Annotated in this window: 38 protein-coding genes; 24 read left to right on the top strand and 14 right to left on the bottom strand. The window is 68.1% G+C overall.

The features are described 5' to 3' along the window. Nucleotides 1-74: 74 nt before the first annotated feature. From DWV11_RS05410 to DWV11_RS05365, 10 genes are all read right to left on the bottom strand, one after another. Nucleotides 75-1,877 carry an acetyl/propionyl/methylcrotonyl-CoA carboxylase subunit alpha gene (locus DWV11_RS05410; RefSeq protein WP_115787866.1) on the bottom strand — a complete coding sequence of 601 codons (1,803 nt, stop codon included), beginning with the start codon at nt 1,875-1,877 and terminating at the stop codon, nt 75-77. A 102-nt stretch (nt 1,878-1,979) separates the two neighbouring features. After that, nucleotides 1,980-2,651 (bottom strand): Maf family protein, encoded by a 672-nt coding sequence (locus tag DWV11_RS05405; protein WP_115787865.1) that lies wholly within the window; start codon nt 2,649-2,651, stop codon nt 1,980-1,982. Between the two features lie 107 nt (nt 2,652-2,758). After that, nucleotides 2,759-2,941 carry a hypothetical protein gene (locus DWV11_RS05400; protein WP_115787864.1) on the bottom strand — a complete coding sequence of 61 codons (183 nt, stop codon included), beginning with the start codon at nt 2,939-2,941 and terminating at the stop codon, nt 2,759-2,761. A 98-nt stretch (nt 2,942-3,039) separates the two neighbouring features. Beyond that, complete coding sequence (locus DWV11_RS05395) at nt 3,040-5,598, bottom strand: MMPL family transporter (protein ID WP_115787863.1); 2,559 nt, start codon at nt 5,596-5,598, stop codon at nt 3,040-3,042. A 54-nt stretch (nt 5,599-5,652) separates the two neighbouring features. After that, on the bottom strand, nt 5,653-6,288 hold the full coding sequence (locus DWV11_RS05390; RefSeq protein ID WP_115787862.1) for a TetR/AcrR family transcriptional regulator: 636 nt from the start codon (nt 6,286-6,288) through the stop codon (nt 5,653-5,655). Nucleotides 6,289-6,344: 56 nt separating this feature from the next. After that, on the bottom strand, nt 6,345-6,752 hold the full coding sequence (locus DWV11_RS05385) for a YbjQ family protein (protein WP_115787861.1): 408 nt from the start codon (nt 6,750-6,752) through the stop codon (nt 6,345-6,347). A 103-nt stretch (nt 6,753-6,855) separates the two neighbouring features. Then, nucleotides 6,856-8,289: a dicarboxylate/amino acid:cation symporter gene (locus DWV11_RS05380; RefSeq protein ID WP_115787860.1), complete on the bottom strand. Its 1,434-nt coding sequence runs from the start codon at nt 8,287-8,289 to the stop codon at nt 6,856-6,858. Between the two features lie 153 nt (nt 8,290-8,442). Further along, nucleotides 8,443-10,128 carry a DUF885 domain-containing protein gene (locus DWV11_RS05375; RefSeq protein ID WP_115787859.1) on the bottom strand — a complete coding sequence of 562 codons (1,686 nt, stop codon included), beginning with the start codon at nt 10,126-10,128 and terminating at the stop codon, nt 8,443-8,445. 49 nt (nt 10,129-10,177) lie between these two features. Next, nucleotides 10,178-10,420 carry an acyl-CoA carboxylase subunit epsilon gene (locus tag DWV11_RS05370; protein ID WP_115787869.1) on the bottom strand — a complete coding sequence of 81 codons (243 nt, stop codon included), beginning with the start codon at nt 10,418-10,420 and terminating at the stop codon, nt 10,178-10,180. An 11-nt stretch (nt 10,421-10,431) separates the two neighbouring features. Further along, nucleotides 10,432-12,015, bottom strand: a complete 1,584-nt coding sequence (locus tag DWV11_RS05365; RefSeq protein ID WP_115787858.1) for an acyl-CoA carboxylase subunit beta — start codon at nt 12,013-12,015, stop codon at nt 10,432-10,434. A 210-nt stretch (nt 12,016-12,225) separates the two neighbouring features. Between DWV11_RS05365 and DWV11_RS05360 the strand changes: the two genes are divergently transcribed. From DWV11_RS05360 to DWV11_RS05280, 17 genes are all read left to right on the top strand, one after another. Further along, nucleotides 12,226-13,155: an SDR family oxidoreductase gene (locus DWV11_RS05360; protein WP_115787857.1), complete on the top strand. Its 930-nt coding sequence runs from the start codon at nt 12,226-12,228 to the stop codon at nt 13,153-13,155. Nucleotides 13,156-13,202: 47 nt separating this feature from the next. Next, nucleotides 13,203-14,075: a biotin--[acetyl-CoA-carboxylase] ligase gene (locus tag DWV11_RS05355; RefSeq protein WP_115787856.1), complete on the top strand. Its 873-nt coding sequence runs from the start codon at nt 13,203-13,205 to the stop codon at nt 14,073-14,075. Continuing rightward, entirely contained in the window at nt 14,068-14,643 is a 576-nt protein-coding gene (locus tag DWV11_RS05350) for a PH domain-containing protein (protein WP_115787855.1), read from the top strand. Before DWV11_RS05355 ends, DWV11_RS05350 begins: the two co-directional genes overlap by 8 nt. Continuing rightward, the gene (locus DWV11_RS05345) at nt 14,633-15,805 is read left to right on the top strand and encodes an adenylate/guanylate cyclase domain-containing protein (RefSeq protein ID WP_115787854.1); all 1,173 of its coding nucleotides are present in this window, start codon (nt 14,633-14,635) and stop codon (nt 15,803-15,805) included. Before DWV11_RS05350 ends, DWV11_RS05345 begins: the two co-directional genes overlap by 11 nt. A gap of 372 nt (nt 15,806-16,177) precedes the next feature. Further along, a complete protein-coding gene (locus DWV11_RS05340; RefSeq protein ID WP_115787853.1) occupies nt 16,178-22,303 on the top strand; it encodes an Ig-like domain-containing protein in 6,126 nt (2,041 codons plus the stop codon). A gap of 124 nt (nt 22,304-22,427) precedes the next feature. Beyond that, nucleotides 22,428-23,399, top strand: a complete 972-nt coding sequence (locus DWV11_RS05335; RefSeq protein WP_115787852.1) for an AAA family ATPase — start codon at nt 22,428-22,430, stop codon at nt 23,397-23,399. Nucleotides 23,400-23,641: 242 nt separating this feature from the next. Beyond that, the gene (locus DWV11_RS05330; RefSeq protein ID WP_425452043.1) at nt 23,642-24,823 is read left to right on the top strand and encodes a DUF58 domain-containing protein; all 1,182 of its coding nucleotides are present in this window, start codon (nt 23,642-23,644) and stop codon (nt 24,821-24,823) included. Next, the gene (locus DWV11_RS05325; RefSeq protein WP_115787850.1) at nt 24,820-27,318 is read left to right on the top strand and encodes a transglutaminase TgpA family protein; all 2,499 of its coding nucleotides are present in this window, start codon (nt 24,820-24,822) and stop codon (nt 27,316-27,318) included. The genes DWV11_RS05330 and DWV11_RS05325 overlap by 4 nt, the downstream gene beginning before the upstream one ends. A 269-nt stretch (nt 27,319-27,587) precedes the next feature. Further along, a complete protein-coding gene (locus tag DWV11_RS05320) occupies nt 27,588-28,898 on the top strand; it encodes an RDD family protein (RefSeq protein WP_245953449.1) in 1,311 nt (436 codons plus the stop codon). After that, entirely contained in the window at nt 28,895-29,833 is a 939-nt protein-coding gene (locus tag DWV11_RS05315) for a PP2C family protein-serine/threonine phosphatase (protein WP_115787848.1), read from the top strand. Before DWV11_RS05320 ends, DWV11_RS05315 begins: the two co-directional genes overlap by 4 nt. After that, nucleotides 29,820-31,658, top strand: a complete 1,839-nt coding sequence (locus DWV11_RS05310) for an FHA domain-containing protein (RefSeq protein WP_115787847.1) — start codon at nt 29,820-29,822, stop codon at nt 31,656-31,658. Before DWV11_RS05315 ends, DWV11_RS05310 begins: the two co-directional genes overlap by 14 nt. After that, nucleotides 31,655-33,412, top strand: coding sequence for a serine/threonine-protein kinase (locus DWV11_RS05305; protein ID WP_115787846.1), 1,758 nt, complete (start codon nt 31,655-31,657; stop codon nt 33,410-33,412). Before DWV11_RS05310 ends, DWV11_RS05305 begins: the two co-directional genes overlap by 4 nt. A gap of 34 nt (nt 33,413-33,446) precedes the next feature. After that, entirely contained in the window at nt 33,447-34,151 is a 705-nt protein-coding gene (locus DWV11_RS05300; RefSeq protein ID WP_115787845.1) for an FHA domain-containing protein, read from the top strand. After that, entirely contained in the window at nt 34,148-38,593 is a 4,446-nt protein-coding gene (locus tag DWV11_RS05295; RefSeq protein ID WP_115787844.1) for a type VII secretion EssC family protein, read from the top strand. The genes DWV11_RS05300 and DWV11_RS05295 overlap by 4 nt, the downstream gene beginning before the upstream one ends. A gap of 121 nt (nt 38,594-38,714) precedes the next feature. Continuing rightward, a complete protein-coding gene (locus tag DWV11_RS05290; protein WP_115787843.1) occupies nt 38,715-39,332 on the top strand; it encodes a hypothetical protein in 618 nt (205 codons plus the stop codon). A 123-nt stretch (nt 39,333-39,455) separates the two neighbouring features. Continuing rightward, nucleotides 39,456-41,729, top strand: a complete 2,274-nt coding sequence (gene ligA, locus DWV11_RS05285) for an NAD-dependent DNA ligase LigA (RefSeq protein ID WP_245953450.1) — start codon at nt 39,456-39,458, stop codon at nt 41,727-41,729. Next, nucleotides 41,726-42,550, top strand: a complete 825-nt coding sequence (locus tag DWV11_RS05280) for an inositol monophosphatase family protein (RefSeq protein WP_115787841.1) — start codon at nt 41,726-41,728, stop codon at nt 42,548-42,550. The genes ligA and DWV11_RS05280 overlap by 4 nt, the downstream gene beginning before the upstream one ends. Before the next feature lie 45 nt (nt 42,551-42,595). On the opposite strand, the gene DWV11_RS05275 is transcribed toward DWV11_RS05280, so the two are convergent. Beyond that, nucleotides 42,596-43,960, bottom strand: a complete 1,365-nt coding sequence (locus DWV11_RS05275; protein WP_115787840.1) for an LLM class flavin-dependent oxidoreductase — start codon at nt 43,958-43,960, stop codon at nt 42,596-42,598. A 322-nt stretch (nt 43,961-44,282) separates the two neighbouring features. Between DWV11_RS05275 and DWV11_RS05270 the strand changes: the two genes are divergently transcribed. Then, on the top strand, nt 44,283-44,795 hold the full coding sequence (locus DWV11_RS05270) for a GNAT family N-acetyltransferase (RefSeq protein ID WP_115787839.1): 513 nt from the start codon (nt 44,283-44,285) through the stop codon (nt 44,793-44,795). Between the two features lie 56 nt (nt 44,796-44,851). Further along, nucleotides 44,852-45,235 carry a RidA family protein gene (locus tag DWV11_RS05265; protein ID WP_115787838.1) on the top strand — a complete coding sequence of 128 codons (384 nt, stop codon included), beginning with the start codon at nt 44,852-44,854 and terminating at the stop codon, nt 45,233-45,235. Nucleotides 45,236-45,265: 30 nt separating this feature from the next. On the opposite strand, the gene DWV11_RS05260 is transcribed toward DWV11_RS05265, so the two are convergent. Further along, nucleotides 45,266-45,931, bottom strand: a complete 666-nt coding sequence (locus DWV11_RS05260) for a response regulator (RefSeq protein WP_115787837.1) — start codon at nt 45,929-45,931, stop codon at nt 45,266-45,268. After that, the gene (locus tag DWV11_RS05255; protein ID WP_245953448.1) at nt 45,928-47,736 is read right to left on the bottom strand and encodes a sensor histidine kinase; all 1,809 of its coding nucleotides are present in this window, start codon (nt 47,734-47,736) and stop codon (nt 45,928-45,930) included. The genes DWV11_RS05260 and DWV11_RS05255 overlap by 4 nt, the downstream gene beginning before the upstream one ends. A 231-nt stretch (nt 47,737-47,967) precedes the next feature. Here DWV11_RS05255 and DWV11_RS05250 point away from each other — a divergent pair, with 231 nt between their 5' ends. Beyond that, entirely contained in the window at nt 47,968-49,434 is a 1,467-nt protein-coding gene (locus tag DWV11_RS05250) for a CitMHS family transporter (protein WP_115787836.1), read from the top strand. A gap of 66 nt (nt 49,435-49,500) precedes the next feature. Here DWV11_RS05250 and DWV11_RS05245 read toward each other — a convergent pair whose 3' ends face one another. Beyond that, nucleotides 49,501-50,127 (bottom strand): GyrI-like domain-containing protein, encoded by a 627-nt coding sequence (locus DWV11_RS05245; protein WP_115787835.1) that lies wholly within the window; start codon nt 50,125-50,127, stop codon nt 49,501-49,503. 143 nt (nt 50,128-50,270) lie between these two features. Between DWV11_RS05245 and DWV11_RS05240 the strand changes: the two genes are divergently transcribed. The 4 genes from DWV11_RS05240 to gatB all read left to right on the top strand — a co-directional run bounded on the left by DWV11_RS05240 (nt 50,271) and on the right by gatB (nt 54,777). Further along, the gene (locus tag DWV11_RS05240; RefSeq protein ID WP_210725670.1) at nt 50,271-51,116 is read left to right on the top strand and encodes a 5'-nucleotidase, lipoprotein e(P4) family; all 846 of its coding nucleotides are present in this window, start codon (nt 50,271-50,273) and stop codon (nt 51,114-51,116) included. Nucleotides 51,117-51,411: 295 nt separating this feature from the next. Next, the gene (gene gatC, locus DWV11_RS05235) at nt 51,412-51,708 is read left to right on the top strand and encodes an Asp-tRNA(Asn)/Glu-tRNA(Gln) amidotransferase subunit GatC (RefSeq protein ID WP_115787834.1); all 297 of its coding nucleotides are present in this window, start codon (nt 51,412-51,414) and stop codon (nt 51,706-51,708) included. A 4-nt stretch (nt 51,709-51,712) separates the two neighbouring features. Continuing rightward, on the top strand, nt 51,713-53,269 hold the full coding sequence (gene gatA, locus DWV11_RS05230; protein WP_115787833.1) for an Asp-tRNA(Asn)/Glu-tRNA(Gln) amidotransferase subunit GatA: 1,557 nt from the start codon (nt 51,713-51,715) through the stop codon (nt 53,267-53,269). Further along, a complete protein-coding gene (gene gatB / locus DWV11_RS05225) occupies nt 53,269-54,777 on the top strand; it encodes an Asp-tRNA(Asn)/Glu-tRNA(Gln) amidotransferase subunit GatB (RefSeq protein WP_115787832.1) in 1,509 nt (502 codons plus the stop codon). Before gatA ends, gatB begins: the two co-directional genes overlap by 1 nt. Nucleotides 54,778-54,865 lie beyond the last annotated feature (88 nt).

Below are 54,865 nucleotides of genomic sequence, written 5' to 3'. Positions count from 1 at the left end.
GGCCCCGCACCACACGGTGCGGGGCCGGAGCCTTTTCATCCAAACTTCGCTGCGCCCTCCGGGGCCCTCGCGGACTAATCTTCGATCGTGGCGATGACGGCTCCGGCGGACACTGTCTCGCCTGCCTGGGAAACCAGGCCGTGGATGGTGCCTGCGCGGTGGGCGGTGAGCGGCTGCTCCATCTTCATGGCTTCGAGCACCACGATCAGGTCGCCTTCGGCCACCACGTCGCCGTCGGCCACGGCCACCTTCACGATGGTTCCCTGCATCGGGGAGGTCAGCGCGTTTCCGCCCGAAGCGGCCGCGGACGCAGCGGCGCCGCGGGCACGCTTCTTGGACTTGCCCGCCTTCGGCGAGGCGCCGTTCAAGGACGCGGCTCCGAGGCCAGCCGGGAGGGCGACCTCAAGGCGCTTGCCGCCGACCTCGACGACGAAGCGCCGGCGCTCACCGGCGTCGGGGGCTTCAGCGGACACAGCACCCGACCATGCGGGGATGTCGTTGACGAACTCGGTCTCGATCCAGCGGGTGTGGACCGAGAACGGGCCCTCCTCGGGAGCGAAGGCAGGGTCGGAGACCACCGTGCGGTGGAAGGGGGTCACCGTGGGCATGCCCGTAATTTCCAGCTCGGCCAAGGCGCGGCGCGAGCGTTCGAGGGCCTGCTTCCGGCTGGAACCGGTGACCACCAGCTTGGCCAGCATGGAGTCGAAGTTGCCGCTGATCACCTCGCCGGCCTGGATCCCGGAGTCCACGCGGATGCCCGGGCCAGTGGGGTAACGGAGGGTCTCCACCGTGCCGGGGGCGGGCATGAAGTTGCGGCCGGCGTCCTCGCCGTTGATGCGGAATTCGAAGGAGTGGCCGCGGACTTCGGGGTCGCCGTAGCCGAGTTCTTCGCCGCGGGCCAGGCGGAACTGCTCGCGGACGAGGTCGATCCCGGTGACCTCCTCGGAGACACAGTGCTCAACCTGCAGGCGGGTGTTGACTTCGAGGAAGGAGATGGTGCCGTCCTGGCCGACCAGGAACTCGCAGGTGCCCGCACCGAGGTAGCCGGCCTCCTTCAGGATGGCCTTGGACGCTTCATACAGGCGGCGGTTTTGCTCTTCGGAGAGGAACGGCGCCGGGGCTTCCTCCACGAGCTTCTGGTTGCGGCGCTGCAGGGAGCAGTCACGGGTGGAGACGACGACGACGTTGCCGTGGGCGTCGGCCAGGCACTGGGTTTCGACGTGGCGGGGTGAGTCCAGGAACTTCTCCACGAGGCACTCGCCGCGTCCGAAGGCGGCCAACGCTTCGCGGACCGCGGATTCGTAGAGTTCGGGGATCTCTTCCAGGGTGCGGGCGACCTTGAGTCCGCGGCCGCCGCCACCGTAGACGGCCTTGATGGCCACCGGCAGGCCGTACTCCTGGGCGAAGGCGACGATCTCGTCGGCGTCCTTGACCGGGTCCTTGAGGCCGGGTGCCAGCGGAGCGCCGGCAGCCAGGGCGATGTGCTTGGCCTTCGCCTTGTCGCCAAGGGCGTCGATGGCTTCGGGGGAGGGGCCGATCCAGGTAATGCCCGCCTCGATCACGCGGCCGGCGAATTCGGCGTTCTCGGCGAGGAAGCCGTAGCCGGGATGGATTGCGTCGGCTCCGGATTGCTTGGCGACGTCGATCAGCTTGTCGATGACGAGGTACGACTCGGCGGCGGTGTTTCCGCCCAGGGCGTAGGCCTCATCTGCCAGCCGGACGTGCAGTGCATCCCGGTCCGGGTCAGCGTAGACAGCAACGGAGGCGAGGCCTTCGTCGCGGGCTGCACGGATAATGCGTACCGCGATCTCACCGCGGTTGGCCACCAGTACCTTGGTGATCGGGTTGGAAACGGGCTGCGCCGGCTGTGCTGTCAACTTGACTCCTTCTGTCCTCAAAGGAGACTAGCGTGATTGTGAGGGTTCCGCCCATGTTGATGGGGGAATCCGTGCGTGCGGCGCCTCCTCTTTGTAGGTTTACTACAAAACGGCGCAGTCCCCGTCGCTTGCCCACAGCTCAGTGATGCGCACCTGTGCCTGGCCAAGCAGCTCGCGCAGCGTGGAGACGGACAGCCCGACGACGGCGTGCGGGTCGCCGTCGACCTTGCGGATGAACGCCCCGCCCAGTCCGTCGATGGTGAAGGAGCCGGCGCAGTGCAGCGGCTCGCCCGTGGCGATGTAGGCGTCCACCTCCGCCTCGCTCATCGGCGTGAAATGCACTTCGGCGCTGGAAACGGCGCCGAGGGTCGCCCCGGTACCGTCGGCGCGTTCCCCGTCCTCGACGTCGGCGGCCGTGTCCCGGCAGTCCACCAGCCAGTGCCCTGTGTGCAGCACGCCGGAGGAGCCGCTCATCCGCAGCATCCGCTCCCTGGCGACCTCGGCGGTGTACGGCTTGCCGTGCGCTTCGCCGTCGAACTCGAAGACCGAATCGCAGCCGATCACCAAGGCGCCTTCGGCTTCGGGCAGTGCCGCGACCGCTTCGGCCTTGGCACGGGCGAGCAGCAGGGCGGTGTCGTGCGGGTCGGTGACCCCGTAGTGCGCCTGGATTGCTTCCTCGTCGACGTCGGAGACGAGGACTTCGTGCCGGATGCCGGCCTCGGTGAGGAGCTTGGTGCGGGCGGGGGACTGGGAGGCCAGGATAAGTCGGGTCACGCGTTCAAGGTTATCCGCTGCCGGGCCGCGGCGGATGCGCCAGCGGAAACGACCAGCGAAACGAATGGAAGGAACGCCCGGTGGGGACGTTCCTTCCATTTCAGGGGCTAAACCCTCTCGCGCGTGCGATCGATGACCGGTTCCCGCGGGGTGGTGAAATCGCGGCGCCGGCGCGGGAAGGCCCAGAACGTGCCCTTCGCGTCAACGTGTGGTTCCTTGTGCTCCTCGGTTTCCCGTGAGGCATCTTTCTTGGTGTCCCAACGGAAATCCTTGCTGTACCCGTAGCACATCACAGGCCTCCTTCTGGTGACTGCCCTTTAATCCTCCTCCTGATCCGGCGGCGCGTCGAGGGCCGCGTGGGCCGGGCCAGGTCAGGCAGCAGCGCCGCTCAGGCCACCGGTTCCTTCGCTTCCCCGGCGTCGTCCGCGGCGCTCACCCGGGCACCGGTCCGCTCGAGCGAGGCACCTTCGACGTCGACGTCCGGCAGGACGCGGTCCAGCCAGCGCGGCAGCCACCAGGCCTTCCCGCCCAGCAGGTACATGGCGGCGGGCAGGATCGTCATGCGGACCACGAACGCGTCCACCAGTACACCGAACGCCATCGCGAATCCGAGCGGCCGCACCATGGTCAGGTGGGAGAAGATGAAGCCCGCGAACACGCTGACCATGATGATCGCGGCGGCGGTGACCACGGCGGCGGCATGGCTGAAACCGCTGCGTACGGCCGGCCTGGCACTCTCGCCGTGCATGAACGATTCCCGCATGCCCGAGGTGATGAAGACCTGGTAGTCCATCGCCAGGCCGAACAGGACGCCGATGAGGATGATCGGCAGGAAGCTCAGCACCGCGCCCGGGTTGGCCACGTCGAACACGGGTCCCAGCCAGCCCCACTGGTACACGGCCACTACGGCGCCGAACGCCGCGGCGAGCGAGAGCAGGAATCCGCCGGTGGCCAGCAGCGGGACCACCAGCGAACGGAACACCAGCAGCAGCAGGATCACGGACAGGCCGACGACGATTGCCAGGTAGGGCGGCAAGGCCGCGCCGAGTTTGCCGGAGACGTCCACGTTGCCGGCCGTCTGGCCGGTCAGGCCGATGGTGACGCCGGTGTCGGCCTTGATATCGCTGCCCTTGGCCCGGAGTTCGGAGACCACCTGGACGGTGCTCTCGCTGGCCGGTCCGTCCTGCGGGATCACTTGGAACACCGCTGTGCGGTGGCCATCGCTTCCCGTGGCAGGGCTCAGGGCAACCGGCGCGGCGGCCACCACCTTGTCTACGCTGCGCAGCTCCGCGGCGACGTCAAGCTGTTTGTTGACCGCGGCAGCGTCGCTGAGGCCTCCGGGGAGTTCGCCGACGACGACGATCGGTCCGGTGACGCCTTCGCCGAAGCTCTTGCGGGTGAGGTCGTAGGCCTTGAAGGCCTGCGAGTCGACTGGTTCGGAGCCGCCGTCGGGCAGCGCCAGCCGCAGCTGGGCGGCCGGCAGCGCCAGGACGCCGAGCAGCACGACCCCGGCGAGCAGGAACCACACGGGGTGCCGGGTCACCAGGGCACCCCAGCCGCGGTTGCTCTTGGCCGCGTCGGCGGCCCGGTCCGCGGCCTCGTGGCCCGGTTCCGCGTTGTGCCGCGCAGCCTTCGCCCATGCCCGCTTGGAGATCAGGCGGCGGCCGATCAGCGACAGCATCGCCGGGGTCAGGGTGAGCGAGACGACGACGGCGACAGCCACCGTGGCTGCGGCGGAAAGGCCCATCACGGCAAGGAACGGCAGCCCGGGGACCACCAGGGCGGCCAGGGCGATGACCACCGTGAGGCCGGCGAACAGCACCGCGTTGCCGGAGGTGCCGGTGGCGAGGGCCGCGGATTCCTCCGGATCCATCCCGGCGAGCAGCTGGCCCCGGTGCCGGTTGACGATGAAGAGGGAGTAGTCGATGCCCACGGCCAGGCCGAGCATGAGGGCGAGCATGGGGGAGATGGAGCTCATGTCGATGACGCCGGTCAGCGCGAAGGTGCCGCCCACGCCAACCGCGACACCCACAACGGCCATCAACAGGGGCAGACCGGCGGCGATCAGGGTCCCGAGCATCACAATCAGCGCCAGGGCTGCGACGGCGATGCCGACGATCTCGGCGATGCCGAACAGTTGGGAGACGTCCTCGGTGATTTCCTTGCTGGCCAGGGCCGTCACGCCGGCGGAGGATACACCGTGGACGACGTCCTGGACCTGCTGGCGATCGGCGGGGGTCAGGGCGTTGATGGAGGTCTTGAACTGGACCTGGGCGATCGCGGCCTTGCCGTCTTCGGACACGAAGCGCATGCCTTGGGACGCCTCAAGCTGCCGCTTCGCCAGCGCGAGCTTTTCCGCACCCTCGGCCGCCTGCTTCTCGCCGGCCTCGAGCTTTGCCTTCCCGGCGGCGAGCTCGGCCTTCTGCGGGGCAAGCTGCGCGTCGATCGCGGCCGCGGGCATTCCGGCACCCGCCATCTGCTGTTCCGCCGTCTTGAGCCGGGCCTCCCCGGCGGTCAGTTGCGCCCGGGCCTGCTCGAGTCGGGCGTTGCCCGCGGCGGCCTGCTTTTCGCCCTGCTCGACGGCGGCGGGCGCCTTGTCGAGTTCGGCCTGCACGTCGAAGGGGTTGACGGTGGACTGCACCGTGGGAAGCTCTTTGAGCTTGTCCAAGGCGGACGCGACCGCATCCTTGCCGGCCTGGTCGAAGCCGCCGCTGCCGGCCTCGAAGACGATGCCGGCCGAGCCGCCGGACGCTTCGGGCAGGTCCCTCTTGAGCTTGTCCAGCATCCGCTGGGTCTCGGTGCCCGGGATCTGGAAGTTGTTGGACATGGTGCCGTGGAAGGCCGCGGCGGAACCGCCGACGGCCACCAGGACGGCCAGCCACAGGGAGATCACCAGCCAGCGGTGGCGATAGGAGAACTTGCCGAGACGGTAGAGCAAAGTAGCCATGGTGGTGCCGATCTGTTCTGGGTTGTCAGGCGGTGGGCGGTAGGTTCCGCGCGGTCAGGCGGTGGCGGGTGCGTTGAAGCCGGAGGCCAGCAGGCCCACGGCGGTGACGAGGTGCTGGCGGAAGACGGCCAGGGACTCCGGGGAAAGGTCGGCGCCGCGTTCTTCGAACCAGACGCCCATCGCGGCCTTGCCGCAGGCGATGATCGAGCCGGCCATGGCGCGCAGGTGGAGTTCGTCCGCGGCTTCGCCGAGGCGTTCGCGCGCGGCGGCGATGATCTGTTCGGTGCAGTGCTCCCAGGCCTCGAGCTCGCAGCGTCCCAGCCCTTGGCTGGAGTTCGTGAGGCTGAAGAGCTCGGCGATCGGAGCCGCGGTCATCGGGTCGGCCAGTTCCATCAGGGCGGCCCGGGCGGATTCCAGGACCGGTTCATCCGCAGGGCGGAGCCTGAACTGCTCCAGGACGTTGTCGAGGAAGCGGTCGGCCAGGGACGCCAGTGCGGCGTCGACGCCGGTGAAGTAGTTGAAGAACGTCCGCCGGGACACTCCCGCCTCGGCGGCGATGTCTTCCACGGTGAAGTTGCCCGCGCCCTTGCTGCGCAGCAGCGCCAGTGCGGCGTCGGCGATCGCGCGGCGGGTGGCGACCTTGTTCAGTTCACGGCGGGACGCTGTGTTGGCGGGGGCGGTTACAGGCACATATTTACACTAAGTGCATTTTTGCACTCTGCGCAAGTTAAAGTTCCAGGCGGGCATCAGGGCGCCGTCGGCTGTGGTCCTGCCTGCTGCCCGGCCGTGTTGCTCAGGTAGATCGACTGGCCGGTTGCCCCGGGTTCGTCTTCTTTGAGCGGGATGGCGAAGACGGCGGTGCCGTAAGCGCACACCTCGGTCCAGTTGGTGCCCATTTCCGAAGTGTCGAAGCGCATGGCCACGATGGCGTTGGCGCCGCGTTGCTGTGCCTCATTGACCATGCGGGCCATGACGTCCTGCCGGCTTTCATAGAGGGCCTTGGTCATTTCGGGAAGCTCGCCGCCGCCCAGGGAGCGGAATCCGGCAAGCATCTGCGAACCGATGTCGCGCGACCGGACAGTGAGGCCCATGACCTCGCCGAACACGGCGTCGATGCGGTGGCCGGGGATTTCGTTGGAGGTGACAATCAGCATGCGCCGAGCCTACCGGGGAGCCTGCTTAAACGGACGAATCCCGGGGAATTCCCCGGGATTCATCCGGTGGGTGCGTGCCCTGGCGGCATGCCCTGGGGCGCGCCTAGGATGCGGCGCCGGCGAGCTCGCGGTCCGCTGCAGGGGTTGCGGACCCGGGGGCCGTGGACTCAGCAGCGTCGGCCTCGTCCGCGAACGCGGTGCCGTGGCGCGGTGCGTTGTACAGTTCCTCGTCCAGGATGCCCTGGCGCCTGGCCACGATGGTGGGCACGAGGGCCTGTCCTGCGACGTTGACCGCGGTGCGGCCCATGTCCAGGATCGGATCGATCGACAGCAGCAGCCCGACGCCGGCCAGCGGCAGGCCGAGGGTGGACAGCGTCAGGGTCAGCATCACCACGGCGCCGGTGGTGCCCGCCGTGGCGGCCGAGCCCAGCACCGAAACGAGGGCGATGAGCAGGTACTGGCTGAAGTCCAGGTTGATGCCGAAGAACTGGGCTACGAAGATCGCGGCGATGGCCGGATAGATCGCGGCGCAGCCGTCCATCTTGGTGGTGGCGCCCAGCGGCACGGCGAAGGAGGCGTAGCCGCTCGGCACTCCGAGGTTCCGTTCGGTGACACGCTGCGTGAGCGGCAGGGTGCCGATCGAGGAACGGGAGACGAAAGCCAGCTGCACGGCCGGCCACACGCCGGAGAAGTACTGCTTCACGGACAGGCCGTGGCTGCGGACCAGGACGGGGTAGACCGCGAACAGCACCAGCGCCAGGCCGACGTAGATGGCCACCGTGAACTTGCCCAGGGAACCGATGGTGTCCCAGCCGTAGATGGCCACGGCGTTGCCGATCAGGCCGATGGTGCCCAGCGGGGCGATCCGGATGATCCACCAGAGGACCTTCTGGATCACGGCGAGAGCGGAGGCGTTGAAGGTCAGGAAGGGTTCGGCCTGCTTGCCCACCTTGAGGGCGGCCACGCCGACGGCGATCGCGATCACCAGGATCTGCAGCACGTTGAAGTTCACCGCGGTGGTCACGGCGTCATCGGCGATGGTGGTGCTTGCGCCGAGGCCCAGGAAGTTTTTCGGGAACAGGCCGGTGAGGAAGGCCCACCAGCTGCCGACCTTGCCGGGGGCTTCGCCCTGGCTGTTGATGCCGGTTCCCGTGCCCGGCTGGAAGAGAACGCCCAGCCCGATGCCGATCAGCACCGCGATCAGGGAGGTGATGGCGAACCACAGCAGGGTGTTCCAGGCGAGCTTTGCGGCGTTGGAGACCTGGCGGAGGTTGGCGATCGAGCTGACGACGGCGGTGAAGATCAGCGGGACGACGGCGGTCTGCAGCAGCGAGACATAGCTCGAGCCGATGGTCTGCAGGGTTGCGCCGAGGCCGTTGGGAGCGGTCTTGGTGCTGCCGGTGTACTTGGCGATGAGGCCGAGGGCCAGGCCGACGATGAGGGCGGCGATGATCTGCACGCCGAAGGACGTGGCCCACTTGGGGAACGTGGACGCGGTCTTCCCGGGGGCGGTCGAAAGGTTGGATGTTTTGCTCACCCGAACAAGCTAGGAGGAATTGGAATACCAGAGCGAGTGGACGTTGAGAAATATGACGGCAAAGATGAAGTGGCGGCCGCCACTGGGATACCAGCGATGGCCGCCACATCAATGAAGTCTCACGTTATTCCACCACTTGCTGTGGCAAATGTCTCAGCCGAGCAGCGCCCGGCGGAGGGTGTCGAGGCCCACGGATCCGATGTTCAGGGCGTCAGTGTGGAAGGCCTTGAGCTCGAAGCCCTCGCGTTTTTCCAGCTCGGCGCGGATCTCCTCCCAGAGCCGCTGGCCCACCTTGTAGGAGGGGGCCTGGCCCGGCCAGCCGAGGTAGCGGGTGAACTCGAACTTGAGCTGGCCTTCGCTGATGGGCAGGTTGGCACGGAGGAAGTCGTAGCCCTTCTCCGGCGTCCACGTGCCGCTGCCCCAGGCCTCGGGGACCTCCAGCTCAAGGTGCACGCCGATGTCGAAGACCACGCGGGCGGCGCGCATCCGCTGCATGTCCAGCATGCCCATGTGGTCGCCCGGATCCTTCAGGTAGCCCAGCTCGAGCATGAGCTTCTCGGCGTACAGGGCCCAGCCTTCGCCGTGGCCGGAAACCCAGCAGATATTGCGGCGCCAGTCATTCAGCAGCTCGCGGCGGTAGACGGCAGTGGCCACCTGCAGGTGGTGGCCTGGCACACCCTCGTGGAAGACCGTCGTTGTTTCCGCCCAGGTGGTGAAGGTGTCCTCGCCGGCGGGCACGGACCACCACATGCGTCCGGGGCGGGAGAAATCGTCCGCCGGTCCGGTGTAGTAGATGCCGCCCTCGTCGGTCGGGGCGATCTTGCACTCCAGGGTCTTCATGACGTCCGGGATGTCGAAGTGGACGCCGGAGAGGTCGGCCACGGCCCGGTCGGACAGCTCCTGCATCCACGCCTGGAGGGCGTCGGTGCCCTTGATCTGCCGGGCAGGATCGTTGTTCAGGATCTCCTTGGCTTCTTCGATCGTGGCGCCGGGCCTGATCTCTTCCGCCACGCGCTCCTGCTCGGCGATGATGCGCTGCAGTTCCTGGACCCCCCACGCGTACGTTTCCTCAAGATCCACTGTGGCGCCCAGGAAGGTACGGGAAGCCAGGGCGTAGCGTTCGCGGCCCACCGCGTCTTTGTCGGGGGCGAGTGGCAGCAGTTCCGCTTCGAGGAACGCAGCAAGTCCCGCATAGGCCGAACGCGCGACGGCGGCACCGGCGTCGAGCTTCTCCTGCAGGTCCGCAGGCAACGGCTTGCCGTCGATCGCCGCGTCCGCGGCGAGCTTGGCAAAGAAGCCGTCTTCGGCGGCGTACTTGCTGGTCTGTTCGATCACTGTCCGCACTTGGCGGGCGGCCGCCACCCTTCCGGCGTCCTTGGCAGAGCGCAGGGAGGCGATGTAGCCCTCGATAGCCCCGGGAACGTTGGCGGCGCGGCCGGCGATGTGCTCCCAGTCCTGCCCGGTGGCTGTGGGCATCAGGTCGAAAACGGCGCGGATGTCCTGGGCGGGGGAGGCGATGTTGTTCAGTTCCGCCGCGTCCCAGCCCGAGGCGTGGAACTCAAGTTGCAGGCCCAGGCGCTCCCGCATGGCGTCAAGGGTGGTCACGTCGGAGTCGTCGGCTGGTTCCAGGCCGGAGAGCTTGTCCAAGGTGTCGCGCGCGGCTGCGGCAAAGGCTGCGGCGCCCGCCGGCGAGAAGTCCTGGTACTCGCTTTCGTGACCCGGGATGCCGAGGGTGGTGGCCAGGCTCGGGTTCAACGCCAGGTACGTTTCGGTGTAGGCGTCAGCCACGGCGTCGATCGCGGTCCGGGAACGTTCCGGTGAGGTGTTTTCAGTAGTCACCTGACGAGCTTAACCGTGGGCACGGCTTCCTGAAAGGGTTGCTGAACATTCAGCCCTTGCTGCGCCGCCAGGCGCCCGGGCCCGGAGTCGGGTCCAGGCCGAGCCGCTGGCGCCGTACCCAGTGGCGGACGCTCGGCTTCTCCGGCGCCGGCACCGCGGGTACCGAAAGCGAAGCGACGACGGCGGTCAGCGCGGCGAGCTCTTCCGGCGTCGGGTTTCCCTTGACCACCGAAAGCAGGGGCGTCTCCGGCGCTTCCGGCGCCGGGTCCTGCTTGGCCGGGTCCTGGTTCATGGGTTCGGTACTCACAGCGGGATGTTTCCGTGTTTCTTGGTGGGCAGGCTTGCCCGCTTGTCACGCAGGGCGCGCAGGCCCTTGATGATCTGCACCCGGGTGTCGGACGGCGCGATGACGGCGTCCACGTAGCCCAGCTCCGCCGCCTGGTACGGGTTGAGGAGTTCCTCTTCGTACTGCTCGATGATCTCCGCACGGCGGGCTTCGACGTCGCCGCCGGTCTCGGCAACCGCGGCGAGGTCGCGGCGGTAGAGGATGTTGACGGCGCCCTGGGCACCCATGACGCCGATCTGGGCGGTGGGCCAGGCGAGGTTGAGGTCCGCGCCGAGCTTCTTGGAGCCCATCACGATGTACGCCCCGCCGTAGGCCTTGCGGGTGATGACGGTCAGCTTCGGGACGGTGGCCTCGGCGTAGGCGTAGAGCAGCTTGGCGCCGCGGCGGATGATGCCCTGGAATTCCTGGTCCTTGCCGGGCAGGAAGCCGGGGACGTCCACCAGGGTGATGATCGGGATGTTGAAGGCATCGCAGTGGCGCACGAAGCGTGCCGCCTTTTCCGATGCCGCGATGTCCAGGGTGCCGGCGAACTGCATGGGCTGGTTGGCCACGATGCCCACGGTGTGTCCTTCAACGCGGCCGTAGCCGATCATGACGTTCGGGGCGTAGAGCGACTGCATCTCCAGGAAATGCGCGTCGTCCACGATCTGCTCGATGACCTTGCGCATGTCGTAGGGCTGGTTGGCCGAATCCGGAATGAGGGTGTCCAGGGCGAGGTCGTCGTCGTCGACCTCCAGCTCCTGCTCGTGCTCCAGCACGGGGGCTTCGGAGAGGTTGTTCGACGGCAGGAAGTCCAGCAGTTCGCGGACGAATTCGATGGCGTCGGCTTCGTCGCTTGCCAGGTAGGTGGAGGTGCCGGTGGTGGCGTTATGCTGGCGGGCACCGCCGAGCGTTTCCATGTCCACGTCCTCGCCGGTGACGGTCTTGATCACGTCCGGTCCGGTGATGAACATGTGGGAGGTCTTGTCCACCATCACTACGTAGTCGGTGAGGGCGGGGGAGTAGGCGGCACCGCCGGCGCAGGGGCCCATGATCAGGGAGATCTGGGGGATCACGCCCGAAGAGTGGACGTTGTTGCGGAAGATATCCGCGAACATCGCCAGCGAGGCCACACCTTCCTGGATGCGGGCGCCGCCGCCATCGTTGATGCCGATCATCGGGCAGCCGTTGCGGAGGGCGAACTCCTGGACCTTGACGATCTTTTCGCCGTTGACCTGGCTGAGGGATCCGCCGTAGACACTGAATTCCTGGCTGTAGATGGCCACCAGGCGGCCGTCGACGGTGCCGTAGCCGGAGACGACGCCGTCGCCGAGGGGCTTCTTCTTCTCCATGCCGAACGCGGTGGAGCGGTGGACGGCGAGGGCATCGAACTCGACGAACGAGCCTTCGTCCAGGAGCAGGTCGATCCGTTCGCGGGCGGTGTTCTTGCCACGGGCGTGCTGCTTTTCGATCGCCTCGGGGCCGGAGGGCTGTTCCGCACGGGCCTGGCGGTCGCGGAAATCGGCAATCTTTCCCGCCGTCGTGGTCAGATCGTGGCTCATCAAGTGTCTCCGGCTCTGTAGCTGTTTACGCTGGCACTGCATTGCTGGGCATGCGCTCTTAAGTAGCATCCGTACAAAATGCGGCCCCTGCTGGCTAGTCTAGTGACGCAAAACCCGGATACCGCTGTAGAAACCCTACAATTTTCCGTCTCCATGTCGAGCATCCAGCAATGTTACCCGCGAGTAACTTGGATCGGCTACAGTGTCCCCATGACCTCAAGCAACGACGCTTCAGTACGCGCCGCCACCCCGTACCGGGCAACCGGCACCCTCAAGGGCCGCACCCTCCTGATGTCCGGCGGCAGCAGGGGAATAGGCCTGGCGATTGCCCTGCGTGCAGCCCGCGACGGCGCCAACATCGTGCTCCTGGCCAAGACCGGAGAGCCCCACCCCAAGCTGGAGGGCACCGTGCACACCGCCGCCGCCCGACTGGAAGCCGCCGGCGGCAGGGCGCTCGCCCTCGTGGGGGACGTCAGGAACGACGGGGACGTCGCCGCCGCGGTGGCCGCCGCCGTCGAACATTTCGGCGGGATCGACGCCGTCATCAACAATGCCTCGGCCATCGACCTGTCCCGGACTGACGCCGTCGACATGAAGCGCTACGACCTCATGCAGGACATCAACGTCCGGGGCACCTTCCTGCTCTCCAAACTCGCGCTGCCCGCCCTCCGCCGGTCTGCACAGCGCCGCTCCGCGCCGGGCAATCCCACGCCGGGCAATCCCGGGCACGCGCACATCCTGACCTTGTCCCCGCCGCTGAACCTGGATCCCAAATGGGCGGGCATGCACCTGGCCTACACCATGGCCAAGTACGGGATGAGCCTCACCACCCTGGGCCTCGCCGAAGAGTTGAAGGACGACGGCGTGCTGGTCAACTCGCTCTGGCCCTGCACCTTGATCGACACCGCCGCCATCCGGAACATGCCCGGCGGCGACAGGATCGTGCGGTCCGCCCGCGGCCCGGAAATCATGGCCGATGCCGCCCATGCCGTCCTCAGCGGGGGAGCGGGCGCTGCGGGACCCTTGAGCGGGAACTTCTACACCGATGAACAGGTGCTGCGTGCGGCCGGCGTCGACGACTTCCGGCCCTACAGCCTCGGGGCCCCGGAAGAACAGCTTGTGCCGGACATTTTCCTGTAGGCAGAAGGGCTACGTCCGCGGCTGCAGGGATCGCTAGGATTCAGAGTATGGAACGGGCAAATCTCGACAAGGACGCACTGCTCAACGGGGACTTCCTCTTAAGCTCCGGCATCTCCCGCCTGGAGGTCGTTGAAACCACCGGCTCCACCAACGCGGACCTCCTGCGCGCGGTCACCGTGGAACCCAAGGAGTGGCCGGACATGTCCGTGCTGACCGCCGAATACCAGACCGCGGGGCGGGGACGCCTGGAGCGGCACTGGGAAGCGCCCGACCATTCCGCGGTGTCCGTGTCGATCGTGCTGCGTCCCGTCAACGCCCAAGGCCTGCCCGTGCCCACCCAGAGCTACTCATGGCTGTCGCTGCTCGCCGCGCTGGCCCTGCGTGAAACGCTCTTGGAATTCTGCGGCCTGCCTGCGGAGATCAAATGGCCCAACGACGTCCTGGTCCGCGGCCGGAAAATCTCCGGAATACTGGCCCAGCTGGGGCCGATGGGGGACGGTACGGTTCCCGCGGTGGTGCTCGGCACGGGGCTGAACGTCAGCCTCGCCGAAGACGAACTGCCGGTTCCGACCGCCACGTCCCTCCTCGTGGAGGGCTCGCACACCCTGGACCGCACCGCCATCCTGCAGAACTACCTCTCCCGATTCGCGGTTCTCTACCGCAGCTTCTGCAATGCCGACGGCGATCCCTCCGCCGGGCTGGCGGGCGGGCCTTCCCTGCACAAGCGGGTGGAAGCCGTGCTGGTGACGTTGGGCCGCGAAGTCCGGGCGCAGCTTCCGGGCGACCATGAACTGGTGGGCCACGCCTCCCGCCTGGACGAATACGGATCCCTGTTGGTGGTGGACCACGCGGGCCGTGAACATGTCGTGACGGCCGGGGACGTGGTGCATCTGCGGCCCACAGATGGCGGATATGCGTAAACAGCTCCTGCCGGGTGAACAAGTGATCGTGGTGACCCGGCAACAGGGGCGCCGGCTGTTCTTCCCGGCGGCAGCATTCATCCTCACCCCTGCGCTCGCCGCCTATGCCTGCGCCTGGATCGTCAAGGGCGGGCCGGGCAAGGTGGTGCCCGTGATGACGGGCGCGGAGTGGACAATGTGGCTGGTGCTCGCCTGCGTTTTCCTCGCCGTGGTGGTGCTCCTGGGCTATTGCCTGCCGAAGTACCTTGAGTGGCTCGCGGTGCAGTACATCCTCACGAGCCGGAGGATAATTGCCCGTTTCGGAATGCTTCGACGCCACGACTGGCAGCTTTCCCTCGCGGCAGTACGTAACGTCGGTCTCAGGCAGTCCCTGATCCAGCGGACATTGCGTTCGGGGAATATATCCTTGGATACCGGGCAGCCGGGCGGAACCCTGATGCCCGATGTTCCGGAGGCCGCGCGGTTTCGGAACTTCATCCTTGAGGCCATCGACGGCCTGCCGCCGGTATCGGCGAACGACAGCGGAAATACTTGGGCAAGGAGAGAAGGTGGACACGATGAGTGGTGAACAGCCCTGGAACCCGGAGGACGGCAGCGATTCCTTGCCGGAGCCTTCGCTTGACGAGCCCGTCACCAGGCCTCTCCCCGTGGCCCCCGACGTCCAGGCTTCCCCGCCCACGGGCGTAATGTCGGCCGAACGCATCGCGATGAAGGTCCTTGAGACCAGGCTCCTTGGCGGCGAACGCAAGCTTCGGCGTCGTGAAGTTTCCGCCGCGGCCGGCGTCTCCCTGCTCTCTGCCCGCAAGCTGTGGCGCGCCCTTGGCTTCCCCAACTTCGGGGACGAGGATGTTGCCTTCACGGACCAGGACCTCTCCGCGCTGTCCACCATCCTGGACCTGGTGCGTGCGGGAAAGCTGACCGAAGAGGCGGCGATCTCCGTGACCCGGGCGATCGGGCAGATGACCGACCGCATGGTGGTCTGGCAGATCGAGGCCCTGATCGAGGACATGGTGATGCAGCAGGGCATCCCGGATGCCGTGGCCCGCAAGCGACTGGTCAGCGAACTTCCCAGCCTGCTGGACGCCATGGAAGAGATCCTGGTCTATTCATGGCGCCGCCAGATGAATGCCGGCGTACAGCGCCTGGCGGTCAGGGCCGAGGCCGGGCTGCGCGCCAGCGAGGCCGGCCGCGAAGGAGACGAAGACGACGCGCCCCTGCCGCTGGCGCGTGCCGTGGGTTTCGCCGACCTCGTCTCCTACACGAGCCTGTCCCGCCGGATGAATGAAAAGACCCTGGCGCAAATGGTCCAGCGTTTCGAGAACAAATGCGCGGAGATCATCTCCATCGGCGGCGGACGCCTCGTCAAGACCATCGGCGACGAAGTGCTCTACATCGCCGAAACCCCGGCGGCAGGCGCCGAAATCTCGCTCGCCCTGTCCCGAGCCTTCAGCGAGGACGAAATCCTGCCCCAGGCACGCGTGGCGATGGTGTGGGGCCGCATCCTCTCCAGGCTTGGCGACATCTACGGACCCACCGTCAACCTTGCCGCGCGCCTGACGGCCCTGGCCGAACCCGGCACGGTCCTGGTCGACCAGACCACCGCAGCGGCCCTCGGCCAGGACGAGCGTTTCGTCCTCGATCCGCAGGCCACGGAGAACGTCCGCGGCTTCGGCGAAATCACCCCGGTCCTGCTGTCGCCGGGCCGGGGCAAGGGGCTCGTCCTGGACTGACAGGTCCTGAGCAAATCCGGCGCTCGCGGCTGAAATCACGCACCCGAAGTCATACGGTCAAAACCGCGGCCAAAATCACAGTTCCGCCAATTGATAGACTTATCCCCGGCGGCATCCGCTTTTCGTCAGCAGGCGCTGTTCCGCGGCCATCGCGATGGGTACCTTTCCCCATCGCGGCGTCCGTGAGTCCCTGACTATTCTGGAGCGCCGGTGCTATCTGGCTCCCTTGGTAACCGGGGGACGCCCATGCGATAGTCGTAGGGACAAATTCCGCCGCCGTATGGGGGTACGGCGGAATCGCATGATCACCGGTCGGAGGCCGTTCGGTTCGAGGCTGCCTGGGGGCGGCCGTGATGCAAGGGAATTGAAGCTGTGACGTCTTTATTCGGCAAATTGGGGCTTAGGAAACGCCGAAACAAGTTCATCGCCACCACCGGATTCACTGCGGCAACCGCGCTGCTGGTGACGGGCGCTGTGCTGTACCCGGGGTTCAAGACCGCGGAACTCGAACTGAACGACGGCGGCGTGTGGGTGGTCAGCAAGACCAAGAACGCAGTGGGCCGCCTGAACTATCCATCCCGGGTGCTCGACGGCGCGGTCACGCCCGCCAGCACCACCTTCGACGTGCTGCAGAACTCCAGCGACGTCTTTGTCGACGACAGCACGGGTTCGACGGTGAACCAGGTCTCCGCGGCGAACCTGCGGCTGGGCGGGGACAAGCAGCTCCCGTCCTCCTCGAGGGTCAGCTTCGGCACCGAGGTGCTTTCCGTCACCGACCCCGTCAAGGGCCGGGTCTGGGCCCTTTCGCCGTCCACGATCAACAGCTTCGACGAAGAAGGCACGCAGCCGGTGCTGCTCGCCTCTTCCGGTGCGGTCTCCGCCGTCGGGCAGGACAACCGGATCTACACGGCGGACCCGCAGAAGGGGGAAATCACCGTCACCTCGGTGGACGCCAACGGCGAACGCAAGGACTCCGAAACCACCAGGATCGATGAGCTCAAGGGCGCCGGCGACATCCAGCTCGCCGTTGTCGGCGACAAGCCGGCGGTCCTGGACGCCGCCCGCGGAAATCTGTTCCTGCCGGGCGGGCGCAAGCTCCAGCTCCAGGACGCCCGCGAAGCCAAGCTGCAGCAGAGCGGCGAGGCGAGCGGTTACGTCGCGATCGCCACCCCGAAGACCCTCATCAAGCAGCCGCTGGACGGCTCCACGGCCGCCGTGGTGACCTTCGGCGGCCAGGGCGTGCCCGCCGCCCCGGTGCAGGTGGCCGGCTGCACGCACTCGGCCTGGGCCGGTGCCAACAAGTACGTCCGCGACTGCACGTCCGATGCCGACGACAAGACCGCAGACGTGCCCAAGGCCAGCGGCGCCCCAAGCTACGTCTTCCGGGTCAACCGTGACCTGGTCGTCCTCAACGACGTGAACTCCGGCAACGTCTGGATGGTCAACCAGAACATGCAGCTGGTCAACAACTGGGACGACGTCATCCCGCCGAAGAACCAGTCAGACGACCAGGACGAGGATTCCGCGGACGAGAACACCATCAACGTGCTGCCGGACCGCACCAAGCCCAACCGGCCGCCGGAAACGAAGCCGGACGAGATCGGCGCCCGCCCGGGCCGGACCACCGTGATGAGCGTGCTGGACAACGACTCCGATCCCGACGGCGACGTCCTCACCGCCTCGATCGGCGGCAACGCGCCCAAGTCCGGTGCGATCGAAAGCATCTATGGCGGTTCGGCGTTCCAGATTTCCGTTCCCGCCGACGCCAAGCCCGGTACCGAAGTCATCGACTACAACGCCGCGGACGGCCGGGGCTTGTCCGCCGGCGGCAAGATCACGCTGCACGTGGTGGGTCCCGACGAGAACAAAGCACCGGTTTTCAAGCGCGCCAGCCCCACGACGCTGCTCGTGGAACAGGGCAAATCCGTCAGCCAGAACATCCTTACCGACTGGATGGACCCCGACGGCGACGACCTCGTCCTGATGGACGCGAAGGCCGACAACCCGCAGGACCAGGTCAAGATCCGCCGCGACGGCCTGCTCACTTACCAGGATTCCGGCGCCACCGCCGGCAAGAAGAACGTCACCATCTCGGTGTGGGACGGCCGCGCCACGGCCACCGGCCGCGTGGTCATCAACGTCCGGCCGCCGGGAGCGCTGCAGCCGGTCGTCAACGCGGACCACGTGACCGCCGTCGTCGGGCAGGACCTCGTGATCGCACCGCTGAAGAACGACGTCGACCCCAACGGCGGTGCGCTGCGCCTGGCCCACGTGGAGGCGGCCGGCCCGGCCGAGCTCGGTCCGGTGACGGACGGCGGGACCTTCACGTTCCGCAGCAACACGCCCGGCCCGGTGTACTTGACTTACATCGCCAGCAACGGCCCGCAAAGCACCCAGGGCCTGATCCGGGTGGACGTCGAATCCGGCAAGGACGCCGGCAACCCGGTGGCCGTGCATGACGTCGCGCTGCTGCCCGTGGGCGGCAACGTCCTGGTGGACCCGCTGGCCAACGACTCCGACCCCTCCGGCGGCGTGCTGGTGCTTCAGTCGGTGACGCTGCCGGAAGACGCCTCGGTGTCCGTCAGCGTCATCGACCACAGCGTCCTGCGGGTCACGGACGTGCTGGGCACCCAGCAGCCGGTCATCTTCCGCTACACCATCTCCAACGGGCACAAGTCCGCCAACGGCACGGTCTCCGTGGTCCCGGTGCCGGCTCCCGCCGTCGTCGAAGCACCACAGCCGAAACCGGATGAGGTAAACGTGCGCGTCAACGACGTCGTCACCGTCCCGGTCCTGGCCAACGACACCCACCCGCAGGGCGAGAAGTTGCACGTGGACCCGGTCCTGGCGCAGACCGTCCCGGAAGCCGATGGCAAGACCTTCATCTCCGAGGACAAGCTGCGCTTCATCGCCGGCTCCGTGCCCAAGACCGTGCGCGCCATCTACAACGCGGTGGACCCGCAAGGCCAGAAAAGCGCCGCAGCGGTGACCATCCACATCCTGCCGCTGGAAGGCGCACAGAACTCCCGGCCACAGCCGCAGAACCTGACCGCCCGCGTGGTGGCCGGCGGCACCGTCCGCATCCCGGTTCCGCTGGACGGCATCGATCCCGACGGCGACTCCGTGCAGCTGACCGGCATCGACAGCACGCCGGGGATGGGCACTGCGACGGTGGGCAGCAGCTTCATCGACTTCGTGGCCGCGGGCGACGGAGCGGGAACGGACACCTTCCGCTACAAGGTGATCGACCGCCAGGGCGCCGTGAATTCCGGAACGGTCACGGTGGGCATCGCCCCGCAGGGTGAGGACAACCAGAAACCCGCACCCGTGGACGACACCGTCTCCGTACGCCCGGGCCGGCAGATCGCCGTCGACGCCCTCGCGAACGACTCCGATCCAGACGGCGACCGGATCGCCATCAAGGCCGACGGCATCGAAGCCGATCCCGCCCTCCAGGCCAGCGTCAGCAAGGCCAGCGGCCGCATCCTCCTGACGGCGCCGGCGAAGGAAGGAATCGTCAACGTCCGGTACACGGTGGTCGACGAGCGCGGGGCCACGGCCGGTGCCACGATCCGGGTCAACGTCAAAGCCAACGTCCCGTTGTTGGCACCGATTGCGCGCGACGACCGTGTCACCTCGGCCCAGACCATGGGCAAGAAGGCCGTGGACGTGCCGGTCCTGAAGAACGACGAAGACCCCGACGGCGTCGGCGAAAACCTGAAGGTCGCCACCGCAGGGGAAACCGCGAAGCCCGGCAGCGACGGCAACGTGGTGATCCAGCTGACCGACGGCCCGCAACTGGTGCCCTACACCGTGGAGGACGTGGACGGACAGAAGTCCACCGCGATCATCTGGGTCCCGGGCATCGGCCAGCAGGTTCCCACCCTCGCCAAGGACGAAGTGGTCGAAGTCATCGCCGGCCAGTCCGTCACCGTCGACCTCAACGAATGGGTGAAGGTGCGCGAAGGGCACAGCCCCCGGTTGAGCCAGGCTGACCGCATCAAGCTGATCGGCGCCGACGGCGGCGACCCGATCGCCAACGACGGAACCGCCATCAAGTACACCGCCGGCAAGGACTATGTGGGCCCCGGCTCCATCACTTTTGAAGTGACTGACGGCACCCGAACGGATGACCCGAACGGCCAGAAGGCCACGCTGAGCATCCGCACCAAGGTGCTGCCGGATCCCAACCGCAACCACCCTCCGACCCTGCTCGGCAGTTCCCTCGAGGTGCCCCAGAACGATTCCGCGAGCATCGAACTGGGCCGCCTCACGAGCGATCCGGACGGCGAAGACGTGGCGAACATGAAGTATGAGGTCGTCGGCAACAGCCCGCTGGGTTTCGATGCCGGCATCGACGGGCGGACCCTCCGGGTGAGCGCCAAGGGGGAAGCAAAGCCCGGAGTGACGGGAAGCGTCCAGGTCAAGGCCAAAGACCCGCGCGGGCTGGAAGCGACCGCTACCTACAAGCTCTCCGTGACCGCGTCCAACCGCCCCAAGGCCGTGGCGAGCGACGACGTGGAGGAGAACGCAGCTGCCGGCAAACCGGTGACCGTCAAGGTGCTGGCCAATGACTCCAACCCGTTCCCGGACACGCCGCTGAAGATCGTCAGCGCGGTTACGGAGACAGGCGAAGGGTCGGCCGTGGCCAACGGTGATTCCGTCACAGTCACGCCGTCATCAGGCTTCACCGGCTCGATGATCGTCGCCTACACCGTGGCGGACAAGACGGGCGACCCCTCCCGGCAGGCCACTGCGCGCATTCGGCTGAGCGTCAAGGACAAGCCGATGCGTCCGGCCACGCCGCAGGCGCAGAGCGTGGGGGACCAGACGGCCCTGCTGACCTGGACGGCCCCGGCCGACCGTGGTTCGCCGATCACCAAGTACACGGTGCGGGGCGAGGGTGGATTCCAGCAGGATTGCCCGGCCAATACCTGCACGCTCAACGGCCTGACCAACAACGTCAAGTACCACTTCACCGTGACTGCGACCAACGCGATTGACGAGTCGGATGCCTCGCCCGCCTCCGCAGAGGTGCGCCCCGATGTCAAACCCGATACCCCCTTGGCACCCGGCCTGAAGTTCGGCGACAAGCAGCTCACGGTTACCTGGACCGCCCCGGCCAGCAAGGGCTCGCCGATCAAGTCCTACGACCTGGAGATCTCGCCCGCGCCGGCCGGCCAGAATCCGCAGATCCAGAATCTGACCTCCACCACCTACGTGTGGAAGGGCCTGACGAACGGCGTGTCCTACAAGGTGCGCGTCCTGGCACGCAATGATGCCAAGGATCCTTCCGAGTGGAGCCCGTACTCCGCCGCCAAGGTGCCTGCGGGCGTGCCCGCGACGCCGACGGCTCCGAGCGTGGCCAGCGCCCAGCCGGTCGGCAGCCAAAGTCAGCTCCGGGTGACCTGGAACGCTCCGGACAACAATGGTGACGCGGTTTCGGCCTACACGCTGACCACCCTGCGCGGCGGGTCAGTGGTCAGCAGCCAGAAGGTCGGCGGCACGGCCCAGAACGTCGTGGTGGACAACTCGGAGGCGGACTACACCTTCAGGGTTTCCGCCACCAACAAGGCCGGAACCAGCGGAACCAGCCAGCCGTCTGCCCCCACCCGGGCGGCCGGCAAGCCCGGCACGGTGAACAGCGGCACCGTGGCGGCCACCGGCACCAGCGGACAGTTGCGCCTGACCTTCACCCCGTTGACTGCGGCGCAGCGCAACGGTTCGCAGGAGAGCGAGATCGAATACAGCTGGCGGACCGCCTACGGCTCCGGGCCCATTGCGCCCGGCGGAGGGGTCATTGGCGGCCAGCCGAACGGCACCGACGTCACCGTCAACATCGTGGCGCGTTCCATCAAGGCCAACATCTCCGGCGACGCCAAGGCCATCGGCAGCGGCAATCCCTATGGCCCGCCGGACGCCCCGAACGTCAACGGCGGCAAGTCCGCCACCGGCGACGGCGATGTCCACTGGACCTGGAACAACCCGAACATGAACGGGCGCCCCCTCAACCACTTCGAGGTCAGCTACGACGGCGGAGGGTGGATCAATGTGGGCACGGCCAACCGCTACGACCGCGGCGGTGGCGGCTGGGACAAGCAGCATGAGCTCAGGGTCCGGGCGGTGACCGTGGTGAACGGCGGCATCGGCAGCGCCAACGCCACCACCGGCAACGACCCGACGCCGCCGCCCCCGCCACCGTCGGACAAGGTTGCGGTCAACAGCGCCGACGTGAACACCTGCAGCGAGCCCGACGGCGGCGGCAGCGGCTACCAGGTCGGCCCGCCAAGGCGTTGCTATGGCGTGGCCAGCCCGGGCGGCCCCGGTGCGCCGTGGCCATGGCTGAGTGTCTCCGACGGGAGCGTGGCGGTGGACCGTTGCGGCAGCCCCTGGAACCCCAGCGGCGGCGGCTGGTACCACGTCAGCGGCGGAAAGGTCGCAGGACGCTGGGTCCGGGCCGACACCGTCCATGTCACCAGCGGCAACCTGCGCTGCTAGTTGTGGTGCCGGGGGCCGGAAACCCTTCCGGCCCCCGGCACCACAACCTCGAAACACGAACTGAAAACCCCGGCCGGGGCCACCACCACAGCCGCCCGGGCAACACCTAACGAAGGACCACGACATGACAATGACAAGCGAGCAGGCGGCCTGGTTTGCGGACACCTTTGAGAAGCTGGTCGGCAACGTCGGCCAGGCCGTGCTGGGCAAGTCCCATGTCATCCGGCTGACGTTCATGGCCATGCTTGCCGAGGGCCACGTCCTCTTTGAAGATGCCCCTGGTACGGGCAAGACCTCCCTCGCCCGTGCCCTCGCGGCCACGGTCCAGGGTTCCCACAACCGCATCCAATTCACCCCGGACCTGCTGCCTTCGGATGTCACCGGCGTGACCATCTACGACCAGAAGACGCAGAAGTTCGAGTTCCACAAGGGCCCGATCTTCAGCAACATCGTCCTGGCCGACGAAATCAACCGTGCCTCGCCGAAGACCCAGTCCGCGCTCCTGGAAGTCATGGAGGAGTCCCGGGTGACCGTGGACGGCACCACCTACGAGGCCGGCCGGCCGTTCATGGTGCTCGCCACCCAGAACCCGATCGAACAGGCCGGCACATACCGCCTGCCCGAGGCCCAGCTGGACCGCTTCCTCATCAAGACCTCCATCGGCTACCCGGACCATGCCTCCACCGTGCAACTGCTGGGCGGAAGCAACCTGAAGGACCGTTCGCGCGACCTCAACCCGATCATCACCACCCAGGCCGTGGCCGACATGGCGGACCTCGCAGCCACCACGCACATCGATTCGGCGGTGCTCGAATACATTTCGCGCCTGTGCGAGGAGACCCGCAGCGCCCCCGAAACCAGGCTCGGCGTCTCGGTCCGCGGCGCGCTGGCCATGGTGCGCGCGGCCAAGGTCTGGGCGGCCGGGCAGGGACGCAACTTTGTCCTGCCGGACGACATCAAGGAACTGGCCGGGGTCGTCTGGACCCACCGCTTCGTCATGGACCCGGAGGCCGAGTTCTCCGGCGCCACTGCCGACGCCGTGCTCCACCGCGTCCTGAACGACGTCGCCGCCCCGCAGCAGCGCGCCAACGCCTGACCCTCCCGGTTCCGCAAAACAAAGGTCTCAACATGTCTACCGGCACACCCTTGAAACGGGCTGCTGCAACCGTCAAGCGCTCCCTGGGCCCGCTCGGGGAGCGTCTCGGCGCCCTCGGGGGAGGGGCCCGCACAACAGCGGACACCCTTCCCGGCAGGATCCCGCCGAAGCTGCACCCGGCAGCCGTCTGGCGCGAAGCGTCCCAGGCCCTGGCCGAATGGCTCGCCCCGTCCTGGAAGAAGATGAGCAGCCTCTGGTTCGCCTACGCCTGGCCGGCGCTGTCCGTGGTCAGCATCCTTGGCTGGGTGGTGCTGGCTGCCACCGTGCTGCTGTGGATCGCCGGCCAGTCCTGGGGGTGGCAGGAAGCCAGGTCGGCAGCGCTGGTGGCCTTCCTGCTGTTCCTCTTCGCAGTGGCTTTCATCCTCGGCCGCTCCGCCTACGGCGTGGTGCTCGACATGTCCCGGACCCGCGTAGCGGTGGGCGATGACGCCGTCGGCAGCATCGCCGTCTCCAACACGTCCTCCCGTCCGCTGCTCCCGGCGGACCTCGAGCTGCCGGTGGGCAGCAACACCGCGGTGTTCCACCTGCCCCGGATGAAGCCGGCACAGGTGCATGAGGACCTCTTCACGATCCCGACGGCGCGCCGTGCCGTGATCGTGGTCGGTCCGGTCCGCTCGGTGCGGGCCGATCCTCTCCACCTGCTGCGCCGCCGCGTCCTGTGGACCGACCCGGTGGACCTGTACGTGCACCCGAGAACCACCGCCCTGGCGGGGTCGGCCGCGGGTTTCATCCGCGACCTCGAAGGCATGCCCACCACGGAGCTCTCCAGCGCCGACGTGTCCTTCCATGCCCTGCGCGACTACGTTCCAGGGGATGACCGCAGGCATATCCACTGGAAAACCACGGCCCGCACCAACAAGCTGATGGTCCGCCAGTTCGAAGAGACCCGGCGCGCCCACCTGGCCATTTCGCTGTCCATCAACACGGACGAGTACGAATCCGAGGCCGAGTTCGAGCTCGCCATCTCGGTGGCCGCCTCCATCGGCCGGCAGGCCATCCGCGAACAGCGCGAACTCGATGTGCTGACGCAGAAGGGGCCGCTGCGCTGCGAAACCGGCCGCAACATGCTGGACGACATGACCAGGATCGTCGGCGCTCCCCTGCGGCGCAACGCCGTCGACCTCGCCCGGACCCTGGCCGACACGGTACCGAACGCCTCCGTTGTCTTCTTTGTCGTGGGCAGCGGCGTGACCGCCACCCAACTGCGTTCCGCGGCCGCATCGGTTCCCGCCGGCGTGCGCAGCCTGGCCGTGCGCGTACAGGCAGGCGCCCCCGCGGCGCGGGCGAACATCGCAGACCTGACCGTCCTGACCGTCGGCGATCTTGACGATCTTGCCCTGGTACTCCGGAAGGCGGCCGCATGAGCTCCGCCCAGACCTCCCGCCCGCGCCGCGCCTCGAGGAAGCAGCCCGTCCAATCGTCCTTCGCGGACGGCCGTCCGCTGTGGCATTCCGCGCTCGACGCCGGCGCCCTGGTCCTGCTGCTGGGCCTGGGCGTGCTCGGGTTCAGCCAGAGCTTCGGCGGCGATCCGCACTACCTCCTGGCCGGATTCGGCGGGATCGTGATCGGCCTGGCGCTTGCCGCGGCCAACGCGCACTACCGCCTCGGCCTGCTCATCACCGTGGCCCTGGCCTTCGGGGCCTACATGATCCTGGGCACGGTCCTGGCGGTGCCGGACTCCGCCATAGCTACCGTGCTCCCGAGCCTCGAGTCCCTGCGTACCTTGCTGCTGGGCGTGGTGTTCGCCTGGAAGGACATGCTGACGGTCGGCGTCCCGGTGGGCACTGCGGGCGGAATGCTGATCGTGCCCTTCCTCAGCGCACTGATCTGCGCTGTGGCGGCCGGTTTGCTCGCCTGGCGGCTGAAAAGCCCGTACTGGCCGCTGCTGCCTGTGATGGCGCTGTTCGTCACCGGCATTCTGTTCAGCACCAGCGCGGCGTTCCTCAACGTCGAACGCGGTGTGGGCGTCGCCATCGGCGCCATTGCCTGGGCAAGCTTCCGGCGCGACGTGCTGCGCCGCAACGACACCCGCAGGGTGTCCGCGAACCGTCCCGAGGCCGACGCCCGGGTGGCACAGCGCGGGCGCTTGCGCCGTCTGGGGATGGCAGCAGTGGTGATCGTGGCCGCCGTCGGGATCACCGCCGTCGCCTCGCCGCTCATCACGGCCACCGACGACCGCAAGGTGCTGCGCAACAGCATCGTCCCGCCGTTCGATCCGCGTGACTACATCACGCCGCTGGCCAGTTTCCGGGAATTCGTCAAGGACAAGAAGGACGACACGCTCTTCACGGTCAAGGGCCTGCCCAAGGACGGCCGGGTGCGCCTGGCCGCCCTGGACTCCTTCAACGGCCTGAACTACAACATGGACCCCAACGGCTCGGGCAGCTTCAACAAAGTGGGCGATTCCCGCGCGCTGAACAGCCAGCCTGAGGAAACCGCCGGCGGGAGCGACTATACGCTGGACATCACGGTGGGGGACTACCAGGGCTACTTCGTGCCCGGCGGCCGCCACACCACCGGCATCAGCTTCGCCAACGGCTCGCAGGCCGCGTCCGGTCTCTACTTCAACGCAGGCACGGACACGGCGGTGACCACCAAGGGCCTCAGCCAGGGCGACAACTACACGGTGCGGGTTTCCGATCCCGGCACGCTCGAGCACGGGCAGTTGACCCAGTACGACTTCGCCAAGCTGACGCTGCCGGCACCCGAAGAGGTTCCACCGGTGGTCGGCTCGCAGGCCAATGAGTTGTCGGCCGACGCGCCCACGGCGATCGACAGGGTGCGCCAGATCGAAGCCCACTTCCAGAAGTCCGGGGCGTTCAGTAACGGCCTGGTGGCCGACGGGCAGCTTCCCAGCCTGCCGGGCCACAGCGCCGCCCGGATCCGCGGCCTGCTCACGGCCAAGCAGATGCTCGGCGACGACGAACAGTACTCCGTGGCCATGTCCCTGATGCTGCGGCATCTGGGCATCCCGTCCCGCGTGGTGATGGGCTTCTACCCGGATCCGAAGAGCCCGGAAAACGGTGCGGGGGACATCCCGATCAAGGGCAAGGACGTGCACGCCTGGGTCGAGGTGGCCTTCGACCGCGTGGGCTGGGTGGCGTTCGACCCCACTCCGCCCAAAGACAACGTGCCGATCCCGCCGGACCCGCAGACCAAGTCCAAGCCCAAGCCGCAGGTGCTGCAGCCGCCGCCCCCGCCGCAGGAGCCGGCCGAGCTGCCGCCGGACTCCACCCCGGATGCACTGGACGCCGACGAGAAGAAGAACAACCCCTGGCTGTTCTGGGGCGCGCTGCTGGCCGCGGTCGGCACTGCGCTCATTCCGCTGGTGGTCCTCGCCCTGCCCCTGGTGCTGATCCTGGTGCTGAAGCTGCGGCGCCGCAAGAACCGCTGGGGCACTGGCCATCCGGCGCAGCGCGTCGGCGGCGGATGGAGCGAGGTGGTCAGCCTCGCGACCGACATGGGCGCCGCGATCAACGGCAAGGCCACCCGCAGGGAGTCGGCCGAGGTGATCGCCGAGGCGTTCCCGGTGAACAGTTCGACGACGACGATGCTCGCCGGCCGCGCCGATGCCGCCATCTTCGGGGCCGGGCAGCCCAGCGAAGAGGAGGTCCGCAAGTATTGGGAGATCGTGGACGGCTCCCTCAAGGACATCACCGCCAACGTGGGCTTTTGGAAACGCCAGCAGGCGCGGTTCTCGCCGCGCTCCCTGCTGGCCGAAACACGCACCGCACTCCGGGACGGTAACCTCAAACCGCACCGCCTCCGTGCCCTGTTCCGCAGGAACACCTCCCCGGAGAACACCGGGATGGAGAGCACCGGGCCGGATAACGGTGCACGGAAGGAACAGCAGCAGTGACGAACGGCCACGAAGAACGGTGCCCGGCCTGCCGCCAGCCCGTGAAACCCGGTGCGTCGTTCTGTACCCAGTGCGGTTCGCCGCTGAGCAACCGCGGTGCCCGGATCGAGCGCAACATCAGCCATGCCCGGATGGCCAGGCGTGATCCGGCCGCCGCCCAGGCCGGAAGCGATGCCGGTAGGATCGCCATAGCGCCTACGCCGCCCGGTGCTACAGGACCGGCTGCGGCGGGGCAGCGCGTGCCGCACATGCCAGGGGGAGGGGCGACCATGAACAACAACGCTGAGCTGGTTCCGGCGTCGACGGGCAAACGGCTTGGCGCCGCGGTGCTCGACTGGCTGGGCCCCGCTGTCCTCCTCGGCATTGCCTTCGGCGTCGGGGCAGCCGGGATCACGGAGCGGCGCAGCAACGGCTTCATCGTCTACGACACCGGGCTGCTGGTCCTCCTGGGCAGCATCGGCGTCGGGCTGACCCTCGTGTACACCATGGTGCTGCTCGGCATTGAAGCCCGCACCGGCGCCACGATCGGGAACCGGCTGATGGGCATCCGCAGCACCGACGCCGACGGATACGCCCCGGGCGGCGGCATCGTCTTCCTGCGCGGCTTGATCACCGGCGGTGTGCTGATCCTGACGGTCATCGCGGCCGCCTTGGTGCTGGCCCTCGGCTGGCTCGGCGTCGCCCTGCTCATTCTTGCTCCGCTGCTCGTCCTGTCGCTCGCGTGGGCCGTGATGGTTGTCGTCTCGAACGCCTGGGACAAGCAGGGCAGGCTGCGGGGCTGGCACGACAAGGCGTCCAAGGCCCTGGTGTTCGATGTCTCTGCCGGCCGCAACCCGGTGAAGAGCGGCGGCATCGCGGGCGAGTACAACTTCGCACCGATGGACCTGCCTCCGGTCAAGCAGGTGGTGTCTCCGGTGGCGATGCCCGCCGCCAAGGGCACCATTCAGCAAACGGTCCAGCAGCCCGGCCGGCCCCTGCAGATCCCGCAGCCGGGAGGCCCGGCGGGCGCCGTGCCCCAAGGAGCACCGGTTCCCCCGCAGAACCCGTTGCCACAGCAGAGCCCGTTGCCCCAGCACAATCCGAACCTATGGCAGCCGCCGGTCTCTGCCCCGCCACGGGCGGCGCAGGCAGGCCCGGTGCAGGCAGGTCCGGGCCAGGCAGCAGCCGCCCCTGCGGAGTCCCTCCCGGTCCACCCGGACGATGACGTCGATCGCACCCAGCTGCGCCCCGGCGTCCAGGCCGCCGCCCCGGCGACGCTCCGGATCCGGCTCGACGACGGCCAGGACTTCGAAGTGGGGGCCTCCCTGCTGATCGGACGCAACCCCGCCGCCATGGCCGGGGAATCCGTGGAGCACCTGGTCTCCGTGTCCGACCCCGGGCGCTCGATTTCCAAGACCCACCTGCAGCTCCGCCGCGAAGGCGAAGGCGTATGGGTGACGGACCGCAACTCCACCAACGGTTCAGCCGTCACCACTCCGGACGGCAAGCAAAGCCGCTTGCTTCCCGGCGAGCCCGTCTTCGTCCGCCCCGGGTCAACCGTCCGGTTCGGCGACCGTTTCTTCCACCTAGGACAGGCATGAATTCACAGCCCGCAGCCGCAGCTGCGACCGCCAACGAGTCCGGATTCGGGCTGAGCTACGGCTACGGCACGGACCGTGGCCTCCGCCGCGAACTCAACGAGGACTCGTTCATCGCTGCGGATCCCGTGTTCGCGGTGGCCGACGGCATGGGCGGCCACGAAGCCGGCGAGATCGCCAGCGGCCTCTGCGTCCGCACGCTGGGCGGTTCCCCGCAGCTTGCCACCGGTACCCGCACCGCGACCGCGGCGGTGCTGCAGGATTGCCTGCTGGCTGCGGACTCACGCATCCGCAGTGCCACCGGCGCCCGGGCCGGGACCACGCTGTCCGGCGTCGTGGTGGTGGAACAGATGGGACTGCCGTACTGGCTGGTCATGAACATCGGGGACTCCCGCACATACCTGCTCAGCCAGGGGGAATTCGCGCAGATCAGCGTGGACCACTCCGAGGTCCAGGAAATGGTGGACGCCGGCAGCATCACGTCCGAGGAAGCGAACGTCCACCCGCGCCGCCACGTCGTCACCCGCGCCTTGGGCACCGGGGACGAGACCGAGGCCGACTTCTGGCTCCTGCCCATCCATGAAGGGGACAGGATCCTGGTCTGCTCCGACGGGCTCACCGGTGAGCTCGCGGACGAGCACATCTTCCGGATCCTCAGCACCGTGGGCCACCCCCAGGACGCCGTGGATGCCCTGATCCAGGCTGCCTTGCGGTCCGGCGGACGGGACAACGTGACGGTGGTTGTGGTGGACGCCAAGAACGTCCTGAACGACGCCGGTGTGGCCACCACAGCGCCCCGGCCGGGGGCCGAGGCCGAGGATGAGGACACCCTGCCGCGCCAGGAGGTGACCGCCGCGGAAGCAACCGGCGACGGCGGCACGAGCGGTACAGCGGTCGGTGGGGACGGGCGGGGGGCCGGTGGCAATGGCGCTGAATAGCTACGTTCCCGGCGACTGGTTCGGCGTGGTCCGTTCCGGCACCGTGGTGGTGCTCGGCCCCGGCACCGGACCGGAGCTCCTGGACTCCCTGTGGACCTTGCTGGGGCGCAGCCCGGAGATCCACGAGATCCTGAACGAGGTCACAGAGGCCTTCGGTGTGTCGCTGACCCGGATTCCGGCGTTCGGCATCGTCGACGCGAAGGACGCGCTGCGGGTTGTCCTGCGTGGCGACCTTGAGCTGGAAACCGCGGACGCCGCGGCGCACACCATCCATGGCCGCGACGTCACCACCTGGACGGAGCGGCGCATGGAGCTGCCCGCTTCCTACCGCCTGCGGATCGGCGCCGCCGACGTCGCCGGAGCTCCTTCTGCTGGGGTGGGTTCCCTGCCCTTGCAGGAAGGCGTAGTGCTGCTCTCCGGCCTGGAGGCCATACTCACCGGGGGCGACGCACCCGCGGTTCGGGCCACCGTGCTGGAACCTGGAAAGCAGTCGCCGGAGCCCCTCGCCGGGAAGCCTGCGGAAACCGTTGCTGTTCCTCCCGTTGTTGTTCCGCCCGTTGCCGGGCCCCCGACGACGGACCAGCCCGCCTCGGTCGAAACGATCTTCGCGCTCGAGCCCGAGGTTGAGCCCATGCGGGACGCACTGCCCGAACTCGAGGTAGTGCCCGCCGACGAAGGGCAGGATGACGCAGCTCAGGATGATGCTGCCCAGGACGACGCAGCTCACGACGACCTGGAACTGACGATCGCGCCCGGCCAGCTCCACGACGGTACGGATGCCGCGGAGGAGGCCCCCGCTGCGGAAGTCGGGGTGGACACCGGTGCCACCACTGACCAACTGGTCCCGAACCTGGAGCAGACCAGTAGCTACGACCACCTCTGGGAGCGGACCGTCATCCGCAACATCGAGGACGCCGCCGTGCGGGTGAACCCGGACGAGGAGGAGCAGGAGGAGCCTGCCCCGGCGGTCCGTGCCCCCGAAGCCCGGCCCCAGGTGCCGGAGCCGGCCTCACCGGAGCTTCGCACGCCGCACCCGCCGGCGCCGCAGCCGGCAACGCCGCAACCGCCGGCGCCGCAGCCAGCAACGCCGCAAACCAGTGGCCTGATTTCCTCCGTGCCCTGGCTGTCGGGAAACCCCGCCCCGGCCGCGCCGCCTGCGGCTCCGCAGCCCCCGGCCCCGCAACAGTGGACCCCGCCCGCGCCCCCCGCACCCGGCCGCGGTGCCTTCGTGCCCGGCGTCGGGAACGAAGACAGCGACCACGACGGCCACACGGTCATGAAGAGCAGCCTGGCGGACCTTCCGGCTGCCCCGGCTCCGGCGGCGTCCGCGGGCGGGAACGGGGACCTCCTGCCGGATGGTACGAAGCGCCCGCTCGTCCTGGCCCGGGTCTGCCCGCAGGGACACGCCAATCCGCCCAGCTATGGGCAGTGCCCGTCCTGCGGGAGCACGCTGTCCGGCGACGGCGTCCAGGTCCCACGGCCGAGCCTGGGCAAGGTCCGGCTGTCCAGCGGCGAGGTCATCGAACTTGACCGTTCGCTGATCATCGGGCGCCAGCCATCGGTATCCCGGGTCCAGAGTGGCGGCATGCCTGCCCTGGTCCAGGTGGAGAGCCCCGGCGGTGACATTTCGCGTTCGCACGTGGAGGTCCGCCTGGAGGGTTGGCACGTGATGCTCTGCGACCTGAAGGCCACCAACGGCACCGTCCTGGTCCGGGAAGGCCAGGCGCCGCGCCGGCTTGCCCAGAACGAGATGGCCATCGTCCTGGATGGCGACATCGCCGAGCTGGGCGACAACATTTCATTGCGTTTCGAGGAGATTCTGTGAGTTCCAAGCGGCCCCCTGCACCGCCGCCGCCCCTTCCCGGGTACAAATACATCAGCCACCTCGGTTCCGGGGGTTTTGCAGACGTCTACCTCTACGAGCAGGACCGGCCGCGCCGCCGGGTGGCCGTGAAGGTGCTCCTCTCGGACCTGAAGACCGAGGACGCACGTCGTCGCTTCGAATCCGAAGCAAACCTCATGGCGCAGCTGTCCTCGCACCCGTACATCGTGACCATCTTCGAGGCCGAAACCACCGAGGACGGACACTCGTACCTGGCCATGGAGTACTGCTCACGGCCGAGCCTGGATGTGCGCTACCGCCGCCAGCGCTTCAGCGTGGACGAGGTCCTGGCGGTGGGCATCCAGGTGGCGTCCGCCGTCGAGACGGCACACCGCGCAGGAATCGTGCACCGCGACATCAAGCCCGCGAACATCCTGGTGACCGACTACAACCGGCCGGCACTGACCGACTTCGGCATTTCGGGCACGATCGGTGACGACGCGGACGACGACGCCGGCATGTCCATCCCGTGGTCGCCCCCGGAACAGTTCCGGGGCGGCCCGGTGGACGGCGTGCCGGTGGACGTCTGGGCTCTGGGAGCCACGCTCTACACCCTGCTCGCCGGCCGCTCGCCCTTCGTGATGCCCGGCCAGGACAACTCGCAGCGCGAACTGATTTCCCGCATCACCAACTCGCCGGTGCCGCGGCTCGGGCGGGCCGATGTTCCGGAGTCCCTGGAGCTGGTGTTGTCCACCGCCATGGCGAAAGCCCCGGAATCCCGGTATTCCTCGGCGCACGCCTTCGCGCTGGCGCTGCAGCGGATCCAGGCCGAACTGAACCTTTCGGTGACACCCTTCGAAGTCCTCGCCGAGCCGGGCGGCTCCGACGACGTCCACCCGGACGACAACTTCGAGGAGACCCGGGTCCGCAGCGTCGCCGCAATCGATCCCGACGGCGGCACCTCGCCCACCGGTACCTCGCCGACGTTCCCGGCCCGGACGTTCCCGAATACCAGGACCCAGCCGCCCGCACCCCGGGCAGCCTCCCGGCCGGCACCCCCGGCCAGTCCCCACGTGGCCGCACATGCCGCACAGCGGGCTACTCCTCAAGCAACCCCGCAGGAGGAGCAGAACGAGTCCACCATCCTGCGCGGCTGGACGCCCGGCGCTCCGGAACAGGGCGCGCCGGAATCCAGCGCCCCGGCCTACACCCCGCCCGCCTTCACCGCACAGCCGGCTTCGCACCACTCCGAGGCGGACCTCGCGGCCACCGTCAACCGGCCAGCCAAGCTGGAAGAGGAGAGCGACGGCGGGGAAACCGCGGCACCCGACCACCGCAAACGGAACCTCGTGCTCGCCGCCGTCGGCGCCGCCGTGCTGGTTGTCGCCATCGTCGTCGGAATCGTCCTGGGCGCCAACGCGCCCCAGAAGGCACAACCGATGGAAACGCGCAGCTTGCCGCCGGCGGACGCCCTCGACAACGGGGTGGTGCCGGACGTCGCGAACCTGGCGGCGAAGCGCACCGCAGCCGGGAAGCTCCGCTTCACGTGGACCAACCCGCAGCCGCAGGACGGCGACACCTACAAATGGCGGCGCGCCTTCACGGCCGACGCCGCCTACCACGCCACGAAGGCCCCCGCGATGGAGATCACAGAGAGCCCCGGCGGCCGGACCTGCATCCAGGTGATCATCGTCCGCTCGGACGGCAACGCCTCACCGGCCGGCGAGAACTCCATCAACTGCTTTATCGGGAAGTAATGACACACAGCTACGAGGACCAAGGAGGCCTGGCATGGGAGATCTGGCGATAGATTTCTGCGGGGAATGGCATGAGCCGTCCGACGAAGACGTCTTCAGCATCGGCCGCGAGGGGGACCTGGAGGTCGACGACAACCCCTACCTGCACCGCCGTTTCCTGCAGATCGCACGCTACGACGGCATCTGGTGGCTGAGCAACGTGGGCAGCATGCTCTCGGCCACCATCGCCGACGGTTCCGGTGGCATGCAGGCCTGGCTGGCACCCGGCGCCCGGATTCCGCTCGTGTTCAGCCACACCAAGGTGATCTTTACGGCGGGCCCCACCACCTATGAGTTCGCCGTGCACCTGAAGACGCCGTCCTTCCGCCAGGAAGTCCGCGACGAGGACTCGGCCGGCGACACCACGATCGGTCCGGTGGTGTTCACCGACTCGCAGAAGGCACTGATCGTCGCCCTTGCAGAGCCGATGCTTCGCCGCGACGGGACCGGCTTCAGCTCGATCCCGTCCTCCGCGGAAGCCGCCAAGCGCCTGGGCTGGGCGTTGACCCGGTTCAACCGCAAGCTCGACAACGTCTGCGACAAGCTGGACCGCGTGGGCGTGGTGGGCCTGCGCGGCGGCGGCGGAAAGCTCGCCACCAACCGGCGCGCCCGGCTGGTGGAGCACGCGGTCACCTCGCACCTGGTCACCTCGGAAGACCTGTTCCTGCTGGAAAAGATGAGGGGCGTTGACGAAGGATGAAGTTCCGCCTGACTTTGCGCCGCGACCCTGCCGCCGCCAAGGACCTCGCGGTCACGGTGGACGGCCGGGCCACGGTGGCCGACATCGCCGGTGAACTCTGGGCAGCCGACCCGGACCGCCAGGGCAGCGACGTCCCGCCGAACCTGTCCCTCAAGGTCGATGAGGCCTTCGTCGGGGCCGGCATGAGCGGCATCGTGCTGGACCCTGCCGGGAACCTGCTGGAATCCGGGCTGCGGCCCGGATCCACGGTGTCCCTGACCCAGGTGAGCGAACAGTTCGCCACCCCCGGCGGACACCGCGGCCCGACGGCGGCCACCCTCCGCGTGCTGTCCGGCCCGGACTCCGGCAGCGAGTTTTCGCTGCCGTTCGGCACCAGCTACATCGGCCGCGACCGGGACGCCGACATCCGCCTGAGCGACCCCATGACTTCGAAGCGGCATGCCCGCATCACCGTCGCCGAGACCGTCGAAATCGCGGACACCAACTCCGCCAACGGCCTGCTCATGGACGGGCTGCCGGTGGCCCGGGCGACGCTGAACTCCTCGGACACGGTCACCCTCGGCGACACCACGGTGGGCGTCGTCGCCCTGTCCCGGAACCACAGCGCCGCACCCAGCTCACCGCTGGTGGACTTCAACCGTTCCCCGCGCGTGGTGCCCCGCTTCGACCCGCCGAAACGAGTGGTCCCGTCCGGCCCGAAACGCCCCGACCACCAGCCGTTCCCGTACATCATGCTGATGGCGCCGCTCCTCATGGGCGGCATCATGTTCGCCATCACCCAGAACGTCCTCTCCGTAGTGTTCATGATGATGATGCCGCTGTTCATCATCGGCCACTACGTGGACCACAAGGTCCAGTCGAAGCGGCAGCTGAAGGAGGGCATCAAGCACTTCCGTGCCTCCATGCTGGCGTTCCGCGAAGACATCGCCGAGCAGCAGAACATCGAACGCTCGGTCCGGCTGCAGGAATCGCCCTCCGTGAGCGACACCGTGGACGCGATCTACAAGCTCGGCCCCTTGCTGTGGACCCACCGCCCGGAACACAAAGGCTTCCTGGGGGTGCGCTTCGGACTGGGCACGGCGCCGTCGCGCATTCCGTTCGAAGAGCCGGCCAGCAACGACACCGAAGCGCAGTACATGCGCGAGATCCAGGAATGCCTGGCCCAGGTACGGATGATCGACGGCGTGCCGGTCGTCTCCCAGCTGCGCACCTCAGGCTCCTTCGGCGTCGCCGGTGAGCGCGGACTGGTCGACGACGTCGCCCGCGGCATGGTGCTGCAACTGGTGGGCCTGCATTCGCCCGCCGAACTCGTGGTCACCTCGCTGACCTCCGGCCGCTCCCGGGAACGCTGGAACTGGCTGCAGTGGCTGCCCCATGTCGGCTCCGGCCACAGCCCGCTGTCCGGCGACCACCTCGCGGCAGGACCCGGCGCCGGTGCCTCCCTGCTGGCCAAGCTGGAAGACCTTGTGGAGCAGCGCGAAGCCGCGTCGAAGGATCCGCGGCCGCTGCCACGACCGTCCCTGGCCAACGAACACGGCGAGCTCGCCGGGCCGGTGCTGCCCTCAGTCCTGGTGGTCGTGGAAGATGACGCTCCGGTGGACCGCGGCCGGCTCACCCGCCTGGTGGAACGTGGCCCCGATTCCGGGGTCCACGTCATGTGGGTCGCCGCCAATGTGCAGGCCCTGCCGGCCGCCTGCCGCGACTTCATGGCGGTCGACGGCGACCACGGCACCACCACCGGCCAGGTCCGGCTCGGGCGCCACACGTACCCGGTGAGCTGCGAAAGTGTTGAAGCCGGGCTTGCCACCCAGCTGGCCCGCATGATGTCGCCCCTGGTGGACGTGGGCAAGCCGGTCGACGACGACTCCGACCTGCCGCGCGCAGTGTCCTATGTGACGCTGGTGGGCAAGGACTTCATGGACGTGCCGCAGGCGGTGGCCGAACGCTGGCAGGAGAACAACTCCGTGCACTCCACCGCCGTGCCCAACCGCAAGGACAACGGCAGCCTGCGCGCCCTGGTGGGATCGAAAGGCGTGGAACCGTTCTATCTGGACCTCAAGAACGAAGGCCCGCACGCCCTGGTCGGCGGGACCACCGGCGCGGGCAAGTCCGAGTTCCTGCAGTCCTGGGTGATGGGCATGGCCTCGGCTTACAGCCCGGATCGTGTCACGTTCCTCTTCGTGGACTACAAGGGCGGCGCCGCGTTCGCGGATTGCGTGAAGCTTCCGCACACCGTGGGCCTTGTGACTGACCTGTCGCCGCACCTCGTGCGGCGGGCGCTCACCTCGCTGCGCGCCGAACTGCACTACCGCGAGCACCTGTTCAACCGGAAGAAGGCCAAGGACCTGCTCGCCCTCCAGCGCGAAGCCGATCCCGAGGCGCCGCCGTACCTGATCATCATCGTGGACGAGTTCGCCGCCTTGGCCTCGGAAATGCCCGAGTTCGTGGACGGTGTGGTGGACGTCGCCGCCCGCGGCCGTTCCCTCGGGGTGCACCTGATCCTGGCCACGCAGCGCCCCGCCGGCGTCATCAAGGACAGCCTGCGCGCCAACACCAACCTGCGGGTCGCGCTGCGCATGGCCGACGAAGACGATGCCACGGACATCCTCGGGGTGCCCCTGGCCGCGTACTTCGACCCGTCCATTCCCGGCCGCGGCGCCGCCAAGACCGGCCCCGGCCGGATCCAGGGCTTCCAGACCGGGTACGCCGGCGGTTGGACCACCGAGAAACCCCAGCGGCCGCGGATCGACATCGTGGAGATGGCCTTCGGCTCCGGGGCGAGCTGGGAGGCGCCGGCCCCGGTGGACGCCGTCAAGGAAGACCCGGCCGGCCCGAACGACATATCGCGGATGACCACGAACATCATCCGGGCAGCGGACTCGCTCGGCATCAACCCGCCCCGGAAGCCGTGGCTGAACGAACTGGCCACCACCTACGACTTCTCGAAGCTGCCCAATCCGCGCACCGACGAACGGCTGTTGCTCGGCGTGGCCGACGATCCCGTGCACCAGGACCAGCCCACCGTGTTCTACGAACCGGACAAGGACGGCAACATGGCCGTCTACGGCACCGGCGGCTCGGGCAAGTCCGCGGCGCTGCGCGGCATCGCCATCGCCGCGGCCGTCACTCCGCGCGGCGGCCCGGTACACGTGTACGGCATCGACTGCGGTTCCTCGGGCCTGAAGATGCTCGACGGCCTGCCGCACGTGGGCGAGATCATCGGCGGCGACGACGTCGAACGCGTCGGCCGCCTGCTGCGCTGGCTCCGCGACATCGCCGAGGACCGTTCCACCCGCTTCGCAGAGGTCCGGGCCTCCACCATCGTCGAGTACCGCAAGCTGGCCAAGCGGCCCGACGAGAAGCGCATCTTCGTGCTGGTGGACGGCATGTCCGCCTTCCGCGAAGCCTACGAATACAGCCGCCTGTCCGCGCTGTGGGACATCTTCCTGCAACTGGCCACGGACGGACGCCCCCTGGGCATCCACCTGGTGGTCAGCGGCGACCGGCCGAACTCGGTGCCGGCCTCGCTGCTCGCCTCGATCCAGCGACGCCTGGTCCTGCGCCTCAGCTCCGAGGACGACTACATGACCCTGGACGTGCCCAAGGACGTGCTCGGCCCGGCGTCACCGCCCGGCCGCGGGCTCCTCGGCGACCTTGAGGTGCAGCTGGCCGTGCTTGGCGGCAACTCCAACCTCGCCCTGCAGGCCCGCGAAGTCACCAAGCTTGCGCAGGCCATGCAGCGCCAGGGCATGGAAGAGGCGCCGCGGATCCAGCGCCTGCCCGAACAGGTGGACCTGGACATCCTCCCCGCCGGCGGCTTCGACCAGCCGGTCATCGGCGTCGACGACGAGTCCCTGGACCCCGCGGCCATCGCCGCCAAGGGCCCTCTCCTCGTGTCCGGCCCGCCCGGCGCCGGCCGCACGGTTGCACTCGTCACCATGGCCTATGCGCTGCGCCGCTCCAACCCGGACACGGAACTCGTCTACATCGGAGCGCGGCGCTCGGCCGTGGCCGGACTGAAGGTCTGGAGCCGTTCGCTCGTGGGGCCCGACGAGGTGGAGGAGGCTGCCGAGGAGCTCACCGAACGGTCCACCGAGCGCCCGGGAACCATGGCGATCTTCATCGAGGGCCTGACGGACTTCACGGACTCCCTCGCCGAAATGTCCATCAACAAGCTGGTTACCGATTCGATCAAGGCGGACCAGTGGGTGGTCGGCGAATCGGAAAGCTCCACCTGGTCCCAGGCCTGGTCCCTGGCCCAACCCTTCAAGTCCGGGCGGCGCGGCCTGCTGCTCAACCCCTCGGACGTGGAAGGCGACAGCCTGCTCAGCACTTCGCTGGGCAGGATCAGCCCGGACTTCATCCCGGGCCGCGGGTACATCGTGGGGCGCGGCAAGGTCCGCAAGATTCAGGTGGCGCTGCCGCCGGAGAACCGCAACTAGCGGCGGTTCCCCGGCGGGAGCGGGTTTCGCCAGTGAATGGATTTGCGGGGGCTTCCCGGGTGTAGGAAAATTCCGGAACCATCCCCAAGTCCGGGCAGCATGGCTGCCCCGTGAGGCCATCATGACCGTTCGCCCCACCCCGAAGCACCAGCCTGCCGCCCGCACGGCGGCACGGACCCCGTTCGCCGCGTCCCTGGCCGCCGTGCTGCTTGCGCTCGTCCTGTGCGCTTTCCCGCTCCTGGCCGCGCATGCCGCCGAGACGGCCAAGGCCTGCCCTCCCGGGCAGGTCTGCCCGGTTCCCGGAGTTACCCCGGCCCCGGTGCTTCCGGCACCCACACCCAGCGAGACGGCGCCGGCGGACCCGGCCCCGGTCATCCAGAAGCCGGCCCCGGCGAAGCCGCCCGTTGTGACCCCGGCACCGGTGGTCCGGGCGCCCGCCCCGAGCACGACGCCGGAGGAGACGACGGCGGCCAGCCTGGCGCCGTCGGACATTCCCACCTCCACCGCGGCGCCGGCGGCGAGCCGCTGGACTCCCAGCGCGGGCCCCACGGTCGATTCGAACTGGACCAAGCCCATCGACGACGCCAAGGAAGCCACCCAGGCCGCGCTCGTCAGCGACAAGCCGGCATCCGGCAACGGCATTTTCGGGATCCTCGCCATCATGGCGGGCGTGCTGGTGGTGGGCCTGGGCGGCCTGGCCTTCGCCCTGTGGAGCAAGAACCGGATCGGCGCTCACTGAGCCTCCGTTTTTCCGCCCTCCATTTGCTCTGCCGTGAGTGCTCTGCCGTGAAATGTCGGGGCATTACGGCAAGATAGGAGGGTGAGCACAGCAGAGAGCGTTAGTGGACGCACGCCCGGAACCGTGGAAGTCGCCGACGGGGAGGTCCCCGCACAGTCGGTCCGCGAAGAGTACGACAACCTTGCTGACCTCGTCCGCAAGCACCGCTACGCGTACTACCAGGAAGATGCGCCTATCATCTCCGACGCCGAATTCGACGCCCTGTACCGCCGGCTCGAAGAGCTGGAGGCCCTGCACCCGGAACTCGTCTCCAACGACTCGCCCACCCAGGAAGTGGGCGGCGAGGTCTCGGCCGCCTTCGCCGCCGTCGAGCATCTGCAACGGATGTACAGCCTGGAGGACGTGTTCTCCCTTGAAGAACTCGAGGCCTGGGTGCGGAAGGCCGAGGCCTCCGTGGAGAAGCTCGGTTCCGGCGTGCCGCCCATTGGGTGGCTGACCGAACTCAAGATCGACGGCCTGGCCGTGAACCTGCTGTACCGCGACGGCAAGCTGGTCCGGGCCGCCACCCGCGGCGACGGCACCACGGGTGAGGACATCACCCACAATGTGCTCACCATCAAGGAGATTCCGCGGGAGCTCAGCGGTCCGGGGTTCCCGGCTGAAGTGGAAATCCGCGGCGAGGTTTTCATCCCCTCCAAGGACTTCGCCGAATTCAACGAGGCCCTGATCGAAGCCGGCAAAGCGCCTTTGGCCAATCCGCGCAACGCCGCGGCGGGTTCCCTGCGCCAGAAGGACCCGGCCGAAACCGCCAAGCGTCCGCTGCGGATGTTCGTGCACGGTATCGGCGCCCGCGAGGGACTGGACGCCACCAGCCAGTCCGAAACTTACAAGTCGCTGGCCGACTGGGGCATGCCCGTCAGCCCGTACCTGAAGGTCCTCGGCTCCTTCGGGGAAGTCCTGGACTTCATCAAGCACTTCGGCGAGCACCGCCACGACCTCCTCCACGAGATCGACGGCATCGTGGTCAAGATCGACGACTTCGCCACCCAGCGGGCCCTCGGCTACACCTCCCGCGTTCCCCGCTGGGCCGTGGCCTACAAGTACCCGCCGGAAGAGGTCCACACGAAGCTGCTGGACATCCAGGTCAACGTCGGCCGCACCGGCCGCGTCACGCCTTTCGGCATCATGGAACCGGTGAAGGTGGCCGGGTCCACGGTGGAGATGGCCACGCTGCACAACCAGGATGTGGTGAAGGCCAAAGGTGTCATGATCGGCGACATCGTGGTCCTGCGGAAAGCGGGGGATGTCATTCCCGAAATCGTCGGACCTGTCCTGGCCCTGCGCGAACAGCAGGACCCGCCGGTGCGCGAATTCGTCATGCCCACCGAATGCCCGTCCTGCCACACCCCGCTGGCCCCGGCCAAGGAAGGGGACGTGGACATCCGCTGCCCCAACTCGCGGTCCTGCCCCTCCCAGCTGCGCGAACGCGTCTTCCACGTCGCGGGCCGGGGAGCGTTCGACATCGAGGCCCTGGGCTGGGAAGCGGCCATCGCCCTCACGCAGCCGGCCGCCCCGGAGGTGCCGCCACTGGAGAACGAAGCCCGCCTGTTCGACCTCACCCCGGATGATCTGCGGGATGTGATGATCCGCCGTGAGAAGCGCAGCAAGGGCGCGGGCACGGGAGAGTGGGAACTCGTTCCGTATTTCTGGACCAAGCCCACCGCCAAGTCCCCGTCCAAGCCCAGCGCCACCACCCAGAAGCTCTTCAAGGAGCTGGAAAAGGCCAAGACCCAGCCGCTGTGGCGGGTACTCGTCGCCTTGTCCATCCGGCACGTGGGTCCCACCGCCTCCCGCGCGCTGGCCACCCGCTACGGTTCCATGGATGCCCTTCTCGAGGCCCTGGATGCGCCCGATGCGCGGGAGCAACTGGCCGAGGTGGACGGCGTCGGCCCGATCATCGCCGACGCCCTCATCGAATGGTTCGCCGTGGACTGGCACCGCGAAATCGTACAGCGGTGGAAGGACGCCGGCGTGCGCATGGCGGACGAGCGCGACGCCTCGGTGCAGCGGAACCTGGAAGGCATGACGATCGTGGTCACCGGTACCCTGCCCGACTTCAGCCGCGACGAAGCCAAGGAAGCGATCATCATCCGCGGCGGCAAGGCTGCCGGTTCGGTCTCGAAGAACACCAGCTACGTTGTGGCCGGGGAAAGCGCCGGTTCGAAGCTCGACAAGGCAGAACAGCTGGGCATTCCGGTCCTGGACGAGGACGGCTTCCGGGCACTGCTTGACGGCACGCTGACGGGTGCGGGGTCCACTGAGGACTCCGAGGACGCCGACCCCGAGGCCTTTGTACCCGCCGAAGCCGCCGGATCCAGCGAAGGAACTGCCGAATGACTGACGTCCTGGAACTCCTCGCCGTCGCCAAGAGCGCGGCCGCGGCCGGCGCCGCAGTGCTCGCCACCCGCTCCGCCGCGGGAAGCAGCGGTGCCGGCCTGGACGTCAGCAACAAAGGCGACGCGGGCGACTGGGTGACCGCGTTCGACGTCGCCGCGGAGGAAGCCGTCCGCGCCGCGATCTCGGCCGCCCGTCCACACGACACCATCACCGGCGAGGAGCACGGCACCACCCGGCCGGAGGAAAACAGCGGTTACCGCTGGTCCATCGATCCGCTCGACGGCACCACCAATTTCATCCGCAACATCGTCTACTACGCCACCTCCGTGGCGGTCGCCGGCCCCGACGGCACCTGGCTGGCCGGCGTCGTCCACGCTCCGGCGCTGGGCAGGGTCTATTCGGCCGCGCGCGGACATGGCGCCTGGCTTGAGGTCGCCGGCCAGACGAGCAGGCTGAGCGGGCCGGTGCCGGGCCGCGCCGGACTCATCCTCGCCACCGGCTTCAGCTACGACCCCGCCACCCGCTCCAGCCAGCTCAGCGGCCTGCCCGCCATGATGGACGGATTCGCCGACGTCCGCCGCCTGGGCTCCGCGGCGCTGGACCTGTGCCTGGTAGCGGACGGCAGCCACGATGCCTTCGGCGAACGCGGACTCAACGAGCACGACTTCGCCGCCGGCGCCCTGATCGCCGAGGAAGCCGGCTGCTGGGTCCGCCGCCCCAAGCTGCAAAGCCCGGTGGACGGCGGACCCGAGGACCACGACAGGCTGTCCGCCTGGACGTGTGCCGGGCCCCTGGAGCTCTCGGGCAAGTTCCCGATCTGACGCCGGAGGGCCCCGGCGGAACTGCTCCGGCGCGGATCTCTCCGGCTAGAATCCGGAACCGATCGAGCTCAGCTGTGGCGCCTCGATGCCGGCATAACGGCTGGCCGGCCGCTCCAGGCCGTAGTGGCCGCGGAGCGTGGACGCCGTGTATTCGCGGCGGAAGAGGCCGCGTTCCTGCAGCACCGGCACCACCTGGTCCACGAAGGTTTCCAGGCCTGAGGGGAGCACCGGCGGCATGATGTTGAAGCCGTCGGCCGCTCCGCCGTCGAACCATTCCTGGATGGCGTCCGCCACCTGCTCGGCGGTTCCGGCGAAAGTGCGGTGCCCGCGGCCGCCGCCCAGGCGTCCGATCAGCTGCCGCACGGTGAGCTGCTCCCGGCGCGCGAGCTCCACGATCAGGGTGTAGCGGCTCTTGGCACCCTCGATCTCGTCCTCCGATGGCAGGTCCGCCGGCAACTGCCGGTCCAATGGCAGGTCCTCCGGGGCAACGCGGAGCGTCTTGGCCAGCTGTTCGCGGGCGTATTCGGGCTTGATGAGCCCATCCAGTTCCTGCTCCAGCCTCAGCGCCTCGGCCTCAGTGGAACCGATCACCGGGACGATCCCCGGCAGGATCTTGATGCCTTCCGGATCGCGCCCGACGGCGGCCGTGCGGGCCTTGAGGCCGGCATAGAACGCCTGCGCGTCGGCCAAGGTCTGGTGCGCCGTGAAGACCGCCTCGGCGTAGCGGGCGGCGAGGTTCTTGCCGCTTTCGGACGAGCCGGCCTGCACGATCAGCGGATGGCCCTGCGGTGAGCGGGGCAGGTTCAGGGGTCCACGGACCCGGAAGTGCTTTCCTTCGTGGTCGATGGTGCGGATCCGGCCGGCGCTGCCCCACACGCCCTCCGCCTTGTCGGCGACGATCGCGTCGTCGTCCCAGCTGTCCCAGAGCTTCCGGGCGACCTCGATGAACTCGGCGGCGCGCTCGTAGCGGACCGCGTGTGCAGGCTGGTCGTCCACGCCAAAGTTCCGGGCGGCGTCGGGCCCGGCCGTGGTGACCACGTTCCAGCCTGCACGGCAGTCGCTCACCCAGTCCACGGAGGCGAAGCGGCGGGCGAGGTTGAAGGGCTCGTTGTAGGTGGTGGAGGCGGTGGCGATGAGTCCGATCTTCTCTGTGGCGCCGGCGAGGGCGGTCAGCAGCACGGTGGGCTCCAGCGTGCCCGCGGGCCGGCGCCCGACCTCGCCGAACAGCACGGGCGAGTCGGCGAAGAACACCGAGTCCAGCTTGCCGCGCTCGGCAATGCGTGCGAGCCGCTGGTAGTGCGCCACCTTGGTGTTGGCGGTGGGGTCGCTCTCCGGCAGGCGCCAGGAGGCTTCGTGGTGGCCGGTGCTCATGAGGAAGGCATTGAGGTGGAGGGTTCGCGAAGTGCTCATTGGGGGTCCTTTCCTGGGTCCTGGCGGCCAATCAACCATGCCGGCCGTGGCCTGCGCCAGCGATCCGACATCTTCGCGAAACAGCGGGAAACCGGGCTTAACGGCCCGCAACCGGACTCAACACGGCGCCATTCAGGGCAACACGGGAAGGCACCCGGGAAGGCACCCGGGAAGCAACGCGGGAAGCAACGCGGGAAGACCCGCGGCGAGGCGCACGGCGACGCAACGGAAGGACCGCCGTCGGGCGCCGGCACGTGATAGATCGGTCACTGAAAGGCCCGTTTCGAGGGTCTGCGGCAGGTGCCGCCACTACGATGGATCGGTGCAAATACCGATCACCGTCCGTCCGGCCAGGCCCGCAGACTATGACGACGTCGCCCGCATCACGATCGACTCGTACGTCGCCGCCGGCTACTACGGAGATCCGGAGCACCCGTACCTGCGCCAACTGCGGGACGTGGCCGGCCGCGCCGAACACGCCGACGTGTGGGTGGCCGAGCGCGGCGGCGAAGTGATCGGGTCCGTGACCGTGGCAGCGGCCGGCGGTCCCTTCGCGGACATCGCCTACGACGACGAACTAGAAATGCGCACCCTCGTGGTGGATCCGGCCGTGCAGCGTTCCGGCGCCGGCAAGACGCTCGTCAAGGCCCTGATGGACCATGCCCGCTCCCGGGCCGGCATCAATGCGGTGGCGTTGACCACCGGCGCCACCTGGGAGAGCGCAAACGCCCTGTACCGGGCCACGGGATTCGAGCGGGTTCCGGAACGGGACTGGTTCGTACCGGGCACCGACATAAAGCTGTTCGTTTACCGGTGCGAGCTTGGCCAGCCCTAAAGTTTCACCGTAGACCCCGGCCACCGGGCCGGGCGCGGCGACAGGAGAAGCGCGGCATGCGCAAGACTTACGGTACGGGTTCGGTCTGGGAACAGTCCCTCGGATACTCGCGTGCGGTGCAGGTGGACAACACCCTGTACATTTCCGCCACGGCGGCCTCCGGCCCGGACGGCATTGTGGGCGATGACTTCTACTCCCAGAGCAAGTACATCCTCGAGAAGCTCGGAACCGTGCTGGCCGACGCCGGTTTCTCCTACGAGGACGTGGTGCAGTCGAAGCTGTACCTGACGGACATCAGCAAGTGGGAAGACGCCGGCCGCGCCCACGGCGAGGTCTTCGGCGAGATCCGCCCCACCCTCTCCCTGGTGCATGTGCTGCCGTTCCTGGATCCGCAGATGCTCGTCGAGATCGAGCTGGTCGCGCAGAAGAGCACGAACTAAGGTCCAACCCCGCGCTTGTCTTGGGGAACGTCAGCGCCGGCCGGGCACTCCGTAACGGTGCTCGGGCCGGCCGGTGGTGCCGTAGCGGAGCTGGATCTCGACGGCGCCATCGTCCGCGAGCGAGGAAAGGTACCGTTGCGCGGTGGCCCGGGACACCCCCACCCGTTCCGCAACCTCCGCGGCTGAGTACTGCTCGCCAGGCTCCAGCGATTCCAGCACCGCGGACTCGGTGGCCGAGCGCGTTTTGCCCGACGACGAGATCTCCCCGGCGAACAGCGCCCGCCGGGCCTTCTCGATGGTGTCCTGGTCCACCGACTGCTGCCTGTCCAGGATCCGCCGGTAGCGGGCGTAGGCCCGCAACTGCTGGGAGAGGGCCTCGGCGGTGAAGGGCTTCAGGAGGTACGCCAGGGCCCCGCGGCGGGTGGCTGTGCGGATGGACAGGGCGTCGGAGGCGGCCGTGAGCATCATGGCATCCACGTCCAACTGCCCCAGCAGGTCCAGGCCCGAACCGTCCGGCAGGTAGACATCCAGCAGTACCAGGTCCGGCCGCAGGCTGTGCACCGACTGCAGCGCCTGCGCGGTGGATCCAGCCGGGCTCAGTGCCAGGAATCCGGCTACCGAATCCACATACGCCGCGTGCAGCCGGGCCACGTGGAAGTCGTCGTCGACAATCAGAACCCTCAGGTCCGTGCTCATTCTTCCTCTTCCGTTTGTTCGCCGTCCGTGCCGGGCACGGCGGCTGTGGTGCCCGGCAATGATGCCATGAAGACCGCTCCCGGTCCGCCTGGTGTTCCCGGGTCCAGCAGGCGTACATCGCCGCCCCGGCGGCGCGCCAGCTTCCGGCTCAAAGCGAGCCCCAGGCCGTGGCCGCCGGCACCCGTTGAACCCGGCCCGGTTGGCCCGGCGTCCGCAGACCGGGATTCGACCGACCGCGGCTCCGCCGTCGTGAACCCTTCGGCAAACACTTCTTCCGGTCCGCTTGCGCCCAGCCCGTCCCCGGAGTCCGCGACGACGATGTGCAGCGTGCCGCCGTCGGCCCCGCTGTCTGCGGCGGGCGGCTCGTCCAGCAGTTCCACCTCCACCCAGCGGTCCGCGGCGGAACCGGCGACGGCGGCGTTCACGGCGTTGTCGATCAGGTTGCCCAATACGGTGGTGACGTCCTGCGGGTCGGTGACGGTGCCGCGCACCAGGGTTTCGGGACCGATCCGCAGCACGACGCCGCGCTCGTCCGCGCCCACGCTCTTGGCCCCGATGAAAGCCTGCAGGTAGGGGTCCTGCAGCAGCCCGGCCTGCTGCACCGGGAAGGTCAGCGGTCCGGTTTCGGAGATCTTCGCGAGATACTCCTTGGCCTGTTCGCTGTGTCCGATGCTCAGGAAACCGGCGATCGTGTGCAGCTGGTTGGCGAATTCGTGGCGCTGGGCGCGCAGGGCCGTGGACATGGTGCCCACGGCGTCCAGTTGCCGGGTGAGTTGCTGCAGTTCCGTGCGGTCACGCAGCATGACCACCCAGCCGAGGTCTTCCTTGCGGTGCAGTGCCTTGCGGGCGTTGACCACCAGCACGCGCCCGCCGGCCAGGACCTCCACCGCTTCTGCGTCGTGCATGGCATCCCGGGTGAGTTCTTTCAGCTGCTCCGGGACAGCGGCCGCCGCCCACGGCTGCCCGATCCGCACCGACGCGGTGGCAGGGGAGGCGGTGCCGCCGTCGTCGCTCCCTTCCTCCTCCGGAACGTCCAAAAGGCGCCGGGCGGCGGCGTTGAACACCGTGATGCGGCCGTCGGCCGAGACTCCGATGACGCCGTCGTCCACGCCTTGCAGGACTGCCACCTGGTCGTGGACCAGCGTGCTGATTTCCTCCGGTTCCAGGCCCAGGGTGAGCCGCTGCAGCCGGCGGCGCAGCAGGAACGAGGCCAGTACGCCCGCCAGCAGCGCCCCGGCGGCGGTGAGGGCGATGGGCACGATGTCCTGGCGCAGGCTCTGGCTCAGCGATTCCATGGAGTAGCCCACGCTGACCTCGCCCACCACGGTGCCCGAGCCGGGCGCGTACACGGGCACCTTCGCACCGGCGGACGGGCCGAGCGTTCCGGTGTTCCGGGTGGTGACTTCCTTGCCGGCCAGTGCCTCGGACGGGTCGGTGCTGACGCGCTCGCCGAGGCGCTCGGGTTCCGGGTGGGCGAGCCGCAGCCCGGTTTCATCCGTCACCACGACGAAGAGCGCGCCGGTGCGGGCCCGGGCGGCTTCCGCTGCGGCCATGATGGGTCCCTTGGCCAGCTCACTGGCCGGGGGTGTGCCGCTCTGCCTGCTGATCGCGTCCACCTCGGTGCGGATCTCCGGAGCCGAGGCCACGGTGCGGGCCAGCGTGAGTGCCTGGTTCTCGGCCTCCGCGCCGATCCGCTGGTACACCAGCCAGGCGTGCACCGCGCCGCTGAGCAAAACCACCAGGAGGACGACGCCGAGCTGCAGCAGCAGCGTCTGCGTGGAGAACCGCATGGCGAGCCGTGGCATGGGTGACCTTTCCGCCTGCGTGGACTGTTTCCGGGCCGGCGGAGCCTTCAGCGGCGGCGCTGGCGTGGAGGGGACTTCCCCTCCATTGAATCACTGAGCAAAACGAGCAGAATGCTGGCAATGAGCAGTATGCCAATCAAATCCGGCAAACCCCGGGATGTGACCTGGCTCGCCCTACATTCGTAATGCGCACCACACCGATGTGATGCCATTCATAGTTAGGAGCCGGCCGTGCTGGTACTGCTTGGATTCGCCATGATCGCGGTTTTCATGGCGCTGATCATGACGAAGAAGTTGACGCCGGTGCTGGCGCTGATCATCGTCCCCACCGTTTTCGGCCTGTTCGCGGGCGCCGGCCTTGGCATCGGCGACATGGTGATGACCTCCATGAAGTCCATGACGTCCACGGCCGCACTGCTGATGTTCGCAATCGTGTACTTCGGACTGATGATCGACGTCGGACTCTTTGATCCGCTGGTGAAGTTCATCATCCGCAAGCTGGGCAACGACCCCGCCAAGGTGGTCCTCGGCACGGCGATCCTCGCCGCCGCGGTCTCCCTGGACGGCGACGGCTCCACCACCTTCATCCTCACCACCGCCGCGATGCTGCCGGTCTACCTGCGCCTGAAGATGAGCCCCGTGGTGCTGACCTGCGTGGCCGGCCTGGCCAACGGCACCATGAACATCCTGCCGTGGGGCGGTCCCACCGCCCGTGCCGCGACCGCCCTGAAGATCGACGTGAACGACGTCTTCGTCCCGATGGTTCCGTCCCTCATCGCCGGCCTGCTGGTGGTCTTCGTCTTCGCCTGGCTGATGGGCCTGCAGGAGCGTAACCGCCTCCGCGCTTCCGCTCCGGAAATCTGGGGCGAGTTCGCCGACCTCGATGACGCGTTCGACGGCGGCAAGGGCGGCAGCGCCGCCCACGGCACCTCCCGCGGCGGTTCCCGCCGCCGTCCCTCCGGCGACGGTGTTTCCGGCGACGGTGGCGGCGTCGCCGTCCTGGAGCGCACCGAACTGCTCGTGGACGAGCAGGACTCGGCCATGGCGGACACCGCCCTGGACCCGAACCGCCCCACCCTGCGCCCCAAGTTGTTCTGGTTCAACCTCGGCCTCACCGCCGCCGTCATGGTCATGCTGGTCCTGGACTTGGTGCCGCTGCCCTACGTCTTCATGGTGGGCTCTGCGATCGCCCTGTTGGTGAACTTCCCGAAGGTCAAGGACCAGGGCGCCCAGTTGATCGCCCACGCCCCGTCGATCGTCGCAGTCGTCAGCATGGTCATGGCCGCTGCGGTCCTCACCGGTGTGCTGAACGGCACCGGCATGGTGAAGGAAATGTCCGCCTGGCTGGTCCAGATCATCCCCGCCGAGCTCGGCCCGTTCATGGGCGTCATCACCGGCCTGCTCAGCATCCCGATGACATTCTTCATGAGCAACGATGCCTTCTACTTCGGCGTCCTGCCGGTCCTGAGCGAAACCGCCGCCCACTACGGCGTCGGCGCGGCCGACATGGCCCGCGCCTCGATCACCGGCCAGCCCTTCCACATGCAGAGCCCGCTGGTCCCGGCCATCCTCCTGCTGGTCTCCCTGTCCAAGGTGGAACTGGGCGACCACCACAAGAAGGTCCTCTGGCGCGCCGCAGCCGTCTCGGTGGTCATGCTCGGCGTGGGCATGCTGACCGGAGCCGTCGGCATCGGCTGAGCCCCGGCTCCCTGTGCCATCAACGCGAACGGACACCTCTTTCGGAGGTGTCCGTTTGCGTTGGTCCTACCCGGCATTGCCGGTGACCGGTTGGCGCAGGATGGTCCGCATCTTTTCCGGCGCCGTCCTGCGGGGATCGCTGAAATAGATCTCGTGGTGCCGGCCCGTCATGGCCAGGCCGCGGCGGGGGATGTACTCGTGGTGCATCCGGGCCAACAGCGGGGCCTCGTCATCGAAAGGGCCGATGTGCAGAGTCTGAACGCAACGTCCTTCGGACAGGAGTTCCAATCGGACGTCGGGCAGGCGGGCTGGACCGTCTTTGGCCCCGGCCTGCGCGACGGCGGCGGCGAACATCTCGTGGTTGATCCACTCCGGCGCCATGATCATCATGGTCCAGTGCCATTGCGACTTGTCCCTCGCCGAGGTGAAGGCCTCCATGGCGTCCGCCCACCACAGCCCCTCCAGCGGCGGAACGACGTAGTCGCGCCCTAACTCCCGCTTGCTGGCGAACTTGAGTTTGAAGGCCACCGGATAAAGGGCCCCGAGCGCACCGGCATAGTCCGGTGACGTGTTGGGGTCTCCATGGCCGTCGATCATGAGGTAGTTCATGTCGGGCACGTCGACCACCCGGAATTCGCCCGGCTTCGCCTGATAGGAATCGAGGCTCTTTTTGAAGTCGGTCTTTTCTGTCATCGGGCACCTCCATGGCTCGATGCCAGAATAGTCGGCTGGGTCCCTGCCGGGGCTGACATATTCCAAGCGAATCTGGTTACTCCTAATAAACATTGGTTTACTAACGAGCGTGACAACGAGGTCACCGTGATCAAGGAGGCTCAATGGGTATCGAACGCCGGACCATGCTGAAAGGGCTGGGTGCAGGTGGCGCGGCAGGAGGGCTGGCGCTGTTCGCTGCCGGCCCGGCCAAGGCCGACGCTTCGTCGGAGGTACAGAACATCCTCTCCGCCGCCGTGGCGTGGCGGGTCACCGCGGCCGAGCGGGAGATGCTGTACCGGCAGGCGTTCAACATCGCCCGTGACCGGCTCGACAATGCACTCCGGGGTGTCGGGCAGCAGCGGCACGGAGCCAAGCCGCTGGCTTTCATTTCCGACGTCGACGACACGGTGCTGTCCTCCAACCCCTATTGGGAGTTGCTGATCGCCGCCGGCAAGCAGGCCTTCGATGACGAACTCTGGGACGCCTGGGTCAGGGAAAACGGTCCCGTCGCCACGCCCGGCGCCGTCGAATTCACCCGCTATGCCGAAAGCCGTGGCGTGGAAGTCTTCTACGTTTCCCAGCGCGACCAGGGACCGGACACCCAGCAGATCGGCGTCGCGAACCTGCGGCACGCCGGTCTCGCGTTTGCCGACGACGCGCACGCGGTCTTCCAGCGCGAATCGTCCAACAAGGAACCGGCCCAGCAGGCCATTGCGGACAAGCACGAGGTCATCGCATACCTCGGCGACAACCTCAACGACTTCCGGCGCCGCTACTACGTGAAGTCGGTCGAAGAGCGCCGCACCCTGGCCACCGAAGACGCCGAACGCTTCGGCCGGGACTTCATCCTGTTCCCGAACAACACGGACGGCCACTGGATGCGCGCCATCTTCGGCACCAGCGAACCGGCAGACACCCCGGAATACCGCGCCCGGATGCTCCAGGCAGCCCAGGGCAAGGTCCTCTAAACCCCTAAAACAAAAGCAGGACGGCAAGTGCACACGGTGCGCTCGCCGTCCTGCGATGTTGATAGGCGCCTGCGAAGGACGTGCCGGAGCACCGAGGTGACAGACGCGCACCGGCGGAGGGACGGACATCCTGCCGGCTGCGTCAAAGCGACGAAGGAGCAGCAGCCAAAGGATCGTCCGGCCCGCAGCCGTAAGCCGACCACCCACGGCGCCCGTGGGGCGGCCGCCGTGCAGTAGGGCAGCCCAACCAAAGTAGACTGGTCGGGAAAACCATTTGAACTTGCAGGGGAGATCCATGGCTGCGATCAACCGTGACGATGTGGCGCATCTTGCGCGGCTCGCTCACATTGAAATGAGTGCCGAAGAGCTGGACCGGATGGCGGGCGAACTCGCCGTCATCGTGGACTCGGTGAAGTCCGTCAGCGAAGCCGCCGGGGAGGACGTCCCGGCCACGTCCCACCCGATCCCGCTGAGCAACGTCTTCCGCGAGGACGTCGTAGGCCACACTTTCACCGCCGAGCAGGCGCTGTCCGGTGCACCGGACGCCGCGGAGGACCGCTTCAAGGTCCCGGCCATCCTGGACGAGGACTAAGACGATGACTGACAGCAACGAACTCATCCGCCTCTCCGCCGCAGCCCTCGCCGCGAAACTGGCCGCCGGCGACGTCACCTCCGTGCAGGTGACGCAGGCCTATCTGGACCGCATCGCCGCCGTCGACGGCCAGGTCAACGCCTTCCTGCACGTCAACGGTGAGGAAGCGCTCGCCGTCGCCGCCGAGGTGGACGCCATCCGCGCCGCTGGCGGGGCTGCCGCCGAGGAACTGCACGAACTCGCCGGCGTCCCGATCGCCGTCAAGGACCTGATCGTCACCATCGGCCAGCCCACCACAGCCGGTTCGAAGATCCTCGAAGGCTGGCACAGCCCCTACGACGCCACCGTCATCAAGAAGCTGCGCGCTGCGAAGATGCCGATCCTCGGCAAGACCAACCTGGACGAATTCGCCATGGGGTCCTCCACGGAACACTCGGCGTACGGCCCCACCCGCAACCCCTGGGACCTGGAGCGCATTCCGGGCGGCTCGGGCGGTGGCTCCGCGGCCGCCGTCGCCGCTTTCGAAGCGCCGCTGGCGCTCGGCACGGACACCGGCGGCTCCATCCGCCAGCCCGGCGCCGTCACCGGCACGGTGGGCGTGAAGCCCACCTACGGTGCCGTGTCCCGCTACGGTGCCATCGCCATGGCCTCCTCCTTGGACCAGATCGGCCCGGTATCCCGGACCGTGCTCGACTCCGCGCTGCTGCAGGAAGTCATCGGCGGCCACGACCCGCAGGATTCCACCTCCCTGACCGATCCCTTCGACAACCTCGTGGCGGCCGCACGCACCGGCAACGTCGAGGGCATGAAGATCGGCATCATCAAGGAACTCCACGGCGAGGGCTACCAGGCCGGCGTCGAGAACCGCTTCAACGAGTCCCTTGAGCTGCTTAAGGATGCCGGCGCGGAAATCGTCGAGGTCTCCTGCCCGAACTTCAAGTACGCGCTGGGCGCCTACTACCTGATCATGCCGTCCGAGGTGTCCAGCAACCTGGCCAAGTTCGACGGCGTCCGCTTCGGCCTGCGCGTGCTGCCGAAGGAAGGACCCATGACCATTGAACGGGTCATGGGGGCCACCCGCGCCGCCGGGTTCGGCGACGAGGTCAAGCGCCGCATCATCCTGGGCACCTACGCCCTGAGCGCCGGCTACTACGACGCCTACTACGGTTCGGCCCAGAAGGTGCGCACCCTGATCCAGCGCGACTTCGACGCCGCGTTCGCCCAGGCCGACGTGCTGATTTCCCCGACGGCGCCCACCACGGCGTTCAAGCTGGGGGAGAAGCTCAACGACCCGCTGGCCATGTACCTCAACGACGTCGCCACCATTCCGGCGAACATGGCCGGCGTTCCCGGCCTGTCCCTGCCCGGCGGCCTCGCCGATGAGGACGGCCTGCCCGTCGGCATCCAGCTGCTCGCACCCGCCCGTGAGGATGCCCGCCTCTACCGCGTCGGTGCCGTCCTCGAATCGCTGCTCGAAGAGAAGTGGGGCGGCCCGCTGCTTGACCGTGCCCCTGAACTGCACGCGCTCGACGCCGCAAACACTGTGGGAGGTTCCAACTAATGTCCGTCGACACCATCCTCAGCTTCGAAGAAGCCATGGAGAAGTACGATCCCGTCCTCGGCTTCGAGGTCCACGTGGAGCTGAACACCAAGACGAAGATGTTCTCGTCCGCCCCCAACGTCTTCGGTGACGACCCCAACACCAACGTCAACGAAGTGGACCTGGGCCTGCCGGGCGTGCTCCCGGTGGTGAACAAGGCCGCCGTCGAGTCCTCCATCAAGATCGGCCTGGCACTCAACTGCAAGATCGCCGAGTCCTGCCGCTTCGCCCGGAAGAACTACTTCTACCCGGACACCCCGAAGAACTTCCAGACCTCACAGTACGACGAGCCCATCGCGTACGACGGCTACCTGGACATCGAACTCGAGGACGGCACCGTGTTCCGCGTCGAGATCGAGCGGGCGCACATGGAAGAGGACGCCGGTAAGCTCACCCACCTGGGTGGCGCCGCGGGCCGCATCCAGGGCGCTGACTACTCTCTGGTGGACTATAACCGCGCCGGCGTGCCCCTGGTGGAAATCGTCACCAAGCCGATCGAGGGCGCGGGCAGCCGTGCCCCGGAGCTCGCCAAGGCCTACGTGGCCGCGGTCCGCGAAATCGTCAAGAACCTGGGCGTGTCCGACGCGCGCATGGAGCGCGGCAACGTCCGCTGCGACGCCAATGTCTCCCTGCGCCCGCACGGCCAGGAACGCTTCGGCATCCGCTCCGAGACGAAGAACGTGAACTCGCTGCGCGCCGTCGAGCACGCCGTCCGCTACGAGATCCAGCGCCACGCCGCCGTCCTCGACGCCGGCCAGCCGGTCATCCAGGAGACCCGCCACTGGCACGAGGACACGCGGACGACGACGTCAGGCCGTGCCAAGTCCGACGCTGACGACTACCGCTACTTCCCGGAGCCGGACCTGGTTCCCGTCGTCGCCTCGCGTGAGTGGGTGGAGGAACTGCGCGCCACGCTGCCCGAGCCGCCGGCCGAGCGCCGCAAGCGCCTCAAGGAAGCTTGGGGCTACTCGGACCTGGAGTTCCGCGATGTGGTGAACGCCGGCGTCATGGACTCCATCGAGGAGACCATCGCCGCAGGTGCCAGCGCCTCCGTGGCCCGCAAGTGGTGGATGGGCGAGATCGTGGGCCGGGCCAAGACTGCCGACGTCGATCCCGCCGAACTCGGGGTGAGCCCCCGGACCATCGTCGAGCTCAACGGCCTGGTCGAAGAAGGCAAGATCAACAACAAGATGGCTTCCCAGGTCCTCGACGGCGTCCTCGCCGGCGAAGGCACCCCGGCGGAAATCGTCGAGAAGCGCGGCCTCGCCGTCGTGTCCGACGACGGCCCGCTGCTCGAAGCCATCGACGCCGCATTGGCCGCCCAGCCGGACGTCGCGGAGAAGATCCGCGGCGGCAAGGTCCAGGCCATCGGCGCGATCGTCGGCGGCGTCATGAAGGCCACCCGCGGCCAGGCCGACGCCGGCCGCGTGCGCGAGCTGATCCTGGAGAAGCTCGGCGTCGAGGGCTAGTCCCCACCGCCTCCCTGACCTCGCTTCGCTCGGCCAGGGAACCCGGGCGGCGTGGGCCCAACCGCCTCCCTGACCTCGCTTCGCTCGG

This window comes from Arthrobacter silvisoli (assembly GCF_003369445.1).
Classification (GTDB): Bacteria; Actinomycetota; Actinomycetes; order Actinomycetales; family Micrococcaceae; genus Arthrobacter; species Arthrobacter silvisoli.
The sequence above is the reverse complement of the archived record's forward strand: the minus strand, read 5'-3'. Positions and strand labels throughout refer to the sequence as shown.

Bases quoted from the DNA above. Each gene is read 5' to 3' on its own strand.
- DWV11_RS05355 (WP_115787856.1), top strand. From the start codon at position 13,203: ATGGAACGGGCAAATCTCGACAAGGACGCACTGCTCAACGGGGACTTC.
- DWV11_RS05325 (WP_115787850.1), top strand. From the start codon at position 24,820: ATGAGCTCCGCCCAGACCTCCCGCCCGCGCCGCGCCTCGAGGAAGCAG.
- DWV11_RS05320 (WP_245953449.1), top strand. From the start codon at position 27,588: ATGAACAACAACGCTGAGCTGGTTCCGGCGTCGACGGGCAAACGGCTT.
- DWV11_RS05280 (WP_115787841.1), top strand. From the start codon at position 41,726: ATGACTGACGTCCTGGAACTCCTCGCCGTCGCCAAGAGCGCGGCCGCG.
- DWV11_RS05310 (WP_115787847.1), top strand. From the start codon at position 29,820: ATGGCGCTGAATAGCTACGTTCCCGGCGACTGGTTCGGCGTGGTCCGT.
- DWV11_RS05255 (WP_245953448.1), bottom strand. From the start codon at position 47,736: ATGCCACGGCTCGCCATGCGGTTCTCCACGCAGACGCTGCTGCTGCAG.
- DWV11_RS05335 (WP_115787852.1), top strand. From the start codon at position 22,428: ATGACAATGACAAGCGAGCAGGCGGCCTGGTTTGCGGACACCTTTGAG.
- DWV11_RS05350 (WP_115787855.1), top strand. From the start codon at position 14,068: ATGCGTAAACAGCTCCTGCCGGGTGAACAAGTGATCGTGGTGACCCGG.
- DWV11_RS05265 (WP_115787838.1), top strand. From the start codon at position 44,852: ATGCGCAAGACTTACGGTACGGGTTCGGTCTGGGAACAGTCCCTCGGA.
- DWV11_RS05370 (WP_115787869.1), bottom strand. From the start codon at position 10,420: ATGAACCAGGACCCGGCCAAGCAGGACCCGGCGCCGGAAGCGCCGGAG.
- DWV11_RS05260 (WP_115787837.1), bottom strand. From the start codon at position 45,931: ATGAGCACGGACCTGAGGGTTCTGATTGTCGACGACGACTTCCACGTG.
- DWV11_RS05365 (WP_115787858.1), bottom strand. From the start codon at position 12,015: ATGAGCCACGATCTGACCACGACGGCGGGAAAGATTGCCGATTTCCGC.
- DWV11_RS05400 (WP_115787864.1), bottom strand. From the start codon at position 2,941: ATGTGCTACGGGTACAGCAAGGATTTCCGTTGGGACACCAAGAAAGAT.
- DWV11_RS05300 (WP_115787845.1), top strand. From the start codon at position 33,447: ATGGGAGATCTGGCGATAGATTTCTGCGGGGAATGGCATGAGCCGTCC.
- DWV11_RS05395 (WP_115787863.1), bottom strand. From the start codon at position 5,598: ATGGCTACTTTGCTCTACCGTCTCGGCAAGTTCTCCTATCGCCACCGC.
- DWV11_RS05330 (WP_425452043.1), top strand. From the start codon at position 23,642: ATGAGCAGCCTCTGGTTCGCCTACGCCTGGCCGGCGCTGTCCGTGGTC.
- DWV11_RS05385 (WP_115787861.1), bottom strand. From the start codon at position 6,752: ATGCTGATTGTCACCTCCAACGAAATCCCCGGCCACCGCATCGACGCC.
- DWV11_RS05290 (WP_115787843.1), top strand. From the start codon at position 38,715: ATGACCGTTCGCCCCACCCCGAAGCACCAGCCTGCCGCCCGCACGGCG.
- DWV11_RS05345 (WP_115787854.1), top strand. From the start codon at position 14,633: ATGAGTGGTGAACAGCCCTGGAACCCGGAGGACGGCAGCGATTCCTTG.
- gatB (WP_115787832.1), top strand. From the start codon at position 53,269: ATGTCCGTCGACACCATCCTCAGCTTCGAAGAAGCCATGGAGAAGTAC.
- DWV11_RS05315 (WP_115787848.1), top strand. From the start codon at position 28,895: ATGAATTCACAGCCCGCAGCCGCAGCTGCGACCGCCAACGAGTCCGGA.
- DWV11_RS05240 (WP_210725670.1), top strand. From the start codon at position 50,271: ATGGGTATCGAACGCCGGACCATGCTGAAAGGGCTGGGTGCAGGTGGC.
- gatC (WP_115787834.1), top strand. From the start codon at position 51,412: ATGGCTGCGATCAACCGTGACGATGTGGCGCATCTTGCGCGGCTCGCT.
- DWV11_RS05245 (WP_115787835.1), bottom strand. From the start codon at position 50,127: ATGACAGAAAAGACCGACTTCAAAAAGAGCCTCGATTCCTATCAGGCG.
- DWV11_RS05360 (WP_115787857.1), top strand. From the start codon at position 12,226: ATGACCTCAAGCAACGACGCTTCAGTACGCGCCGCCACCCCGTACCGG.
- DWV11_RS05275 (WP_115787840.1), bottom strand. From the start codon at position 43,960: ATGAGCACTTCGCGAACCCTCCACCTCAATGCCTTCCTCATGAGCACC.
- DWV11_RS05295 (WP_115787844.1), top strand. From the start codon at position 34,148: ATGAAGTTCCGCCTGACTTTGCGCCGCGACCCTGCCGCCGCCAAGGAC.
- gatA (WP_115787833.1), top strand. From the start codon at position 51,713: ATGACTGACAGCAACGAACTCATCCGCCTCTCCGCCGCAGCCCTCGCC.